This is a genomic window from Serratia sp. BNK-17 (genome assembly GCF_048684935.1).
In the GTDB taxonomy this organism is placed as follows: domain Bacteria; phylum Pseudomonadota; class Gammaproteobacteria; order Enterobacterales; family Enterobacteriaceae; genus Serratia; species Serratia nematodiphila.
Window position 1 is genome coordinate 2,671,954 of record NZ_JBLQTR010000001.1, and the last position, 57,671, is coordinate 2,729,624.

Genomic DNA, 57,671 nt, shown 5'->3' on the forward strand with positions numbered 1-57,671 from the left:
CGGGTAACCGCACCACGTTGAACGGCAAGGTCACCATTCCGGGCTCGGACAACGAATACTACAAGGTGACGCTGGACAGCGTACAATACGTGCCGATTAACGACGATCGCACCTGGGTGCTGTTGGGCCGTGGCCGTCTGGGTTATGCGGATGGGTTGGGCGGCAAGGAAATGCCGTTCTACGAGAACTTCTACGCCGGTGGTTCGAGCACCGTGCGCGGCTTCCAGTCCAACACCATTGGTCCGAAGGCGGTGTACTACAACTCCAACTCGTACCAGTGTCAGTTCAACGCCGGCAGCACGACCTCGCGTCAGAGCATCTGTAGCTCGGATGACGCGGTGGGCGGTAACGCCATGGCGGTCGCCAGCCTGGAGCTGATCACCCCGACGCCGTTCATCAGCGAGAAATACGCCAACTCGGTGCGGACCTCGCTGTTCATCGATGCCGGTACCGTGTGGGATACCAAGTGGAAGAATACCGACGAAACGCTGATGTACGGCGTGCCGGACTACAGCAAGGCCAGCAATATTCGTTCTTCCGCCGGTATCGCGCTGCAGTGGATGTCGCCATTGGGGCCATTGGTGTTCTCTTACGCCAACCCGATCAAGAAATACGAAGGCGACAAGTCCGAACAGTTCCAGTTTAACATCGGTAAGACCTGGTAACGGGTCTCGCCTCTGGGCATAACAGTTATTAAGAATCGCAATGGCCAGGCGCCCGCCGGCAGAGGGAGATGATTCTCATTGTTTGGTGGGACAAGTCTGGCAAATTGTGTACTTCAGTGTCATATGACACAAATGGGTGATGGTAAGGAGTTTATAGTGAAAAAGTGGTTGTGTGCCGCAGGCCTCGGTTTAGCAATGGCTGCTTCAGCTGGCGTTCAGGCAGCAGATAAGATCGCTGTCGTTAACGTCTCCAGCATTTTCCAACAGCTGCCGGCCCGTGAAGCGGTCGCTAAACAGCTGGAAAACGAGTTTAAAGGCCGTGCAAGCGAACTCCAGAACATGGAGCGTAGCCTGCAGACCAAAATGCAACGTCTGCAGCGTGACGGCGCTACCATGAAAGCCAGCGACCGCAGCAAGTTGGAAAAAGACGTGATGGCGCAACGCGAGCAGTTCTCTCAGAAAGCCCAGGCTTTCGAGCAGGACAACCGCCGTCGCCAGATGGAAGAACGTAACAAGATCCTGAGCCGTATTCAGGACGCGGTGAAATCTGTCGCCAGCAAAGGCGGTTATGACGTGGTGATCGACGCCAACGCCGTTGCCTATGCAGACTCTTCCAAAGATATCACTGCTGACGTGCTGAAACAGGTTAAATAACACATGCTTTCAATTCGACTGGCTGATTTAGCGCAGCAGTTGGATGCACAATTGCACGGTGATGGCGATCTCGTCATCACCGGCATTGCTTCTATGCATTCGGCACAGCCTGGCCAAATCACGTTTTTGTCAAACAGCCGCTATCAAGAGCAGCTGTCTTCCTGCCAGGCAAGCGCCGTGGTGCTTACCGAAGCGGATTTACCACACTGCCGTGCTGCGGCGCTGGTGGTTAAAAACCCTTATCTGACCTACGCGCGCATGGCGCAACTGATGGACACTACGCCGGCACCAGCACAGGATATCGCGCCAAGCGCGGTGATCTCGCCTGAAGCGCAGCTGGGGCAGAACGTCGCCATTGGGGCGAACGCGGTGATTGAGTCGGGTGCGGTGCTTGGCGATAACGTGGTTATCGGCCCGGGCTGCTTCATCGGCAAACACGCACGCATCGGCGCGGGAACGCGTCTGTGGGCGAATGTCACGATTTATCATGCGGTTGAAATCGGCCAGCGCTGCCTGATCCAGTCCGGCACCGTGATCGGCGCGGACGGTTTCGGCTATGCGAACGAGCGCGGCGAGTGGATCAAAATCCCTCAGTTGGGCACGGTGATTATCGGCGATCGCGTCGAAATCGGCGCTTGCACCACCATTGACCGCGGCGCTTTGGATAACACCCAAATCGGGAATGGTGTTATCATCGACAACCAATGCCAGATTGCACATAACGTCGTGATTGGCGACAATACCGCCGTCGCCGGCGGTGTGATCATGGCCGGCAGCCTGAAAATCGGCCGCTACTGCCAGATCGGCGGTGCCAGCGTGATCAACGGTCACATGGAGATTGCCGACAAGGTTGTTGTTACCGGAATGGGAATGGTTATGCGACCAATCACCGAACCTGGGGTATACTCTTCGGGCATTCCGTTGCAGCCTAACAAGGTTTGGCGTAAAACCGCTGCGTTGGTGATGAATATCGATGAGATCAGCAAACGCTTGAAAGCTGTCGAACGTAAAGTCGGAAAAGACTAATCATTGCCGCCCGCCCTGGCGGGTACAAAACGAAACGCGTTGGTCGTGAGACCAAAAGCGCAAAGAGATGTTAATTTGCGGCCTGCATGATGATCTCCTTTTGGGGTCAGCGCAGGCCGTGTTGTTGATGCCATCAGTTTTTAGAGACAGGAAGAGTATTTTGACTACTGACACTCATACTCTGGATATTGCAGAAATTTTGGATCTGCTTCCTCACCGTTACCCGTTCTTGCTGGTCGACCGCGTCCTCGAGTTTGAAGAGCACAAATATCTGCGTGCGGTGAAGAACGTATCGGTGAATGAACCGTTTTTCCAGGGCCATTTCCCTGGCAAACCGATTTTCCCAGGCGTATTGATCCTGGAAGCCATGGCGCAGGCCACCGGTATCCTGGCGTTTAAAAGCGTCGGCAAACTGGAGCCGGGCGAGCTGTATTACTTCGCCGGTATCGACGAAGCACGTTTCAAGCGCCCTGTGGTGCCAGGCGATCAGATGGTCATGGAAGTCACCTTCGAGAAAACTCGCCGCGGTCTGACTCGCTTCAAAGGCGTGGCGACCGTTGACGGTAAAATTGTCTGCGAAGCAACCATGATGTGTGCCCGCAGCCGGGAGGCTTAATCCGTGATTGACCAAACCGCCTTTATCCATCCTAGCGCGATAGTCGAAGAAGGCGCCGTGATCGGCGCCAACGTGCATATCGGCCCATTCTGCTACGTCGGCTCCCAGGTGGAAATCGGCGCCGGCACGGTGCTGAAATCCCACGTGGTGGTGAACGGCATTACCAAGATTGGCTGCGATAATCAGATTTATCAGTTCGCCTCTATCGGCGAAGTGAATCAGGATCTGAAATATGCGGGCGAACCGACGCGCGTTGAAGTGGGCGATCGCAACCGCATCCGCGAAAGCGTGACCATTCATCGCGGCACCGCGCAGGGTACCGGCCTGACTAAAGTGGGCAACGACAACCTGCTGATGGTCAACGTGCACGTCGCCCACGATTGCGTGGTCGGCAATGCTTGCGTGCTGGCCAACAACGCCACGCTGGCGGGGCATGTGGAAATCGACGATCACGCCATCATCGGCGGCATGACGGCGATCCACCAGTTCTGCATTATCGGCGCGCATGTGATGGTAGGCGGTTGTTCCGGTGTCGCTCAGGACGTGCCTCCTTTCGTCATCGCTCAGGGCAACCACGCTACGCCGTTCGGCGTCAACGCGGTCGGCCTGAAGCGCCGCGGTTTTGACAAGGATGAACTGCAGGCAATCCGCAACGCCTACAAAATCCTGTATCGCAGCGAGAAAACGCTGGATGAAGCGAAAGCGGAAATCGAAGCCCTGGCCAAAGAACAGCCGGTGGTGCAGCAATACCTCGATTTCTTCACCCGTTCCACCCGTGGCATCATTCGCTGAGTTATGTCGAATCGTCCATTGACTATCGGACTGGTCGCCGGAGAAACCTCCGGTGACATTCTCGGCGCCGGCTTGATCCGTGCGCTCAAGGCGCAGATCCCCGACGCGCGTTTCGTAGGCGTCGCCGGCCCGTTGATGCAGGCCGAAGGCTGCGAAGCCTGGTACGAAATGGAAGAACTGGCGGTCATGGGCGTGGTGGAAGTGCTCGAGCGTTTGCCACGCCTGTTGAAGATCCGCAAGGATCTTACCCGCCGCTTCGGTGAGCTGCGGCCGGACGTGTTTGTCGGCATCGACGCGCCGGACTTCAACATCACGCTGGAAGGCCGCCTCAAGCAGCGTGGTATCCGCACCATCCACTACGTCAGCCCTTCCGTGTGGGCCTGGCGGCAAAAGCGCGTTTTCAAAATAGGCAAAGCCACCGATTTGGTGCTGGCCTTTCTCCCTTTCGAAAAAGCGTTTTACGATCGTTTCAACGTGCCTTGCCGGTTTATTGGCCACACCATGGCGGACGCCATGCCGTTGCAGCCCGACCGGCTGGCGGCGCGCGCTCAGCTTGGCATCGCTCCGCAGGCGCGCTGTCTGGCCTTGCTGCCGGGCAGCCGCGGCGCCGAAGTCGAGATGCTGAGCGCCGACTTCCTCAAAACCGCGCAGCTGCTGCGCACTCGTTATCCCGAGCTGGAAGTGGTGGTGCCGCTGGTCAACGCCAAACGGCGCGAGCAGTTTGAGCGCATCAAGGCCGAGGTTGCGCCGGATTTGACCGTACACCTGCTGAATGGGCAGGGGCGCGAAGCGATGATCGCCAGCGACGCGGCGCTGCTGGCATCCGGTACGGCGGCGCTGGAGTGCATGCTGGCCAAGTGCCCGATGGTGGTGGGCTATCGCATGAAGCCGTTCACTTTCTGGCTGGCGCAGAAGCTGGTGAAAACGCCTTACGTTTCGCTGCCGAATCTGCTGGCGGGGCGGGAGATCGTCACCGAGCTGTTGCAGCATGACTGCGTGCCGGACAAACTGGCCGCCGCCGTGATGCCGCTGCTGGAAGAGAGCCCGGAAACCGACGCGTTGAAACACACTTTCCTTACCTTGCACCAAAGCATCCGTTGCGGTGCGGACGAACAGGCCGCTCAGGCTGTGTTGGAGCTGGCGAAAGCATGATTGAACCCTTTATCTATCCCGCTGCCACGCTGATTGCCGGTGTGGACGAAGTGGGCCGCGGCCCGTTGGTCGGCGCGGTGGTCACCGCCGCCGTGATCCTCGATCCGGCGCAGCCGATCGTCGGTCTGGCGGACTCCAAGAAACTCAGTGAAAAACGCCGCCTGGCGCTGTATGACGAAATCGTCGCCAAGGCGCTCTCCTGGAGCCTGGGGCGCGCCGAACCGGCGGAAATCGACCAACTGAACATTTTGCACGCCACCATGTTGGCGATGCAGCGCGCGGTGGCCGGGTTGCATATCGCGCCGGACATGGTTTTAATCGACGGTAACCGTTGCCCGAGCTTGCCGATGCGTTCGCAGGCGGTGGTGAAGGGCGACAGCCGCGTGGCGGAGATCAGCGCGGCGTCCATTCTGGCGAAGGTCACGCGCGATCGCGAAATGGCCGAGCTGGACAGCGAGTACCCGGACTACGGTTTCGCGCAGCATAAAGGCTACCCGACCGCCTTCCACCTGGAGCGGCTGGCCGCGCTGGGCGCCACCGAGCATCATCGCCGCAGTTTCGCGCCGGTGAAAAGAGCGCTGGCGCTGTAGTCTGCGAGCCTGACCGGCTCGACGATAGCATTAACCCGGGCTCAGCCTGCTGAGCCCCTTCAATCAGGTATCTGGAGATGGCCGAACCTCGTTTTATTCACCTGCGCGTCCACAGTGACTACTCCATGATTGATGGATTGGCCAAGACGGCGCCGCTGGTGAAAAGAGCCGCCGCGTTAGCCATGCCTGCACTGGCAATCACCGATTTCACCAACCTGTGCGGGCTGGTGAAATTCTACGGCAGCGCGCACGGCGCCGGGATCAAACCGATCATCGGCGCGGATTTCCATGTGCAAAGCGAAGAGCTGGGCGATGAACTGGCTCAGTTGACGGTGCTGGCCAGCAACAACGAAGGCTACCAGAACCTGACGCTGCTGATTTCCCGCGCCTATCAGCGCGGCTACGGCGCCGCCGGCCCGACTATCGATCGCGACTGGCTGATTGAACATCGCGAAGGGCTGATCCTGCTCTCCGGTGCGCGTCAGGGCGACGTCGGCAAGTTTCTGCTGCGCGGCAACCAGGCGCAGGTGGATCAGTGTCTTGATTTCTACCAGCAGCATTTCCCGGACTGTTACTATCTGGAACTGATCCGCACCGGCCGTCAGGACGAAGAGAACTACCTGCATGCGGCGGTGGCGCTGGCCACTGAGCGCGGCTTGCCGGTGGTGGCCACCAACGACGTGCGCTTCCTGGTGGAAGATGACTTCGACGCCCATGAGATCCGCGTCGCCATTCACGACGGCTTTACGCTGGACGACCCCAAGCGGCCGCGCAACTACAGCCCGCAACAATACATGCGCAGCGAAGACGAGATGTGCGAGCTGTTCGCCGACATCCCGGAAGCGCTGCTGAACAGCGTCGAAATCGCCAAGCGCTGCAACGTCACCATTCGCCTCGGCGAATACTTCCTGCCGCAGTTCCCGACCGGCGATATGAGCACCGAGGACTTCCTGGTGCTCAAATCGAAAGAGGGGCTGGAAGAGCGTCTGGAGTTCCTGTTCCCCGATCCTGAAGTGCGCGCGCAGCGCCGCCCGGAATATGACGAGCGTCTGGACGTAGAGCTGAAGGTGATCAACCAGATGGGCTTCCCCGGCTACTTCCTGATCGTGATGGAGTTTATCCAGTGGTCGAAGGACAACAACGTGCCGGTGGGCCCGGGGCGCGGCTCCGGCGCCGGTTCGCTGGTGGCCTATGCGTTGAAAATCACCGACCTCGATCCGCTGGAGTTCGATCTGCTGTTCGAACGCTTCCTGAACCCGGAACGTGTCTCAATGCCCGACTTTGACGTCGACTTCTGCATGGAGAAGCGTGACCAGGTGATCGAGCACGTGGCGGAGATGTACGGCCGCGAAGCGGTATCGCAGATCATCACCTTCGGCACCATGGCGGCGAAAGCGGTTATCCGCGACGTGGGCCGCGTGCTGGGGCACCCGTACGGCTTCGTCGATCGCATCTCCAAGCTGGTGCCGCCGGATCCGGGCATGACGCTGGAGAAAGCCTTCGCCGCCGAACCGCAGCTGCCGGAAATTTACGAGGCCGACGAAGAGGTCAAGGCGCTGATCGACATGGCGCGCAAGCTGGAAGGGGTGACGCGCAACGCCGGTAAACACGCCGGGGGCGTGGTGATCGCGCCGACCAAGATCACCGACTTCGCGCCGCTGTACTGCGATGCCGAAGGGAACCATCCGGTGACCCAGTTCGACAAGAACGACGTGGAATACGCCGGGCTGGTGAAGTTCGACTTCCTCGGTCTGCGCACCCTGACCATCATTGACTGGGCGCTGGAGATGATCAACGCCCGGCGCGCCAAGACCGGGCTGGAACCGATCGACATCGCCGCCATTCCGCTCGACGACAAGAAAAGTTTCGACATGCTGCAGCGCTCGGAAACCACGGCGGTGTTCCAGCTTGAATCGCGCGGTATGAAAGATTTGATCAAACGTCTGAAGCCCGACTGCTTCGAAGACATGATCGCACTGGTGGCGCTGTTCCGTCCGGGGCCGCTGCAGTCGGGCATGGTGGATAACTTCATTGACCGCAAACACGGCCGTGAAGAGATCTCCTACCCGGACATTCAGTGGCAGCACGAGTCGCTCAAGCCGGTGCTGGAGCCGACCTACGGCATCATCCTGTATCAGGAACAGGTGATGCAGATTGCCCAGGTGCTGGCCGGCTATACGCTGGGCGGCGCGGACATGCTGCGCCGTGCGATGGGTAAAAAGAACCCGGTCGAAATGGCCAAGCAGCGCGGCGGCTTTGAAGACGGCGCCAAAGCGCGCGGCATCGACGGCGAACTGTCGGTGAAAATCTTCGACCTGGTGGAGAAATTCGCCGGTTATGGCTTCAACAAATCGCACTCCGCCGCCTATGCGCTGGTGTCGTACCAGACGCTGTGGCTGAAGGCCCACTACCCGGCCGAGTTTATGGCGGCGGTGATGACCGCCGATATGGACAACACCGACAAAGTGGTGGGGTTGGTGGACGAATGCTGGCGCATGGGGCTGAAGATCCTGCCGCCGGACATCAACAGCGGCCTGTATCACTTCCACGTCAACGACGACGGCGAGATCGTGTACGGCATCGGCGCCATCAAGGGCGTAGGGGAAGGGCCAATCGAGGCGATTATCGAGGCGCGCAACAGCGGCGAACAAGGTTATTTCAAAGACCTGTTCGATCTCTGCGCGCGCTCCGACATCAAGAAACTGAACCGCCGCATTCTGGAAAAACTGATCATGTCCGGGGCGTTCGATCGCCTTGGGCCGCATCGCGCCGCGCTGATGAATTCGCTCGGCGACGCGTTGAAAGCGGCGGATCAGCATGCGAAAGCCGAAGCTATCGGCCAGGTGGATATGTTTGGCGTGCTGGCGGAAGCGCCGGAGCAGGTAGAGCAATCCTACGCCAATATCGCGCCCTGGCCGGAGCAGGTGGTGCTGGACGGTGAACGGGAGACGCTGGGGCTGTACCTGACCGGCCACCCGATCACCCAGTACCTGAAGGAGATCGAACGTTACGCCGGTGGCCAGCGTTTGAAAGACATGCACCCGACGGATCGGGGCAAAATGACTACCGCCGTCGGGTTGGTGGTCGCCGCGCGGGTGATGGTGACCAAGCGCGGCAACCGCATCGGCATCTGCACGCTGGATGACCGTTCGGGCCGTCTGGAAGTGATGTTATTCACCGAAGCGTTAGAAAAATACCAGCATTTGTTGGAAAAAGACCGTATCCTTATCGCCAGTGGACAGGTCAGCTTTGATGACTTTAGCGGCGGGCTTAAAATGATGGCCCGCGAGGTAATGGACATCAGTGAAGCCCGGGAAAAATACGCTCGCGGGCTTGCTATCTCGCTGACTGACAGGCAAATTGATGACCAGCTTTTGAACCGTCTCCGTCAGTCGTTGGAACCCCATCGATCGGGGACGATTCCAGTGCATCTCTACTATCAACGGGAAGATGCGCGAGCCAAGCTGCGTTTTGGCGCAACCTGGCGCGTGACGCCCACCGACCGCTTGTTGATCGACTTGCGGACGTTGGTAGGCAATGAGCAGGTGGACTTGGAATTTGACTAAAATAGGAATGCTATGAGTCTGAATTTTCTTGATTTTGAACAGCCGATTGCAGAGCTGGAAGCGAAAATTGACTCGCTGACTGCAGTCAGCCGTCAAGACGAAAAATTAGATATTAATCTGGACGAAGAGGTTCAGCGCCTGCGTGAAAAGAGCGTTGAGCTGACGCGCAAGATTTTTGCCGATCTTGGGGCCTGGCAGATTGCCCAATTGGCACGCCACCCGCGCCGTCCTTATACCCTGGATTATATCAAACACATCTTTACCGACTTCGAAGAGTTGGCGGGCGATCGCGCTTACGCTGACGACAAAGCGATCGTCGGGGGGATTGCGCGCCTGGATGGCCGCCCGGTGATGATCATCGGGCACCAGAAAGGCCGTGAAACCAAAGAGAAGATCCGCCGCAACTTCGGCATGCCGGCGCCGGAAGGCTACCGCAAGGCGCTGCGCCTGATGGAAATGGCCGCACGCTTCAAGATGCCGATCATCACCTTTATTGATACCCCGGGCGCTTATCCGGGCGTGGGCGCGGAAGAACGCGGCCAGTCGGAAGCTATCGCGCGCAACCTGCGTGAGATGTCGCGTCTGAACGTGCCGGTCATCTGCACCGTCATCGGCGAAGGTGGCTCCGGCGGCGCGCTGGCAATCGGCGTGGGCGACAAGGTGAACATGCTGCAGTACAGCACCTACTCGGTGATTTCGCCGGAAGGCTGTGCTTCCATCCTGTGGAAGAGCGCCGATAAGGCCCCGCTGGCGGCAGAAGCGATGGGCATCACCGCACCGCGTCTGAAAGAGCTGAAGCTGATCGACTCGGTGATCCCGGAGCCGCTGGGTTCCGCGCACCGCGACGTGCCGGCGATGGCCGCCGCGCTGAAAGCGCAGCTGCTGGCCGATCTGAAAGATCTGGATGGTCTGAACGACGAAGAGTTGCTCAACCGCCGTTACCAGCGTCTGATGAACTACGGCTACTGCTGAGTTCTGTGCTTCGCTGCAAGAAACCGCCTCCGGGCGGTTTTTTTTGGCTACACACCGCCGGATTTTCGTGGTGTTATAGAGACTTGGCCGTTAACTGACAGGAGCTGCCGATGAATATCATCGCCATCATGGGCCCGACGGGCGTCTACTACAAAGATGAGCCGATTCGCGAGCTCCACGCTGCGCTGGCCGCCATGGGATTCCAGCTGGTGTACCCCAAAAACAGCGGTGACCTGCTGAAGCTGATCGAAGCCAACGCCCGCATCTGCGGAGTGATCTTCGACTGGGACGACTACAGCCTGGAGCTGTGCAGCGAGATCAACGAGCTGAACGAATACCTGCCGCTGTACGCCTTTATCAATACCCACTCCACCTTCGACGTCAGCCTGCATGAAATGCGCATGGTGCTCTATTTCTTCGAGTACGGCCTGAATGCGGCGGACGACATCGCGCAGCGCATCCAGCAGTACACCGCGGAATACATCGACACCATTACGCCGCCGCTGACCAAGGCGCTGTTCAACTATGTGCGCGAAGGCAAGTACACCTTCTGCACGCCGGGCCACATGGCCGGCACCGCGTTTCAAAAAAGCCCGGTGGGCTGCCTGTTCTATGACTTCTTCGGCGCCAATACCCTGAAGGCCGACATCTCGATTTCGGTCACCGAGCTCGGTTCGCTGCTGGATCACACCGGGCCGCACCTGGAGGCCGAAGAGTATATCGCGCGCACCTTCAACGCCGAGCAGAGCTATCTGGTCACCAACGGCACCTCCACCGCCAACAAGATCGTCGGCATGTATTCGGCGCCAGCGGGCAGCACGGTACTGATCGACCGCAACTGCCACAAATCGCTGTGCCACCTGCTGATGATGAGCGATATCGTGCCGATCTATCTGCGCCCGCTGCGCAACGCCTACGGCATCCTCGGCGGGATCCCGCAGCGCGAATTCACGCGTGAGAGCATCGCCGCCCGGGTGCAGGCGACGCCGAACGCCACCTGGCCGGTGCATGCGGTGATCACCAACTCCACCTATGACGGCCTGCTGTACAACACCGACTACATTAAGCAGACGCTGGAGGTGCCGTCGATCCACTTCGACTCCGCCTGGGTGCCTTACACCAACTTCCATCCGATTTACGACGGCAAGAGCGGCATGAGCGGCGAGCGGGTGCCCGGCAAGGTTTTCTACGAAACCCAATCTACCCACAAGCTGCTGGCCGCCTTCTCGCAGGCCTCGATGATTCATATCAAGGGCGACTACGATGAGAGCACCTTCAACGAAGCCTACATGATGCACACCACCACTTCGCCGCACTACGGCATCGTGGCGTCGATGGAGACCGCCGCCGCCATGCTGCGCGGCAACCCGGGGCGCCGTTTGATCAACCGTTCGGTGGAACGCGCGCTGCATTTTCGCCGTGAAGTGCAGCGGCTGCGCGAGGAAAGCGACAGCTGGTTCTTCGATATCTGGCAGCCGGAAGAGATCGATGAGGCGCAGTGCTGGCCGCTGGATCCGGACGATAACTGGCACGGTTTCGGCCAGACCGATCGCGATCATATGTACCTCGATCCGATCAAGGTGACGATCCTGACACCGGGCATGAATGAGCTGGGCGCGCTGGAAGAAGAGGGGATCCCGGCGGCGCTGGTGGCGAAGTACCTCGACGAACGCGGCATCGTGGTGGAGAAGACCGGGCCGTACAACCTGCTGTTCCTGTTCAGTATCGGCATCGATAAAACCAAGGCGATGAGCCTGCTGCGCGGCCTGACCGACTTCAAGCGCGCCTACGATCTCAACCTGCGGGTGAAGAACATGCTGCCGGATCTGTACGCCGAAGATCCGGATTTCTATCGCCATATGCGCATCCAGGATCTGGCCGCCGGCATTCATCGCCTGATCCGCCAACACGATCTGCCAGGCCTGATGCAGCGGGCGTTCGACGTGCTGCCGGAAATGAAGCTGACGCCGCACCAGATGTTCCAGGAGCAGGTGCGCGGCAATGTCGAAACCTGCGAGCTGGATCAGTTGGTGGGCAAGGTGGCGGCCAATATGATCCTGCCTTATCCGCCGGGCGTGCCGTTGGTGATGCCGGGGGAAATGATCACCGAAGAGAGCCGTGCGGTGCTCGATTTCCTGCTGATGCTATGCTCGATCGGTGAGCGCTATCCCGGTTTTGAAACCGATATCCACGGCGCCAAACTGACGGAAGACGGGTGCTATCTGGTGAAGGTGCTGAAAGCCCCGCAGCCATAAGGCCATAACGCGCCCGGCGGTTTGGCAAGATAAGCCGGGCTTTTTCATTGACGGCATCGCCGCCGCCGGATACCGTGCCCCATCAGAATGAACAGGAGAGGGTTTCTATGCTGGCATTACGTCAGGTGCATCACATCGCGATCATTGGCGCGGACTACGCCGCCAGCAAGCGTTTTTACTGCGACATTCTCGGGTTTACCCTGCTGAGCGAAGTCTACCGTGAGGAGCGCGGCTCCTGGAAAGCGGATCTTGCGCTCAACGGGCAATACACCATCGAGCTGTTTTCTTTCCCCTCGCCGCCGGCTCGCGTCAGCCGCCCGGAGGCCTGCGGCCTGCGCCATCTGGCGTTCAGCGTCGACGACATCGATCAGGCTATCGCTCATCTGCAGGCGGCCGGCGTTGCCTGCGAACCGGTGCGTGTCGATCCCTACACCCAATCCCGCTTTACCTTTTTCAGCGATCCCGATGGTTTACCGTTAGAATTATACGAGAGTTAACGGCTTAATCGCCCCCCGGCGGCCACAGCCGGGGGCGGTTATGCTATGATCGCGCCCTTGCCCTACATGCCTACAGAGTTATTTCCGCCATGCAAGAGCCTGCTTTTCGCGTCGGGGAGTGGCTGGTTACTCCTGCCGACAACACCATCAGCCGCGATGGTCGCCAGAAAACGCTGGAACCGCGCCTGATCGACATGCTGTGCTATTTCGCCCGGCACCCCGACGTGGTGCTGAGCCGCGACGAGCTGATCGACAACGTCTGGAAGCGCAATATTGTCACCAACCACGTGGTGACCCAATGTATTTCAGAGCTGCGCAAGTACCTGAAAGACGGCGACAGCGACAGCCCGGAATACATTATCACCGTGCCCAAGCGCGGGTATAAGCTGGCGACGTCGGTGATCTGGTGTGAAGAGGGGGAGACACAACCCGCGATTGCACTGGCGCCGCAGATCGCGGTGATTATGCATGAGCCGGAAGACGGCAGCGATGATGAAGAGGATACGCCCTATGTGCCGCCGCGCCGGGCAAGCGTGCCGGCTGCCGCGCCCGGCGAGAAGAAGCCGCATTTTTATCGCCGCTCGACGTTCTGGGTGTGGCTGGCGTTTCTGAGTGCGCTAAGCGTCTGCGTGGCGTTTGTCGGCATCGCCACGCTGTCGCAGCGCGTGCCGGTATCGACCATGCCGGTGCTGCTCAACCCGCGCGATATCGATATCCGCATCCAGGGCGGCGAGAGCTGCAGCAACTGGATGCCCCAGCTCTCTTACGTGGTGGGCGTCAGCGAGCTGATCACCGATTCGCTGAACACCTACTCGACTTTCCTGGTGCATGACCAAACTAATTACAACTATTCCGGCCCCAGCAACTCGGGTAAGTCGCTGTATATCGAGTTCGTCAATCAGCGCCACTACCGCGCCCAGCAGTGTTTCCTCTCCGTGCGGCTGGTGGATAACGCCGACAGTTCGATCATGTTGGACAAGCGTTACTTTATCACCGCCGATAACCAGCTGAAGATCCAGACCGACTTCCTCGCCAGCCTGTCCGCGGCGCTGAAGCAGCCTTGGCCGCCACAGCTGGAGCAGCGTCTGGCGCAGTTGCTGCCCGACAACGGGCCGTTGCTGCAGCGTTTCTACCAGGCGCATCAGTTGCTGATCCACGGTGACGCCGATTCGTTGACCCGCGCCAGCGCCCAGCTGAGCGAGCTGATTAACAGCGCGCCGAACTTCCGCTATCTGCTGGCTGAAAAAGCGTTGGTGGATCTGCTGCGCAATTCTTATCAACCGTTCGACAGCCCGGCCTTGGGGCAACTGCGCGCCGATATCAGCCATCTGGCGACGATCCCCGAATTGAAGAACACGCCGATCATGCAGCAGGTTCTGGCGGTAGATGCTTTGACGCAGGGGCGTATTGACGAGGCGCACCGGGCGATCGATCTGGGGATTGAATTGCAAATGTCGTGGCTGAATTATGTGCTGCTGGGCAAGGTGTATGAAATGCAGGGGCAGAATCATTTGGCGGCCGACTCTTATATTACCGCCTTCAATCTTCGCCCCGGTGAGGATACCTTGCATTGGATCACCAATGGCGTATTCCAGACGTCATTGACCAACGTGGTGCCTTATTTAAATAACTATCAGCGCCAATAATTAACCCAATATCACGCCGCCCTTATTCTTCGGGGATCATGGCGGCGTTATTTATTGGTGAAGTCATGTTGCATGAATGTATTATTTTGCTGCGCGATATTATCTCTTTTTTGCCATTTGTTATGCGTTATTAACCTTGTCATCTTTTTGTTTTTAAATGATGTTTATCTTTTCTTTAGCCTGTCTTTTTATCTTGATGTGTTAATGAAAAACCTCAGGTTATCATTTGTATGATCATGAGCGTAATCTCACTTTATCTTTAGGACTTTATTCCCCCCGATGGTTAGCATCCTGACTATCAAGCCGGCTCATTAAAATCTTTTATTTATGGGCGTGGCTTATAAGAAACGTAAATCAGGAGAAACTGACCATGGCTTCACCCAAGAAAATAGGGCTTATTGCCTGCACCGGCGTGGTCGCCGGTAATATGATGGGGAGCGGGATTGCCTTATTGCCCGCCAACCTGGCGAGTCTCGGATCCATCGCCATTTGGGGATGGGTGATCTCGATTATCGGGGCGATGTCGCTGGCTTATGTGTATGCCCGCCTCGCCACCAAAAACCCACAGCAGGGCGGCCCTATCGCCTACGCCGGTGAAATTTCCCCGGCCTTCGGTTTCCAGACCGGCGTGCTTTATTACCATGCCAACTGGATCGGTAACCTGGCCATCGGCATTACCGCCGTTTCTTATCTCTCCACCTTCTTCCCGGCGCTGAATAACCCGGTGCCCGCCGGCATCGCCTGTATCGCCATCGTGTGGGTCTTCACCTTCGTGAACATGCTGGGCGGAACCTGGGTCAGCCGTTTGACCACCCTGGGCCTGGTGCTGGTGCTGATCCCGGTGATCGTGACCGCCACCCTTGGCTGGCACTGGTTTGACGCCGCCACCTACCAGGCTAACTGGAACACCTCCGGCACCACCGACAGCCATGCGGTCATCAAAAGTATCCTGCTGTGCCTGTGGGCGTTCATCGGCGTGGAATCCGCGGCGGTCAGCACCGGCATGGTGAAAAACCCGAAACGCACCGTACCGCTGGCGACCATGCTCGGCACCGGTCTGGCGGGCATCATCTATATCGCCGCCACCCAGGTGATCAGCGGTATGTTCCCGGCGTCTGAAATGGCCGCCAGCGGCGCGCCGTTCGCCATCAGCGCCTCGGCGATTATGGGCAACTGGGCCGCACCGATGGTTTCCGCGTTCACCGCCTTTGCCTGCCTGACCTCGCTCGGGTCATGGATGATGCTGGTCGGCCAGGCCGGGGTGCGCGCCGCCAACGACGGCAACTTCCCGAAAGTGTACGGCGAGCTGGATAAAAACGGCATTCCGAAGAAAGGCCTGCTGCTGGCCGGTTGCAAAATGACCGCGCTGATGGTGCTGATCACCCTGATGAGCTCCGCCGGCGGCAAAGCGTCCGACCTGTTCGGCGAGCTGACCGGCATCGCGGTGCTGCTGACCATGCTGCCTTACTTCTACTCCTGCGTAGACCTGATCCGCTTCGAAGGGGTCAACGTGCGCAACCTGCTGAGCCTGATCGCTTCAGTGTGCGGCTGCGGCTTCTGCTTCATCGCGCTGATGGGCGCCAACTCTTTCGAACTGTCCGGCACCTTTATCATCAGCCTGATTATCCTGATGTTCTACGCCCGGAAAATGAATACCCGCCAGGCTGCCAGCGCAGCGGCGGTCGATGAAAACACCACGGCCAAAGCGCACTGATTCGCGTCCGCTGACCGACTGAATTTACCCAGCCCCTTTCTTTCCGACCTGTCAGCCGCGACGGGAAGGGGCTTGCTTTGCCAGGAGAAATGCATATGAACGTTATCGCCATCATGAATCACATGGGTGTCTACTTTAAAGAAGAGCCTATCCGTGAACTGCATCAGGCGCTGGAAAGTCTGGATTTCCGCATCGTTTACCCTAACGATCGCGAAGACCTGCTGAAACTGATCGAGAACAACGCCCGCTTGTGCGGGGTGATCTTCGACTGGGACAAATACAACCTGGAGCTGTGCGAAGAGATCAGCCAACTGAACGAGTACATGCCGCTGTACGCATTCGCCAACACCTATTCGACGCTGGACGTCAGCCTGAACGATCTGCGCATGCAGGTGCGCTTCTTCGAGTATGCGCTCGGCGCGGCAACCGATATCGCCGCCAAGATCAAACAGAATACCGACGAATATATCGACACCATCCTGCCACCGCTGACCAAGGCGCTGTTCAAATACGTGCGCGAAGGCAAATACACCTTCTGTACGCCGGGCCACATGGGCGGCACCGCGTTCCAGAAAAGCCCGGTCGGCAGCCTGTTCTACGATTTCTTCGGCCCGAATACCATGAAGTCGGATATCTCGATTTCGGTGTCCGAGCTGGGATCGCTGCTGGATCACTCCGGCCCGCACAAAGAGGCGGAAGAGTATATTTCTCGCGTGTTCAACGCCGAACGCAGCTATATGGTCACCAACGGCACCTCCACCGCCAACAAGATCGTCGGCATGTATTCGGCGCCGGCGGGCAGCACGGTGCTGATTGACCGTAACTGCCACAAGTCGCTGACTCACCTGATGATGATGAGCGACATCACGCCGATCTATTTCCGCCCGACCCGCAACGCTTACGGCATCCTCGGCGGCATTCCGCAGAGCGAGTTCCAGCGCGCCACCATCGCCAAACGCGTGAAGGACACCCCGAACGCCACCTGGCCGGTGCACGCGGTGATCACCAACTCCACCTATGACGGCCTGCTGTACAACACCGACTTTATCAAGAACACCCTGGACGTGAAGTCTATCCACTTCGACTCCGCCTGGGTGCCTTACACCAACTTCCATCCGATCTATAAAGGCAAGTGCGGCATGAGCGGCGGCCGCGTGGAGGGCAAGGTGATCTATGAAACCCAGTCCACCCACAAACTGCTGGCGGCCTTCTCGCAGGCGTCGATGATCCACGTGAAGGGCGACATCAACGAAGAGACCTTCAACGAAGCCTACATGATGCATACCACCACTTCGCCGCACTACGGCATTGTGGCCTCGACCGAAACCGCTGCGGCGATGATGAAAGGCAACGCCGGCAAGCGCCTGATCCACGGTTCTATCGAACGCGCGATCAAGTTCCGTAAAGAGATCAAACGCCTGAAAGTCGAGTCCGACGGCTGGTTCTTCGACGTCTGGCAGCCGGAGCATATCGATGAGCCGGAATGCTGGCCGCTGCGCTCCGACAGCGCCTGGCACGGTTTCAAGAACATCGACAATGAACACATGTATCTGGACCCAATCAAGGTCACCATTCTGACGCCGGGGATGAGCAAGGAAGGCGAGATGCAGCCGTTCGGCATCCCGGCCAGCATCGTGGCGAAATACCTCGACGAGCGCGGCATCATCGTCGAGAAAACCGGGCCGTACAACCTGCTGTTCCTGTTCAGCATCGGCATCGATAAAACCAAGGCGCTCAGCCTGCTGCGCGCGATGACCGACTTCAAACGTTCGTTCGACCTGAACCTGCGGGTGAAAAACATGCTGCCTTCGCTGTATCAGGAAGCGCCTGATTTCTATGAAAACATGCGCATTCAGGATCTGGCGCAGAACATTCACCGCCTGGTGGAGCAACACAACCTGCCGGACCTGATGTACCGCGCGTTCGAAGTGCTGCCAACCATGGTGATGAATCCGTACCAGGCGTTCCAGAAAGAGCTGCACGGCGAAGTGGAAGAGGTCTATCTGGAAGAGATGGTCGGTAAGGTCAACGCCAACATGATCCTCCCATACCCGCCGGGCGTGCCGCTGGTGATGCCGGGCGAGATGCTGACCGAAGAGAGCCGGCCGGTGCTGGAGTTCCTGCAGATGCTGTGCGAAATCGGCGCGCATTATCCGGGCTTTGAAACCGACATTCACGGCGCCTACCGTCAGGCGGACGGACGTTATCGGGTGAAAGTGCTGAAGGCGAAATAACCGCAGCCAAAAACAGGGGAGGCGCTCGCGCTTCCCCTTTGTCGTTCACCGACTGATGGGAGACCACCATGAAAACACCCTCACAGCCGCGCGCAATCTACTATGTCGTAGCGATACAAATTTGGGAATATTTCAGCTTTTACGGCATGCGTGCGTTATTGATCCTCTATCTGACCCACCAACTCGGCTATACCGACAGCCACGCCATCGATCTCTACAGCGCTTACGCTTCGTTAGTTTACGTCACTCCTATTCTTGGCGGCTGGCTCGCCGACCGCCTGCTGGGCAACCGCGTCGCGGTGATCGCCGGTGCGGCGCTGATGACCCTGGGGCATATCGTGCTCGGCCTGAGCGCGGTCTCCGCCCAGTCGCTCTATCTGGCGCTGGCGATCATCATCTGCGGTTACGGCCTGTTCAAATCCAATATCAGCTGCCTGCTGGGCGAGCTGTACCCGGCGCAGGACTCGCGCCGCGAAGGAGGCTTCTCGCTGCTGTACGCCGCCGGCAACGTCGGTTCCATTTTGGCGCCGATCGCCTGCGGGTTGGCGGCCGAGCGCTATGGCTGGCACGTCGGTTTTGCGTTGGCCGGGATCGGCATGTTCGCCGGTCTGGTGATTTTTCTGCTTGGCGGACGCCATTTCCGCCACACCCGCGGCGTGAATGCCCCGCTGATGCGCGCCAGGAGCCTGGGCCTGCCGCACTGGGGATGGCTGCTGGCGGCGCTGCTGGCGTCGCCGCTGTTCTTCACGTTGCTGTTTGAACGCGACTGGGCCGGCTATTTGCTCGGGTTGGTGTGCGTGGCGGCGGTGGCGCTGGTGGCGCGCATTATGCTGCGCGCGGACGCCGGCCAGCGGCGGGGGCTGTGGCAGATCATCGTACTGATGCTGCTGGGCACGCTGTTCTGGGCTTTTGCCCAGCAGGGCGGCAGCTCCATCAGCCTGTTTATCGATCACTTCGTCGACCGGCGCTGGTTCGGCTGGACGGTGCCGACCGCGCTGTTCCAGTCGGTTAACGCCTGCGCGGTGATGCTGGGCGGCGTGGCGCTGGCCTGGCTGGCGAGCGGCGGTGGCGCGGGCGACCGGACGCTGCGCATTTGGTGCAAGTTCGCCTTCGGTCTGCTGTTGATCGGCGTCGGCTTTATGCTGATGGCGCTCAATACGCGGCTGCACGGGCCGGGTTCGATGGGGCTGATGATCGCCGGCCTGGCGGTGATGGGCTTCGCCGAACTGTTTATCGATCCGGTGGCGATGGCGCAGATCACCCGGCTGAATATCCCCGGCGCCACCGGCGTGTTGACCGGTATCTATATGCTGGCGACCGGTTCGATCGCCAACTATCTGGCGGGCATCATCGCCAATCAGACCGCCGAAGACCACATCGAGGGGGCGGCGATGCAGGCGTATGGCCGCATTTTCGCTCAGATCGGCTGGGGGGCGGCCGGGTGCGCGCTGGCGGTGATCGCGGTGCTGGGCGGCTGGTGGCTGCTGACGCGGCGCCAGGCCCGGACGGTTAATGCTTGATTGATGGCGGTAGGCGGAGTTAACGTGCAGCTATGTAGAAGTGACAAAGCCTACCGATGGATACTGATCAATTAACGACGCAGGTGGCGGACCAGCTGGGCGCGCAGCAGCGGCTGCTGGTGGCGTTCAGCGGCGGCCTGGATTCCAGCGTGCTGCTGCATCTGCTGGCGGCGTTGCGCCGCCACCGTCCGGCGCTGCAGCTGCGTGCGCTGCACGTGCATCATGGCCTGAGCGTTTTCGCCGACCGCTGGGTTGAGCATTGCCGCAGCCGATGTGCCGACTGGCAGGTGCCGCTGACGGTGACGCACGTGCAGGTGGACGCCCGCCAGGGCGGCATCGAAGCGGCGGCGCGTGCGGCGCGCTATGCCGCCTTCAGCGCCGCCCTGGCGGAGGGCGAAGCGCTGCTCACCGCTCAACACCTTGACGATCAAAGCGAAACTTTCCTGTTGGCGCTCAAGCGCGGCAGCGGGCCGGCGGGGCTATCGGCGATGGCGGCGCGCGCCACGCTGGGCGAGCATTTGCTGTTGCGGCCGTTGCTGGGCTGCTCGCGTCAAACGCTGGAAAGCTACGCGCAGCGCCACGCCTTAAGCTGGATAGATGACGACAGCAATCAGGACACGCGCTTCGATCGCAATTTCCTGCGTTTGCAGGTTTTGCCGCAGCTCAACCAGCGCTGGCCGCACTTCGCTTCGGCGGTGGCGCGCAGCGCCAGCCTGTGCGCCGAGCAGGAGCAGCTGCTGGACGAACTGCTGGCGGAACCGCTGCAAAGCCTGTTGGCGGCGGACCGCTCATTGGCGATCGACGGCCTGACCGACTGTTCGCCGGTGCGGCGTTTCGCCTTGTTGCGGCGCTGGATCGCGTTGTTTAACGTCACTATGCCGGCGCGTGAGCAGCTACAGCGCCTGTGGGAGGAGGTGGCGCTCAGCCGGGAAGACGCCGAACCGCAGCTGCAGCTCGGCGCCTATCAGATCCGCCGATTCCGTGGCCGACTGCACCTGCTGCCGCCGCTGGCGGCGCTGCGCGGTGTGCATCTGCACTGGCGGCCTGACCAGCCGCTGACGTTGCCGGACGGGTTGGGGCAGTTGGTTGCCGGTGAGGGCGATCTGGCGCTACGCGCGCCGCAGCCAGCGCAGCGGATCAGCATTCGTTTCGGCGGCGTGCAGGGCGCCGTGCGTATCGTGGGGCGCGCCCATTCGCGGCCGATAAAAAAACTGTGGCAGGAGCTGGGGATCCCTCCCTGGCAGCGTGATCGCATCCCGTTGATTTATTATGATGAGCAGCTGATCGCTGCTTTGGGCGCATTCGTCTGTGAGGCGGGGCAGGTGCCGGAAGGCGAACGCCCGTGGCGGCTGCGCTGGGAAAAAAATCATAATCGCGAGGAGCACTGATGAAGTTAGTGGGGATCACGCTGTTGGCCGCCGGCCTGTTCAGCCTGCCGGCGTTGGCGGCGGGGGATGCGGCCGCCGGTCAGGCCAAAGCCGCCGCCTGTGCGGCGTGCCACGGCGCGCAGGGCAAGGTGACGGTGCCGATGTACCCGAATCTGGCCGGGCAGAACGCCATGTACCTGCAGCACGCGTTGCAGGCGTATAAGAAAGGGGAGCGCAACGGCGGCCAGGCCGAGGTGATGAAGGCCTATGTGTCGGGATTGTCGGATGACGATATCGCCGATCTGGCGGCTTATTACGCCAGCCTGAAACCCTAAATGACGAGGGCAGCCATTGGGCTGCCCTGTTGGGATGGGGTTACCGCTGCTCAGTCCGACAGACTGACGACCACGGTACCGATTTCCGGATGACTGAAACTGCTGATATGGTCCAGCCGCAGGTCGCGCTGCTGGCCGTTCTGTTCGATGGTCAGATACTCAACGCGTTTCTTTTGCAGCAGGTCGATCGCCTTGGCCTCGATCACTTCTCCGTCGCGTAACTCCAGCTTCAGAATAAGTTTATGCTGACAGGCGAGTTCCAGGTTGTCGTAGTCATCGCAATTGATGGGTTGGTACTCATCATTCATCAACATAGTCGCTCACCAATAAGTTAGCGGCGGCAAAGGCCGCCTGTTCCCTAACGGAGGACGGTAGCGCGTCGTTCGCTGCGACATCGTCCAATGCCTTTAACGCACAAGCCAGCGCATCAGGCACGTAGCCAAGATCTCCACTGCCAATCTCGGCGTAAGTACGGCGTACTAACTCACAGTATTGTTGCACAGTTTCCTCCCTTAAGAACCTCTGCATCATCAAGACCGCTCTCGCGATGAGGCGCAGGCTCTCGGAGTTTTATCCTATCCTAGACGACTATAGCACAGCTGTTATGGAGTTATCAGCACCCCGACACGCCTTTCGTTCTGCGCCGAGCCGGGCTGCGCTGGCGGCGTTCACCCCTGATCAAGTACACTGTCGCCGAATAACAACGAGGTCACCCATGGCGCTGAAAGCAACCATTTATAAAGCCGCGGTCAATATCGCTGATATGGATCGTCACTTCTATCACGACGCCACGCTGACGCTGGCGCAACACCCGTCCGAAAATGAACAGCGCATGATGCTGCGCCTGTTGGCCTGGATCTGCCATGCCGACGAGCGGCTGGTGTTCACCAAAGGGCTGAGCGCCGACGATGAGCCGGAGATCTGGCAGCGCAACGACCATAACGGGCTGGAAATGTGGATCGAGATGGGGTTGCCTGACGAGAAGCGCATTCGCAAGGCCTGCAACCAGTCGCCGCGCGTGGTGTTGTACGCTTACGGCGAGCGCGCCGCGCACGTGTGGTGGCAGGCGATGCAGGGCAAAGTGGCCGGTTACAAGAACCTGAGCGTACGCTTCCTCGACGACGAGCAGCTGGCGCGGCTGACGGCGCTGGCCAGCCGCACCATGACGCTACAGGCGACGCTGCAGGAGGGAACTATTTGGCTGTCCGATGCTCAGAATAGTCTGGAAATCCAGTTTGCCGAGTGGCAGCGGGCGCAGGTGTGACCGGTGCTGGAACTGTCAAGAAACGTCGCCATACCGGATAATGAGCTGGAATTAACGGCGATCCGCGCGCAGGGCGCGGGCGGCCAGCACGTGAACAAAACCTCAACGGCGATCCATTTGCGCTTTGACATCCGGGCATCCAGCCTGCCAGAGTATTATAAGGAAAGGCTGCTGGCGCTGAATCACCATTTAATTACCGCCGATGGCGTGGTGATTATCAAGGCGCAAGAGTATCGCAGTCAGGAATTGAATCGCGAAGCGGCGTTGGCCAGGCTGGTCGCGTTGATTCAGCAGGCGATGGTGGTGGAAAAAACGCGCAAGGCGACCAAGCCGACGAAAGGAGCGAAACTGCGTCGCCTGGAAGGCAAGACGCGTAAAGGCGCCACCAAGGCGCTGCGCGGCAAGGTTCGCACTTAGGAATACATGAACACAGTAGGAGAATAACTGTGAAGAAAATTACGATAGCCCTGTTCTTGGCGGCAGGCGCACTCTCGTTGTTGGGATGCAACAATCATTATCAACCGAAGGAACAACCGCTGCAGGCGATGCCGCAGAGTTATCAAGGGGTGTTGCCTTGCGCCGATTGCGGCGGTCTGGATACAGCGCTGTTCCTGGATGAAGATGGCACCTTCGTGCTGCAGGAAACCTATCGCGGCAGCAAAGACGGCGATCAGACCTTTGCCGACTACGGCAAATGGGCGCGCACCGCGGATAAGCTGGTGCTGACCGACAGCACCGGCGAGAAACGCTACTTCCGTCCGGTGGGCAAGAGCCTGGAGATGCTGGATCGCAGCGGCGCGCCGATCGAGTCCAAGCTGAATTACCGTCTGGAGCCGGTCGAAAAGCCGTTGCCTAAAACGCCAATGGTGATGAAAGGCAGTTATACCTATATGGCGGATGCGGCAGTCTTCAAAGACTGCGCCACCGGCATCACTTTCCCGGTGGATAACAACATCGCGCTGGAGCAAGGTTACGCCAAGGCCAATAAGACTGCCGGCGAGCCGGTGTTCCTGACCTTCAACGCGCACTTCAGCGTGCAGCCGTCGATGGAAGAGGGGCAGATTGAAAAAGCGGTGGTGCCGGACGGCAAGATCGCGTTCGACCGCAGCAAAAGCTGCAGCAGCAAGTAACGCGTTTCGGATATAAAAAAACCCGCCTAGGCGGGTTTTTTATTCTCTGGCGATCGGCGCTTAGCGTTTGATCTGGCCCAGCAGGAAATCAACGATTTCGCCGGTTTTGATCATTTGCTTCTCGCCGACGCGGCGGTTCTTGTACTCGATCTCTTCGTTATCGAGGTTACGATCGCCGATAACGATAGAGTGCGGCACGCCGATCAGCTCCATATCCGCGAACATCACGCCCGGACGCTCTTTGCGGTCATCGAGGATCACGTCGATGCTGTGGGAACGCAGGGTGTTGTACAGCTCTTCTGCCAGCGCCTGTACGCGGAACGACTTGTGCATGTTCATCGGCAGGATCGCCACCTGGAACGGCGCGATGGCGTCCGGCCAGATGATGCCGCGTTCGTCGTGGTTCTGCTCGATGGCGGCGGCCACGACGCGCGTGACCCCGATGCCGTAGCAACCCATGGTCAGCACCTGGTTGCGGCCGTCTTCACCCTGCACGGTCGCTTTCATCGCTTCCGAGTACTTGGTGCCGAGCTGGAAGATATGGCCCACTTCGATGCCGCGTTTGATCAGCAGCGTACCCTGACCGTCCGGGCTGGCGTCGCCTTCCACCACGTTACGGATATCGGCCACCTGCGGCAGCGGCAGATCGCGCTCCCAGTTGATGCCGAAGTAGTGTTTGCCGTCAACGTTGGCGCCGGCGCCGAAATCGCTCATCGCCGCCACGCTGCGGTCGGCTACCACTGGCATCGGCAGCTTGACTGGGCCAAGCGAGCCTGGGCCGGCGCCGACGATGGCGCGGATCTCTTCTTCGGTGGCGAAGGTCAGCGGCGCGGCAACCTGCGCCAGCTTCTCGGCCTTGACTTCGTTCAGTTCGTGATCGCCGCGCACCAGCAGGGCGACCAGCTTGTGGCCGCTCTCTTCGGTGGCGCGCACCATCAGCGTCTTCACGGTTTTTTCCACCGGCAGCTGGAATTGCTCGACCAGCTCGGCGATGGTTTTGGCGTTCGGCGTATCCACCAGGCGCAGCTCTTCGCTGGCTGCGGCGCGCGGCTCTGCCGGCGCGACCGCTTCCGCCAGCTCGATGTTGGCGGCGAAATCGGAACCGGTGGAGAACACGATATCGTCTTCACCGCTCTGCGCCAGCACCTGGAATTCGTGCGAGGCGCTGCCGCCGATCGAGCCGGTATCCGCCTGCACCGGGCGGAAATCCAGGCCCATGCGGCTGAAGATTTTGCTGTACGCTTCGTACATCGCGTCGTAAGTCTCCTGCAGAGACTCCTGTGAGGTGTGGAAGGAGTAGGCATCCTTCATCAGGAACTCACGGGAACGCATCACGCCGAAACGCGGGCGCACTTCATCACGGAACTTGGTCTGGATCTGGAAGAAGTTCAGCGGCAGCTGCTTGTACGAGCTGATCTCGTTGCGGATCAGATCGGTGATCACTTCTTCATGCGTTGGGCCCAGCACGAACGGACGATCGCCGCGGTCGACGAAGCGCAGCAGCTCGGGGCCGTATTGCTCCCAACGGCCGCTTTCCTGCCACAGATCGGCAGGCTGAACCACCGGCATGGAAACTTCGATCGCGTTAGCATTGTTCATTTCTTCGCGAACGATGTTTTCAACCTTCTTCAGAACGCGCAGGCCGGTCGGCAGCCAGGTGTAAAGACCGGAGGCCAGCTTGCGGATCATCCCGGCGCGCAGCATCAGCTGGTGGCTGATCACTTCGGCGTCGGCAGGTGTCTCCTTCAGTGTGGAGAGCAGATATTGGCTAGTACGCATGGTGTTTTGGTTCCGTTAGAACTGCAAATTGCATCGGGCTGCCAGAGTGGCGGCCAAAAGTGACAAAAGTGGTTTAGTTTACCAGCGCGAGCGGGTCGCCAAAAGAGAGGCGGCGGAATTTTAACGCGGGTCGAGCGCCAACACTTCGGTGTGGCCGTCCACGACACGCCAGCGCACGTTGAAATCCAACAGCCAGACGGCGTAATCCCGTTCGATGTCCTCTCCTTTACGATAGGCGGGACGGGGGTCTTGCGCCAGCACCTGGCTGATAAAACGCCTTAATTGCGGGTAGCGCGCCTGATGTTGCTGCAGCTGTTGCTCGGCCTGCGGTGCGAAACGCACCGGCATATCGCCGGCGGGCGCGGCCTGGGCAAAGCCGGCGCGGGCCTGCGGCTGGCTCTCGGCGAACGGCAGATAAGGCTTGATGTCCACCACCGGGGTGCCGTCGACCAGGTCGAGGCTGCCCAGTTCCAGCGCCACTTCACCGTTTTTCACCCGCACGCCCTTCAGCTCAATGAGCGACATGCCGAGCGGGTTGGGGCGGAAGGTGGAGCGGGTGGCGAACACGCCCATGCGGGCATTGCCGCCTAAACGCGGCGGACGCACCGTCGGGCGCCAGCCGCCTTCCATGGTTTGATGGAAAATGAACATCACCCACAGATGGCTGAAATCGCTGAGGCCGCGCACCGCTTCCGCCTGGTTGTAAGGCGGCAGCAGCAGCAGTTCGCCGCCGCCGTCTTCGACCAGCCCCGGTTGGCGGGGCACGGCGAATTTTTCTTTATAGGGCGAGCGGATCACGCCGATCTGCTCGAAAACGAATTCGGTCATTTGGACGAGACGTTAAGCGCCGAGCCCTGACAAACGGCCTGTTGATAGCAACCGGCGACGCCGCTGACAATCTGGCAGTCGTGCAGCAGCACGGCGTTGGCCTTCATGTAAGACGCACGGATTTGCATGCGTTTACGGGCGGTGGCCAGATTTGGTGGAGAGTCTTGCACGGTGGTTTGGCACGATTCGCCGGACACTTCACCCAGATCGCGGAACGGCTTGCCCACGAGCTCTTCTGCACTTTTATACAGTTTTACCGGAGCGGGGCGGGCGGCCGGCGTGGTCTTGGCCGGAGCGGTGCTGGTCGGCTTGCTGGTGCTGCTTGTTGAGGACGGCGCGATACGCTGCGATGAACATCCGGCCAGCGCGAGCGCTAACAAACAGAGAGGTAAAACACGCATTGAGATTCCTCTGCCTTAATGAAAGTGGCGCTATTGAAGCAAGCTATGGCGGAAATAACAAGACGGGCCTTGGCCCGTCTTGCAATTATAGGAATAAAATGAGTGAATAAGCGCTTACCAGCCTTTCACCGCGCCGCCGTTGAAGATTTTGTTGGCGGCCGCGTCAACGTCGTCAGACTGATAGGCCTGAACGAATTTCTTCACGTTTTCCGCATCTTTGTTATCTTCGCGCGCAACCAGCAGGTTGACGTAAGGCGAGTCTTTATCTTCCACGAACAGACCGTCTTTCGCCGGCGTCAGGCCGATCTGGCTGGCGTAGGTGGTGTTGATCACTGCCAGCGCGATCTGCTGATCGTCCAGAGAACGCGGCAGCTGAGGCGCTTCCAGCTCAACCAACTTCAGGTTTTTCGGGTTCTCGGTCACGTCCAGCACGGTCGGCAGCAGGCCAACGCCGTCTTTCAGCTTGATCAGACCGACTTTCTGCAGCAGCAGCAGCGAACGGCCCAGGTTGGTCGGATCGTTAGGCAGCGCGATCTGCGAACCTTCTTTCAGCTCGTCCAGCGATTTGATTTTCTTGGAGTAACCAGCGATCGGGTAAACAAAGGTGTTGCCGACCGGCACCAGCTTGTAGCCGCGGTCTTTGATCTGCTGATCCAGATAAGGCTTGTGCTGGAAGGCGTTCAAATCGATATCGCCTTTACTCAGCGCTTCGTTAGGCAGCACGTAGTCGTTGAAGGTGACCAGTTCAACGTCCAGACCGTATTTCTCTTTCGCCACTTTCTGCGCCACTTCGGCGACTTGCTGCTCTGCGCCGACGATCACGCCGACCTTGATGTGGTTCGGATTCTTTTCATCCTGGCCACAGCCCGACAGAGCCAGCGTGCCGATCAGTGCGCCAATTGCCGCGATGGATTTAAATTTTAACGACATATCCCTTCCTCATTAGACTCGCATTAATATGCGGTGAAATTATTTATGGGTAACGGCTTTGACGATGCGATCGCCGCAGAATTGGATCAGATAAACCAAAACTACCAGTAATACTAATACGGTATTCATCACTGTGGCGTTATAACCGATATAACCGTATTGGTAACCGATTTGGCCCAGACCGCCGGCGCCGACTGCGCCGCCCATGGCGGAGTAGCCCACCAGGGTGATCAGGGTGATGGTCGCGGCGTTAACCAAGCCCGGCAGGGCTTCCGGCAGCAACACTTTCTTGATGATCTGCATCGGCGTGGCGCCCATGGCGCGCGCCGCTTCCACCAGACCGGACGGGATTTCCAGCAGGGCGTTTTCCACCATGCGCGCGATGAACGGCGCGGCGCCCACGGTCAACGGCACGATGGCCGCCTGCAGGCCGATCGAGGTGCCGACGATCATGCGGGTAAACGGAATCATCCAAACCAGCAGGATGATGAACGGAATGGAACGGAAGATGTTCACCAGCCCGGACAAAATTTTATACAGCGAATTGTTGGCGATGATCTGCCCCGGGCGGGTGACATACAGCAGCACGCCTACCGGCAGGCCGAGCACGAAACCGAAGAAGCCGGAGACAAAGGTCATCATGACGGTTTCCCACACGCCGCGCGCCATCAACCACATCATTGCCTCAGACATAACCCAGAACCTCTACTTTTACCTGATTTTCTTGCAGGAACTTAATCGTCGCCAGCGCGTCTTCGTCGCTGCCGTGCAGCTCCGCCAGCATCACGCCGAATTTCACGCCGCCGGCATAATCCATCTGGGCGCTGATAATGTTGTTGTTCACGTTGAAGCGGCGAGCGGCTTCAGACAGCAGCGGCGCATCGACCGACTGACCGGTGAACTCCAGGCGCAGCAGCGGCTGGCGGTCGCCCTGACGCTCCGGCGACAGGCGCGCGGCGTAGTCGTCCGGGATATCCAGATGCAGCGTGGACTGAATGAACTGCTGGGCCAGCGGGGTTTTCGGGTGTGAGAACACTTCGCTGACGCTGTCTTTTTCGATCAGCTGCCCCTGGCTGATGACCGCGACCTGGTCGCAGATGCGTTTCACCACGTCCATTTCGTGGGTGATCAGCAGAATGGTCAGGCCCAGACGGCGGTTGATGTCTTTCAGCAGCTCCAGGATGGAACGGGTGGTGGCCGGATCCAACGCGCTGGTGGCTTCGTCGCACAGCAGCACTTTAGGGTTGCTGGCCAGCGCGCGCGCGATCGCCACGCGCTGTTTCTGGCCGCCGGACAGATTGGCCGGATAGGCGTCGTGTTTGTCCGCCAGGCCGACCAGCTCCAGCAGTTCGGTCACGCGCTTTTTGATCTCGGCGCGCGGCGTATTGTCCAGCTCCAGCGGCAGCGCCACGTTGCCGAACACCGTGCGGGAAGAGAGCAGGTTGAAGTGCTGGAAGATCATGCCGATTTGGCGACGGGCGCGCGTCAGTTCGCTTTCCGACAGAGACGTCAGATCCTGGCCATCGACCAGCACCTGGCCGGAGGTAGGGCGCTCAAGCATGTTGGCGCAGCGGATCAGCGTGCTTTTGCCGGCGCCGGAAGAGCCGATAACGCCATAGATTTGCCCGGCAGGAACGTGAAGGGTCACGTCAGAGAGCGCGGTAATGGTGCGCGAACCCTGCTGGAACACTTTAGTGATGTTAGAAAGTTTAATCATATTCTTCTTATTTTAGCGTGGTTGCCCGTGGCTAGATAAAAGTAAACCTCGGCGTGGAACCAAGGTATGGATCAGATGTTAAGGCGTCTAGACGTCTAAGTCAACGACCAGCGACGTTCTCCGGCGTTCTCAGTGCGGGGTAAAACATGCGATACTTGTCAGCGTATTCAGCCCCTCAGGAGCAAAGCGGTGACACAAAGCGTTCCAGCAATTTTTCTCGATCGTGACGGTACGATTAACGTTGACCATGGTTATGTCCATGAAATCGACAATTTCCACTTTATTGACGGCGTGATTGACGCCTGTCGCGAACTCAAAAAGATGGGGTTCGCGCTGGTGATGGTGACCAACCAGTCGGGCATTGCGCGCGGCAAGTTCAGCGAAGACCAATTTATGTACCTGACCGAGTGGATGGACTGGTCGCTGGCCGATCGCGACGTCGACTTCGACGGCATCTATTTCTGCCCGCATCATCCGGAGGCGGTAGTGGAAGAGTATCGTCAGGTCTGTGACTGCCGTAAACCGCAGCCGGGCATGCTGCTGCAAGCGCAGCAGGAATTGAACATCGATATGGCCGCTTCTTATATGGTGGGTGATAAACCGGAAGATATGCAGGCGGCGATCGCGGCTGGCGTCGGCACCAAGGTGCTGGTGCGTACCGGCAAGCCGGTGACGGAGCAGGGTGAAAAGTTGGCCGATTGGGTGCTAAATAGCCTGGCGGACCTGCCGGCAGCCATCAAAAAGCGGGTTTAATAGGCGTTACGCATGAATAGTGAGCGGTCAGATAAAAAATGCATATTATCGCTTGTCATTCTGAACCGGCTCCCTATAATGCGCCTCCATCGACACGGCGCAAGTGATTCACTTCACACAGCGGCCGGGAAGAAAGAGAAAAAATCCTGAAAATTAGGGTTGACTCTGAAAGAGGAAAGCGTAATATACGCCACCTCGAGTTAGCAAGCGAAAGCGCCTAACTCACTGCTCTTTAACAATTTATCAGACAATCTGTGTGGGCACTCCACAAGACGATATCCAGCATCTTCGGATGCAAAAAAATATCAAGTCTTGAAGAGTGACTAACTGAAGTAAAATTCATGCAGTAAATCTTTGAGCATCGCTTCTCGAGTGGAAGCACATCAAGCTTTTAATTGAAGAGTTTGATCATGGCTCAGATTGAACGCTGGCGGCAGGCTTAACACATGCAAGTCGAGCGGTAGCACAGGGGAGCTTGCTCCCTGGGTGACGAGCGGCGGACGGGTGAGTAATGTCTGGGAAACTGCCTGATGGAGGGGGATAACTACTGGAAACGGTAGCTAATACCGCATAACGTCGCAAGACCAAAGAGGGGGACCTTCGGGCCTCTTGCCATCAGATGTGCCCAGATGGGATTAGCTAGTAGGTGGGGTAATGGCTCACCTAGGCGACGATCCCTAGCTGGTCTGAGAGGATGACCAGCCACACTGGAACTGAGACACGGTCCAGACTCCTACGGGAGGCAGCAGTGGGGAATATTGCACAATGGGCGCAAGCCTGATGCAGCCATGCCGCGTGTGTGAAGAAGGCCTTCGGGTTGTAAAGCACTTTCAGCGAGGAGGAAGGTGGTGAGCTTAATACGTTCATCAATTGACGTTACTCGCAGAAGAAGCACCGGCTAACTCCGTGCCAGCAGCCGCGGTAATACGGAGGGTGCAAGCGTTAATCGGAATTACTGGGCGTAAAGCGCACGCAGGCGGTTTGTTAAGTCAGATGTGAAATCCCCGGGCTCAACCTGGGAACTGCATTTGAAACTGGCAAGCTAGAGTCTCGTAGAGGGGGGTAGAATTCCAGGTGTAGCGGTGAAATGCGTAGAGATCTGGAGGAATACCGGTGGCGAAGGCGGCCCCCTGGACGAAGACTGACGCTCAGGTGCGAAAGCGTGGGGAGCAAACAGGATTAGATACCCTGGTAGTCCACGCTGTAAACGATGTCGATTTGGAGGTTGTGCCCTTGAGGCGTGGCTTCCGGAGCTAACGCGTTAAATCGACCGCCTGGGGAGTACGGCCGCAAGGTTAAAACTCAAATGAATTGACGGGGGCCCGCACAAGCGGTGGAGCATGTGGTTTAATTCGATGCAACGCGAAGAACCTTACCTACTCTTGACATCCAGAGAACTTTCCAGAGATGGATTGGTGCCTTCGGGAACTCTGAGACAGGTGCTGCATGGCTGTCGTCAGCTCGTGTTGTGAAATGTTGGGTTAAGTCCCGCAACGAGCGCAACCCTTATCCTTTGTTGCCAGCGGTTCGGCCGGGAACTCAAAGGAGACTGCCAGTGATAAACTGGAGGAAGGTGGGGATGACGTCAAGTCATCATGGCCCTTACGAGTAGGGCTACACACGTGCTACAATGGCGTATACAAAGAGAAGCGACCTCGCGAGAGCAAGCGGACCTCATAAAGTACGTCGTAGTCCGGATTGGAGTCTGCAACTCGACTCCATGAAGTCGGAATCGCTAGTAATCGTAGATCAGAATGCTACGGTGAATACGTTCCCGGGCCTTGTACACACCGCCCGTCACACCATGGGAGTGGGTTGCAAAAGAAGTAGGTAGCTTAACCTTCGGGAGGGCGCTTACCACTTTGTGATTCATGACTGGGGTGAAGTCGTAACAAGGTAACCGTAGGGGAACCTGCGGTTGGATCACCTCCTTACCTAAAGATATTAGTTCGAGTGGCGTGCTCACACAGATTGTCTGATAGAAAGTAACGAGCAGAAATACCTTTATAGGCTTGTAGCTCAGGTGGTTAGAGCGCACCCCTGATAAGGGTGAGGTCGGTGGTTCAAGTCCACTCAGGCCTACCACTTCTCATGAAGTGGAAAAGGTACTGCGCGTGACTGTATGGGGCTATAGCTCAGCTGGGAGAGCGCCTGCCTTGCACGCAGGAGGTCAGCGGTTCGATCCCGCTTAGCTCCACCATATAGTCCGGTATTTCAATACTTCAGAGTATATTGGCGACAGTATGCTGCGAAGTATTTTGCTCTTTAACAATCTGGAACAAGCTGAAAATTGAAACATGACGGCTGAAATTTATCCCTCCGTAGAAGTACTGGGATAAAGAGTAACCTGTCATAGAGTCTCTCAAATGTTTGCAGCGCGAACGATGGAAACATCTTCGGGTTGTGAGGTTAAGTGACTAAGCGTACACGGTGGATGCCTAGGCAGTCAGAGGCGATGAAGGGCGTGCTAATCTGCGAAAAGCGTCGGTAAGGTGATATGAACCGTTATAACCGGCGATACCCGAATGGGGAAACCCAGTGTGTTTCGACACACTATCATGTCATGAATACATAGTGGCATGAGGCGAACCGGGGGAACTGAAACATCTAAGTACCCCGAGGAAAAGAAATCAACCGAGATTCCCCCAGTAGCGGCGAGCGAACGGGGAGGAGCCCAGAACCTGAATCGGCTTGTGTGTTAGTGGAAGCGTCTGGAAAGTCGCGCAGTAAAGGGTGATAGCCCCGTACACTAAAATGCACAGGTCGTGAGTTCGATGAGTAGGGCGGGACACGTGACATCCTGTCTGAATATGGGGGGACCATCCTCCAAGGCTAAATACTCCTGACTGACCGATAGTGAACCAGTACCGTGAGGGAAAGGCGAAAAGAACCCCGGCGAGGGGAGTGAAATAGAACCTGAAACCGTGTACGTACAAGCAGTGGGAGCACCTTCGTGGTGTGACTGCGTACCTTTTGTATAATGGGTCAGCGACTTATATTTTGTAGCAAGGTTAACCGTATAGGGGAGCCGTAGGGAAACCGAGTCTTAACTGGGCGACTAGTTGCAAGGTATAGACCCGAAACCCGGTGATCTAGCCATGGGCAGGTTGAAGGTTGGGTAACACTAACTGGAGGACCGAACCGACTAATGTTGAAAAATTAGCGGATGACTTGTGGCTGGGGGTGAAAGGCCAATCAAACCGGGAGATAGCTGGTTCTCCCCGAAAGCTATTTAGGTAGCGCCTCGTGAACTCATCTTCGGGGGTAGAGCACTGTTTCGGCTAGGGGGCCATCCCGGCTTACCAAACCGATGCAAACTCCGAATACCGAAGAATGTTATCACGGGAGACACACGGCGGGTGCTAACGTCCGTCGTGAAGAGGGAAACAACCCAGACCGCCAGCTAAGGTCCCAAAGTCATGGTTAAGTGGGAAACGATGTGGGAAGGCATAGACAGCCAGGATGTTGGCTTAGAAGCAGCCATCATTTAAAGAAAGCGTAATAGCTCACTGGTCGAGTCGGCCTGCGCGGAAGATGTAACGGGGCTAAACCATGCACCGAAGCTGCGGCAGCGACGCTTAGCGTTGTTGGGTAGGGGAGCGTTCTGTAAGCCGTTGAAGGTGGCCTGTGAGGGTTGCTGGAGGTATCAGAAGTGCGAATGCTGACATAAGTAACGATAAAGCGGGTGAAAAGCCCGCTCGCCGGAAGACCAAGGGTTCCTGTCCAACGTTAATCGGGGCAGGGTGAGTCGACCCCTAAGACGAGGCTGAAAAGCGTAGTCGATGGGAAACAGGTTAATATTCCTGTACTTGGTGTTACTGCGAAGGGGGGACGGAGAAGGCTAGGCTAGCCGGGCGACGGTTGTCCCGGTTTAAGCGTGTAGGGGGTGTGACCTGGTAAATCCGGTTGCATACTAACCCTGAGGCGTGATGACGATGCACTACGGTGCAGAAGTAGTTGATGCCCTGCTTCCAGGAAAATCCTCTAAGCTCCAGGTAACATTAAATCGTACCCCAAACCGACACAGGTGGTCAGGTAGAGAATACCAAGGCGCTTGAGAGAACTCGGGTGAAGGAACTAGGCAAAATGGTGCCGTAACTTCGGGAGAAGGCACGCTGGCATGTAGGTGAAGTCCCTTGCGGATGGAGCTGAAGCCAGTCGAAGATACCAGCTGGCTGCAACTGTTTAATAAAAACACAGCACTGTGCAAACACGAAAGTGGACGTATACGGTGTGACGCCTGCCCGGTGCTGGAAGGTTAATTGATGGGGTCAGCCGCAAGGCGAAGCTCTTGATCGAAGCCCCAGTAAACGGCGGCCGTAACTATAACGGTCCTAAGGTAGCGAAATTCCTTGTCGGGTAAGTTCCGACCTGCACGAATGGCGTAATGATGGCCAGGCTGTCTCCACCCGAGACTCAGTGAAATTGAACTCGCTGTGAAGATGCAGTGTACCCGCGGCAAGACGGAAAGACCCCGTGAACCTTTACTATAGCTTGACACTGAACATTGAGCCTTGATGTGTAGGATAGGTGGGAGGCTTTGAAGCGTGGACGCCAGTCTGCGTGGAGCCATCCTTGAAATACCACCCTTTAATGTTTGATGTTCTAACTCGGCCCCGTGATCCGGGGTGAGGACAGTGTCTGGTGGGTAGTTTGACTGGGGCGGTCTCCTCCCAAAGAGTAACGGAGGAGCACGAAGGTTAGCTAATCACGGTCGGACATCGTGAGGTTAGTGCAAAGGCATAAGCTAGCTTGACTGCGAGAGTGACGGCTCGAGCAGGTACGAAAGTAGGTCTTAGTGATCCGGTGGTTCTGAATGGAAGGGCCATCGCTCAACGGATAAAAGGTACTCCGGGGATAACAGGCTGATACCGCCCAAGAGTTCATATCGACGGCGGTGTTTGGCACCTCGATGTCGGCTCATCACATCCTGGGGCTGAAGTAGGTCCCAAGGGTATGGCTGTTCGCCATTTAAAGTGGTACGCGAGCTGGGTTTAGAACGTCGTGAGACAGTTCGGTCCCTATCTGCCGTGGGCGTTGGAAGATTGAGAGGGGTTGCTCCTAGTACGAGAGGACCGGAGTGAACGCACCACTGGTGTTCGGGTTGTCATGCCAATGGCATTGCCCGGTAGCTAAGTGCGGAAAAGATAAGCGCTGAAAGCATCTAAGCGCGAAACTTGCCTCAAGATGAGTCTTCCCTGGGCCTTCAAGGCCCCTGAAGGGACGTTTAAGACTAAGACGTTGATAGGCTGGGTGTGTAAGTGCAGCGATGCATTGAGCTAACCAGTACTAATGATCCGTGAGGCTTAACCTTACAACACCGAAGGTGTTTTTAGAGAGATTTTCAGCGAAGTTCCGAGATTGGTTCTGATGGCGACACGAGAGTGAAGCGGTTGGAATGAAACGAATTTGCCTGGCGGCAATAGCGCGGTGGTCCCACCTGACCCCATGCCGAACTCAGAAGTGAAACGCCGTAGCGCCGATGGTAGTGTGGGGTCTCCCCATGCGAGAGTAGGACACTGCCAGGCATCAAATAAAACAACAAGCCTCATGCGAAAGCATGGGGCTTTTTGTTTTGTCTGTTATCTGGCGTTCTGCCCGAGCATGGGCATCCTGAGACGAATTGTGTAGGACAAATCCGCCGGGAGCGGATTTGAACGTTGCGAAGCAACGGCCCGAAGGGGGGCGGGCAGGACGCCCGCCATAAACTGCCAGGCATCAAATAAAGCCGAAAGCCCTGAACTGACGTTCAGGGCTTTTTGCTATGGGAAAAATGGAAAATCCCCGTTGTAACCCGCTTCAGCTTTCATCGTACTGTTTAATATTCATCACAAAACCAACGCATTGTTTCTCTGAATGTCAGATATTCTTCGTCCGCTATTAAGTTTGGCTGTTAACTTATAAGTAACAATAAAGTAACAACCAGGGCGGCAGGAAGCCGAATTTCATCATTGCTATGGCTCGGAGAAAATATCATGACAGAAACAACCTCGGCTCTTGGGGATGAGCACGGCGTCGAACAGGGGGCGCTGGATAACAAGAAACGCATTTTCGCTATCGTCGGAGCTTCATCAGGCAATCTGGTGGAGTGGTTTGATTTTTACGTTTATTCCTTCTGTTCCATTTACTTTGCCGCCTCGTTCTTTCCGGCGGGCAACAGCACCACGCAGCTGTTGCAAACCGCCGGGGTATTCGCCGCCGGCTTCTTTATGCGGCCGATCGGCGGCTGGCTGTTCGGCTATATTGCCGACAAGCATGGCAGAAAAAACTCCATGCTGCTTTCAGTCTGCATGATGTGCGCCGGATCGCTGGTGATCGCCTGCCTGCCGACGTATGAATCGATCGGCAGCTGGGCCCCGGCGCTGCTGCTGATCGCTCGATTGTTCCAGGGATTGTCGGTGGGCGGCGAGTATGGCACCAGCGCCACCTATATGAGCGAGGTGGCGATCAAGGGCCGACGAGGCTTTTACGCCTCGTTTCAGTACGTGACGCTGATCGGCGGGCAACTGCTGGCGCTGCTGGTCTTGGTGATCCTGCAGCAGATATTGCCCGCTGAAGAGCTGAAGGCCTGGGGATGGCGTATTCCGTTTGCCCTGGGGGCCGTGTTGGCGGTGGTGGCGCTGTACCTGCGCCGCTCGCTGAATGAAACCTCCGATGCGAAGACGCGTAACCACAAAGATGCCGGTTCGCTGACGGGGTTGTGGAAAAATCGCAAGGCGTTCCTGATGGTGCTGGGCTTTACCGCCGCCGGTTCACTGACCTTTTACACCTTCACCACCTACATGCAGAAATACCTGGTGAACACCGCCGGTATGGACGCCAAGCTGGCCAGCGCCATCATGACCGTTGCGCTATTCGTCTTTATGCTGCTGCAGCCTGCAGTCGGCGCGTTTTCGGACAAAATCGGCCGTCGCAGCTCGATGCTGATCTTCTCAGCCTTCGCCACGGTGTTGACGGTGCCGATCCTGTTTGCCTTGAAAGAAGTGACCAACCCCTTTATGGCGTTCGGTCTGATCGTGTTGGCGTTGTTCGTTGTCAGCTTTTACACCGCGATCAGCGGGCTGCTTAAAGCCGAGATGTTCCCGCCGGAGGTACGCGCGTTAGGGGTAGGCTTGTCTTATGCGGTGGCGAACGCCCTGTTCGGCGGTTCGGCAGAATATGTCGCGTTGTCGCTTAAATCATTCGGCGTGGAGAATGCCTTCTTCTGGTACGTTTCCGGCATGTGCCTGCTGGCGTTGCTGGTTTCGCTTCGGTTGCATCGCAAAGGCAAGGAGATACAGCTGTAATAAAAACCCCGGCCTTGGCCGGGGTCAGAGTACCGCTTACAGGATGCGGCTAATCAGCCGATCGATGCGAATACGGCGCAGACGCCGAATCAGCTTACGCACCTTGATCGGATACTGCTGAATGCTTTGCAGTTCCTGATAATGGGCGACTACAGTGGTATGAGTACGGATGCATTCCAGCTCTTTCTGCCGTTGCTCGCGCATCTCTTGCTTGGGATCGTGGATCAAAATGGCGTTTTCCAGATCCAGCCGCCAGGCGCGCGGGTTGAGGTTATTGCCGGTAATCAGCTGCCACTCTTCGTCCACCCACATGCCTTTCAGGTGATAGCTGTTATCGCCATCCTTCCACAGCCGCACGATCAGCTGGCCGGTATCGACGTAACGCTGCAAGCGGCTCAGGAAGCGGCGCAGGTTGATCTCGTACAGGTAGGGCAGTGCGCCGATGATTTTGAACGGCTGATCTTCCGGAATATAGAAGTCGTTGGCGGTCTTATCGCCGACGATGATCTCCACCTGTTTACCCTGGCGCAGCAGATAGATGATGTTGCGCACCAGCAGCGCCGGCAGGTTGAAGTAGGGGGTACAGAGCGTCAGTTTCTGGTCGGCGCACGACATCAGGTGATGAATGGTTTTATTCAGCACGCTTTGCTTGCCAAGCCCAACCAGCGGCGTCACCGCCAGCTCATCGTTGCCGGCCTTGCCGCGGAAGTGGTAACCGGCGCGGCGCAGGGCGAAACGGAACAGGCGGGTCTCGTTTTTGATCTCCGGGCTTTTTGGCCGATCGCTGCGATCGAGGCGCTGTACGGCGCCGGCGGTGAGCAGATGCTGCTTGATGTAATCGATCAAAGTATCGGCCAGCACGCCGTTGGTGATCAGCTGATAGCGATCGTAACGATATTTCTCATGCTGATGCAGATAAACGTCGTTGATGCTGGCACCGCTGTAGATCGCGGTATCGTCGACCACAAAGCCTTTCAGGTGCAGTACGCCCAGCGCTTCGCGGGTATTGACCGGCACGCCGTAGATCGGCACCGACTGTTCCGGATGTTGGCTGGCCATGGCGCAGTACCAGTCGGCGTTGGTATTGGCGGCGGCGGCGCCGATGCGTCCACGCTGTGCGCGGTGCCAGTCGACCAGTACGCAGATTTCCAGCTCGGGCCGCCGCTGTTTGGCTTGATACAACGCATTGAGGATCTCGCGCCCGGCGTCGTCATGCTCCAGATACAGGGCCACCAGATAGATGCGTTGGGTGGCGTTGGCGATGGCGTCCAGCAGCGTGGTGCGAAAATCGGACGGCGCGTACAACGTACGAACATCAGCAACCGTCTGGGGGAGTTTGGGCAGTTGTGCAAGGTGTTGTTGATGTTTGCTACGTTTAAATTTTGACAACATCACAGTGCGTTTCTTCTCTCATGATTGATGGCCAGAACGCCACAGGCATAAAAACAATAAACCGAATAATCGGGCGATAATACCATTAGTTGCCCCGATTGTGCGTATGTTTTGGCGTTAAGTGGTGGATTCGTAGCGCATTGCGACGCAGGTCACTGCGCGTCGGCGGCCCGCAGCGGCAGCGTCAGATTGACGATGCCGTCCTCAAGCTGCACCTCGATGCCAAAGCCCAGCCGCTGAGCCAGCGCGATCATGCCGCGGTTATTCGGCATGGTGATGCCGCTCAGACGGGTCAGGCCATGCGCGCGCGCATAGGCGATCATTTTCTCCAGCAACTGACGCCCCAGGCCCAGGCCTTTCAGGTCGGAACGGACCAGCACGGCGAATTCGGCGTCGGTGTTGTCCGGATCGGACAGCGCGCGGGTCACGCCGATGATCTCGTCTGAGCGCACCGCCACAAAGGCCATTTCTCGATCGTAGTCGATCTGCGTCATGTTGGCCAAATCGTCATGGGTAAACTCATTGATTTCGCTGAAGTAGCGATAATAGAGATCTTCCTTGGTCACCCGGTCGATGAAATGCTTCAGCGCCGGTTCGTCTTCCGGCAGGATCGGGCGGAACAGGCACTGGCTGCCGTCTTTCAACGCGATGGTCTCTTCCAGCTCATGCGGATAAGGGCGGATCGCCAGCCGCGCCTGCGGATCGCCGCTGAACGGCGCGAGCTGCATCGACACGTCCAGCAAGGTGAATTCGCTGCCGGAGGCCAGCACCGGATGGATATCCAGCCGGGCGATCTCCGGGCAGTCGAGGATCAGGTTGGAGACCTGCACCAGCAAACGGCTTAGTCCAGGGATATCTAAAGGCCGCAGCGCGCTGCGGCCGCGGATCTTGCCACCTTTCACCGCCTGCAGCACCAGATAACGCGCCAGCGCCATATTCAGCGGCGGTAGCGCGACCGCCACCTGATTTTCCTGGCGCCATTCCACACCGCCCTCACCCAGCATGATCAGCGGACCGAAAATCGCATCCTGCTCTACCGCGATGCGCAGCTCCTGGGCGCCGGCGCGGTTGGCCATGCTCTGCACCAGTAAGCCGTGGATGCGCGCCTGAGGGTAGGTGCGCTTCACGCGGTCGAGGATCGCCTCCGCCGCGCGCTGCACTTCGGTCGCGGTGCGCAGGTAGAGCATGACGCCCTGAACTTCCGACTTGTGCGGGATATCCGGCGAGCGCAGCTTCAGCGCCACCGGGTAGCCGATCTGCTCGGCGATATGTACCGCTTCGGCGCTGTCTTCGGCGATCCAGGTCGGCAGGGTGCTCAGGTCATAAGCCTGCAGAATGGATTGCACCTCGTGGGTATCCAACTGGGTGGCGCCTTCGGCCAGCGCCTGATGGATCAGGCGGTGAGCGTCGGCGGTATTGGCGGTCAGGCCGACCGGCAGCGCCGGCGTCTCTTTCAGCTGCTTTTGGTTGCGGCGGTATTCCACCATATGCATAAAAGCGGTCACAGCGCCTTCCGGCGTGCGGTAGGTGGGAATGGCGGCCTCGGTAAACAGCCGGCGCGCCTCTTGAGAAGAGTATTCGCCGCACCAGTTGGTCAGCAAGGTGATGCGTTTGCCGCGCGCATGGCGGTGCAGCGCGTCGATCAGCCGCTGCGCCGTGGCGGTGCCCGGCGCCGCCGCGCTCGGCGCATGGATCAGCAGCAGCGCGTCATAGTCGTGGCTGTCGAGCAGCGCTTCAAGAGCCGCCAGGTAGCGCTGCGGCGTGGCGTCGTCGCGCAGATCGAGCGGGTTGCCGGCGCGAATGAAATCCGGCAGCGCATCGCTCAGCTTCGCCAGGCTCTCCTCGCTCAGCGTCGCCAGCTTGCCGTTGCGCCCGAGCAGCTCGTCCAGCGCCATTGCCGCCGGCGCCGCCCCGTTGCTGACGATCATCAGCCGTTCGCCGCGCAGCGGATGCATATGGCTGAGGGTTTCCACCGCTGAGAACAGCTCATGGGTATCCTGCACGCGCAGCAGGCCGGCGCGCTGGATGGCGGCGTCGTAAGCGGCGTCCAGCCCTTGCTGGCTGTTGAGCAGTAATTGCGCCTGTTGGCTGCGGCCGCTTTTGATCACCAGAATGGGCTTATTGCGTGAGGCGCTGCGCGAGGCAGAGAGAAAGCGCCGTGCGTCGCTGATGTTTTCCAGATACAGCAGGATGGCGCTGGTCTTGCTGTCGCGCGCCAAAAAGTCGAGCAGGTCGTCGACGTCGATATCCAGGCTGTCGCCCAGCGCGATGAAGTAAGAGAAGCCGACTTCGCGCTGCTGCGCCCAGTCGAGAATGGTGTTGGCGACGGCGGCGGACTGCGAGATAAACGCCAGCTTCCCTTTTTGGATCGGCACCGGCGAGAAGCTGGCGTTGATGCCCTGCCACGGCGCCAGTAATCCCAGGCTGTTGGGGCCCAGCAGCCGCATGGCGTAGCGCTGCGCGCAGGCTTTCAGCTCGGCGAACTGTTCTGGCGGTGAAGAGAGCACGATGGCGGTTTTGCAGCCGCGCTGCCCCAGCGCGTCGAGCAGCGCCAGATTACGCTTGGCATGGGTGCAGATGAGCGCCAGATCCGGCGTCAGCGGCAGGCTGGCGACGTCGGGATAGGCCATGACGCCGCATACCGCCTTGTAGCGCGGCGTAACTGGCAGGATGGGGCCGCCGAAACCGCCGGCCAGCAGGTTGCTCATCATCAGGTTGCCGGCGCGGCCCGGCTGCTGCGAAGCGCCCAGCACGGCGATCGATTTGGGACGTAGTAGCGCTTCTAACCCTCGCTGGCTCATGCACGGCTCCTTTTGGCAACGTTACGCCTGATTTTAGGCGCTTTATGGCTGCATTGCTGTGACCGGTGCCTCCGGCCGGGTCGGTTTTCCCGCCAGATACTGTTGACGGAAATAGCGAAAATGCTGATTCAACCCTTCGGCGGCCGGCAGATCGCCCGCCTGTTGCAGCAGGGCGGCGGCCACTTCCGCCGTGCAGTGTTGCTCGGCGCGGCTGGCTTCGCGCAGCTGGTAGTCCGATGCAGCGTCGACGTTGAGGGAAAACACCGGGAATTGATTGAGATACGGGCTTTTACGGAACATTTTGCGCGCCTCCGCCCAGGTACCGTCCAGCATGATGAACAGCGGCGGTTTGCCGCCGACGGGCAGCGCGCTGAACACCGGCCGTTCGGCGTCGGCGTAGGACGCGGGGAACACCACATAAGGCTGCCGTGTCGGATCGTTGATGGCCGCCAGCAGGGCGGGATCGACCTCGGTGCGCGACCAGAGGAACGCCTGGGTGTCCGGCAGGATATCGGCGATCAGGCGGCCGGTGTTGCTGGGCTTGAGCGGCTCGGCGCCGAACATGATCAGGCAGAAACGGCTGCAGGCCTGCTGTGGGCGAATGGTGTCGCACAGGCAGTTTTTATGCGGCAGCAGGCAACCCTGACAACGCGCCACCCGGCAACCGCGCGCCAAAAAAGGGCGGGTGGCGCGGTCTAAACGGAATTGGCGCAGGCGAAGTACGGCGTTGTCGGTCATAACGATCCTGGGGAAAAACCGCTATTGTAACGCAGAAAAAAGCCCGCCGGGAGGGGCGGGCTCGATCGGGGCGCGTTCGCGCGCAATGGCGGGATACGGCCTATACTTGCCGAATCACACTAACTCGTTGAGCCAGTTGTCAAACGGCGCTTTCGGCATCGCGCCGTTGAGCATGTCGACCATCTTGCCCTGACGGAACACCATGATGGTCGGGATGCTGCGGATGCGGAAACGGGCGCTCAGCTCCGGCTCGGCTTCGGTGTTCACTTTCACGAAGCGCACTTTGCCGGCGCGCTCTTCGGCCACGTCTTCAAAGATCGGCGCAAAGCTGCGGCACGGGCCGCACCACGGCGCCCAGAAATCGACCACGACCGGCAGATCGTCCTGCAGCAACTGGTCCAGCGTGGCGGCGGTGGCGTTGATCACTTCACCGTCGAAGAGCTCATGGCCGCAGCGGCCGCATTTCGCATTGTCCGCCAGACGTTCTTCCGGCACGCGGTTGGTGGCATTGCAAGCTGCACAAACTGTATTCATGTTGACCTCGGGTACAGAGAAAGCATGGTCCCCGCAACGCGGTTGCGGAGATGTTTCTTTAATGCTGACAATTATCGGCAAAACCCGGCGCGTGAACAATGAGGTTTGTTCAATGGATGTGATAGTTGGGAGCTTTTAGCGCAAGTTGGTGGCTTCGTGCACCAACATCAGGTAATCTTCGCGCCCTGCGCGTTGGTGGAGAAGACAATGAACGATTCATTTAGTGGCAAGAACGGTAAAGTCAAAGTGATGTACGTCCGCAGTGACGACGACAACGGCGACGACCGTAACAAGAATAAACGTCCGGCCGGCAAAGGCCGTCCGGCTGACGGTGCGCGATCGGGCCGCACCGGTCAAGACAAGGCGCGCGGCGGCAACGATCGCCGCGGCGCCGACTCCCGCCGCAGTGAAAGCGATCGTCCTCGCCGTCCGGCGCGCTCTGAAGATCGCGGTGGCAATGAGTCGCCGTGGAGAACCGTCTCGCGCGCGCCGAATGAAGAGCCGGCGTTCGATCATGGCGGCATCAGCGGCAAAAGCTTTATCGATCCTGAGCAGCTGCGCCGCCAGCGCGCGGAAGAAACCCGCGTTTACGGTGAAAACGCCTGTCAGGCGCTGTTCGCCAGCCGTCCGGAAGCGATCGTGCGCGCCTGGTTCGTGCAGTCGGTCACCCCGCGCTTCCGCGAAGCGCTGCGCTGGATGGCGGCTAACCGCAAAGCTTACCACGTGGTGGATGAAGAAGAACTGGCCAAGGCTTCCGGCACCGAGCACCACGGCGGCGTCTGCTTCCTGATCAAAAAGCGTCAAGGCCTGGATGCGCAGACCTACCTGAAAACCGCACCGGCGACCGACTGCGTGCTGGCGCTGGAAGAAGTGGGCAACCCGCATAACCTGGGCGCCATCGTCCGTTCTTGCGCTCACTTCGGCGTCAACGGCGTGCTGCTGCAGGATCCGGCGCTGCTGGAATCCGGCGCGGCGGTGCGCACCGCAGAAGGCGGCGCGGAGCACATCAAGGCGATCAACGCCGATGATTTCCTGTCGGTGCTGGATACTTTCCGCAAGGCGGGTTACACCATCGTCACCACCTCCAGCCACAAAGGCACCGCGCTGGCGCAGGCCAAGCTGCCGGCCAAGATGGTGCTGGTGCTGGGGCAGGAACGCGACGGTCTGAGCGACAGCGCCTGGCAGCAGGGCGATATGAACGTCTCGATCGGCGGCACCGGCAAGGTGGAAAGCCTGAACGTTTCCGTGGCGACCGGCATTCTGCTGGCGGACTGGTGGCGTCAGAATCAGGCGTAATTTTCTACGTCGGATAAAAAAACGGGCGCCCCAGGGCGCCCGTTTCGTTTATTGAAGCTTAGTGAGCGCCGCCGCCCCCGCCGCCGCCGGAGCTGAATGGCGGTTTCGCCACCCACACCAGCACCAGCAACACCAGGAACACCCCGGCCGACAGCCAGAAGATCTCGTTGGCGGAGATGATCAGGCCCTGCGCGGTGATCTCGTTGGCGATATACGCCGACGCCTGCTGCTTGCTCATGCCGAGCTGCTCCAGTTGCCGGTACATCTCCTGCGACTGCGGGTTGTACGGGTTGACGAACTCCGTCAGTTGCGAATGGTGCTGCGATTCGCGCTGCGTCCACAGGGTGGTGGTGATCGAGGTACCGATCGAACCCGCCAGCGTTCGCGTGAAGTTCGACAGGCTCGATGCCGCCGCCATGCGTTCCGGCGGCAGGCCGGACAGCGTGATGGTGGTCAACGGCATGAAGAAGCAGGCGATGGCGAAGCCCTGAACGAACTGCGGCCAGGCGGATGCGCCGAAGTCCATGCCCGGTTCAAACGTATAGGCGCGCCAGTAGAAGCACACGGCATACATGATGAAGCTGAAGGTCACCAGCCGGCGCATGTCGAGCCGGTTGCCGAACTTGCCGATGATCGGCGACAGCAACACTGGGATCAGCCCGACCGGCGCCGACGCCAGCCCCGCCCAGGTGGCGGTATAGCCGTACACCTCTTGCAACAGCTGCGGCAACAGCACGATGGCGCCGAAGTACAGCATGTACGCCAGACTGATGCACAGGCAGCCGATGGTGAAGTTGCGCGACTTGAACAGCGACAGATCCACCACCGGATGGTCGTCCGTCAGCTCCCACACCACCAGGAACAGCAGCGCCACCACCGCCACGACGGTGAGCGTGATGATCTCGGTCGAGTTGAACCAGTCCAGCTCCTTGCCCTGATCGAGCATGATCTGCAGAGAACCGATGCCGACGATCAGCAATACCAGGCCGACGGTGTCGATCGGTTTGATCTCGGTTTTGGTTTCCCGCCCCTTCAACGTCGCCATCGCCGCCACGATCACGAAGACGCCGATCGGGATGTTGATGAAGAAGATCCAGCCCCAATGGTAGTTGTCGCTGATGTAGCCGCCGAGGATCGGCCCGAAGATTGGCGCGACGATAACGGTCATCGACCAAAGCGCCAGGGCCATCGCTCGCTTGGCGGGCGGGTAGTTGTTCAACAACAAACTCTGCGACAGCGGGATCAGCGGCCCGGCCACCACGCCCTGGATCACGCGGAAGAAGATCAGCATGCCAAGGCTGTTGGAGATGCCGCACAGCCAGGAGGCGATGGCGAACAGCGCGGTGGACCAAAGGAACAGCCGCACTTCGCCGAAACGCTTCGCCAGCCAGCCGGTGATCGGGATCGAGATGGCGTTCGCCACGCCGAACGAGGTGATCACCCAGGTGCCCTGCGAGTTGGAAGACCCGAGGTTACCGGAAATGGTGGGGATCGCCACGTTGGCGATGGTGGAGTCCAGCACCTGCATGAAGGTCGCCATGGCGAGCGCGACCGTCATCCAGGCAAGCTGGGCACCTTCAAGCGGTTTCTGTGGCAAGATGGCCTCCCGCGCGCTTAGCCGGCGTTCGCATGGATCACGTCGGCGATCAGCTGGTTAACCGGCGCCAGATTCAACGCCAGCGCGTCGCTCTGATACAGCGGTTTGTCGCGCACCACGTCGGCCAGCACGCGGCCGTCCAGATTGGCGGTGTCGACGGTCACCAGCGTCGAAAGACCGATGCGCAGCGGATGATCGGCCACCTGCTTGGCGTCGAGCTCAATACGCACCGGCAGGCGTTGCACCACCTTGATCCAGTTGCCGGTGGCGTTTTGCGCCGGCAGCAGCGAGAAGGCGCTGCCGGTGCCCATGTCGATACCGGCCACTTTGCCCTGATACACCACGTCGTCGCCGTAGACGTCGCTGACCACCGTCGCCGGCTGGCCGATGCGCATATTGGCGATCTGCGTTTCCTTGAAGTTGGCGTCAACCCAGATGTGATCGGCCGGCACTACCGCCATCAGCGGCGAACCGGCGGCGATCTGCGCGCCGACCTGCACGCTGCGGCGCGAGACATAGCCGGTAATCGGGCTGATCACCTTGGTACGCTGCAGCGCCAGCCAGGCGTCGCGCATCTGCGCGGCGGCTTGCTGGATCGCCGGCTGCTGTTCCAGCGGGGTGTTCAGCACCATCGCCTGGTTGGCGTTGTATTGCTGCACCGCCACTTCCAGCGCGGCTTTGGCGCTGTCGACCGCATCGCGAGCGTGTTGCAGCTCTTCGCGGCCGATGGCGTCAACGCTGCCCAGCACCACGCGGCGTTTCAGATCGTTCTCGGCCTTGCTCAGATCGGTCTTGCGCAGGGCGATGTTGGCCTGATACTGCTTGCTGTTGATGATCAGCTGGTGGGTCTGACGCACGCTGTTGGCCAGGCCGGTTTTGGCGCGTTCAAACGCCTGCTCGGCATCGGTCGGATCGAGCGTCAGCAGCACGTCGCCCTGCTTGACGTAGTCGGTGTTGTCGAAGTTGACGCTGTTCACGCTGCCGGACACCTGGGCCATGATCTGCACCTGGTTGCCGGAGACGTAGGCGTCGTCGGTTTCCTGGTGATGACGCAGCACCAGGAACCAATACACTAAATAAGCCACCCCTATAACAATGAAAATAACCGTCAGCAACAGCAGCCAAAATTTGCGCTGCTTCTTTTTGCCGCTCGGCTGCTGCGGGTTTTGGGTTTCCGCGCTTGCGCTCATGGTGTTCTCCAAGCCTTATATTATTATGCTTTCGAATCCGCTGCGGCCGGGGCCTGATAGCCACCGCCCAACGCGCGGATCAGTCCTATCTTCGCCTGCAGTAAATTGCTGCTGGCATTCAACTCCGCCTGTTGCTGCTGCAATAGCTGCGTCTGGCTGGTCAACAGATCGTCGCGCCCGATAATCCCTGCCTGGTAACGGGCGTTGGCGACCTGATACACCTGTTGCATCGACTGGGCCGCGGACGCCGCCTGCAGTTGCTGCTGCGCAGAACTCTGCTGGATGGTGATGGCGTCGGCGGTTTCCTGTACCGCATTCAGGATGGTTTGGTTGTAGGATTCCACCGCTTCGTCATACAGCGCGGATTCCTCGCCCAGCTTGCTGCGCAGCGCCCCGGCGTGGAAGATCGGCAGCGAGATCGCCGGCATCACGTTCCAGGCCTGGCTGGCCGCTTCAAACAGATTCGGGCTGGTGCCACTGGTATTGGTGGTCATCAGGCCGGCGAAGGCTGAAATGGTCAGGCTGGGGTAAAACTCTTTACGCGCGGCGCTGACGCGCTGGCTGTAAGACTCCACCAGCTGGCGTTGCGCGGCGATGTCCGGGCGTTTGCCCAGCAGATCCGCCGTCAGCTCGCCCTGCGGCGCCATCAGGTTGTCTGCGGGCAAAGGCACCTGACGCAGGTGCTGCATGGCGTTCGGGCCCTGGCCCGCCAGCGCGGCGAGCTGGTGTCTGAGCTGTTCGATTTGCGACTGCAGCTGCAGAATTTGCTGCTTGGCGACGTCGGACTGCGCCTGGGTTTGTTGCGGCACATCGACGCCGGTCAGGCCGGCCTGATAGCGCTGTTGGCGCAGCGCGGTCAGGCGCTCGTTGTTGTTCACTTCCTGCTGCAGCAGCTTCTCGAGCGCGAGATTGCTCTGCAGCTGGTAGTAGGCGGACGCCACCGAGCTGGTCAGCGTCAGCGCCGCCTGTTCCTGCTCGGCGCGCGCTGCGTTCACTTGCGCCTTGGCGGCGTTCACCTGGTTGCGGTATTTGCCCCACCAGTCGAACTCGTACGCCAGGTTCAACCCCAGCGAGTTGGAGCTTGAATAGATCGGCTTATGCGGATACCCCAGCCCCATATTGACGTTCTGCGGCACGCGCTGACGCTGGGTGCTGGCGTTCAGATCCAGGTTCGGCCCGTTGGCGGCGCTGGCTTCGCCTACCACGCTCTGCGCTTCGCGCACGCGGGCGGCGGCCTGACGCAGGGTCGGCGAACTTTGCAGCGTCTGCGTCATCAAGGCGTCCAGCTGCGGATCCTTGAGGGCGCGCCACCACTGCGGGCTGACGGCCAGCGAACTGACTTTCGGCTGAGCCAACTGCAGGCTCTGCGGATCCATCAGCGTGGATTGCGGGGCAATATTATCGGTAGAAGCACACCCGGCCAGCAGCAACACGGCGAACAGCGGGGTGAATCTCCAGTGAAATGGGGATCGCATAAGTAGGTACCTGAACAGAAATTGTGAATTAGGGTAACTGTTCTGTGATTTCCATTTGATCCAGACGTGCCAGCAATTTGCGCGTCAGCTGTTCCAGCTGTTTTTGCTCATCGTCGGTCAGCGTGGACCACAGGAAATGCAGACATTGGTGCTGCGGCGGCAGCAGTTGACTGAGAAATTCTTCCCCCTGCGGCGTCAGATGCAGATGCAGGCAGCGGCGATCGTTGTCGCTTTCCCGGCGTTCGATCCAGCCGCGCTTCTCCAGCTCGTCGGCGATGCGGGTTGCATTGGTGCGCGAGGAGCCCAGGGCAGAGCTTAGCTCAGAAGGTTGGATGCTGTGGCTTTCCTGCGCATCCAGGGTAATCAGCGCCATAAACAGTGTTTCGTTAATCCCCTGCGCTTTCAGCATCTTATTGCGGTTTTCCAGCAGCTTGCCTTGCATGTGCATGCACAGGCGGGTCAGCAGGATTTCCTGATAAGGGAAATCTTTCTGCCGCGTGGCGCGGAAATTCAGCATTTGTTCTATGGGGGCAAACGAGCTTTCCATAATTTAGGGCCTCATTAATTTCGTTCGAGATAGTAACGACGGTGACAAATAATGTAAATGTTCAGCCGTGCGGATAATTTAGCAATTCGTGTCATTTGTCAGTGTTTGTAAAGATGTGGCGCCTGAAAACGCCAGTGTGAAGCCAAACGATCGGGAGCGGCGTCAGCCTGCACCGAAAATCATTAACAGTTTTAATGTGACGCCAAAGGCCGTTGCGCCGAGCAGCGTCGACAGAATGATGCTTTTGCTGCGGTAGAAGCACAGTGCCAGCGCGGCGAACCCCACCAACGTCGACAGCAGCTTGTCCGGTTCGCGCATCACCACCGGCGTGCTGGAGACCACCAACAGGGCGCAGATCGAGGCGATGCCGATGCTGTCGAGCAACAGGGCGGCTTTACCGCGTTTGAGGCCGGGCTGGGCGCGCGCCGGCGCCAGCCGCAGCGGCAGATAACGGAACAGGTAATTGGCGCAGCCCACCACCAGGCCGATCACCAGCACATCAATGTTCATGGCTGGCCTCCGCAGGGGCTGGCTGGAACAGGGCGGCAATGCAGCCGGCGCCGATGCCGGCCAAAATGGCGACCGGAATGGAGAACAGCACCACGCCGAGCAGCGCGCCGGCCAGCGCGGCGGCGATAGTCAGGCTCTGCGGGCGGCGGAAGGCGGCCAGCAGGAAACTGAGAAACAGCGCCGGCAGCATGAAGGCCAGTGAGGCCTCGATCACCGGGAACTGCTCCAGCGGGCCGTTGCCGAACAGCGCGCCGAGCGCGGTGCCGGCCACCCAGGAGAGCCAGGAACAGAGCGCGATGCCCAGCATCCAGTTTTCGCTCCAGCTGCGGTTATTGCGCATCAGCCTGGCGGTGGCGGCGGCGAAGACCTCATCGGTCAGGCCAAAGGCCCATATCGCCGTTTTGCCGGGCGACATGCGCGAGACGATGCGGTGACGCAGCGCCGGGCCGTACAGCAGGTGGCGCACGTCCATCGCCATCACCGTCAATGCGGAGACCCACAGCGACATCCCGGCGCTCAGCAGGGCGGTGATCACGAACTGGCTGGCGCCGGCGTAGATGATGCAGGAGAAGAAAATGCTTTCCAGCGGGGAAAAACCCAGTTTGACGGCGCTGAGGCCGAAGGCGAACGCCACCGGGACATACCCGATGACGATCGGCAAACTGTCGACGACGCCGTTGGCGAAGGTGGCGCTGACGGCGGGCGGATTGAGGCTGTCTGCAGCTTGGCTTTGCATGGTTGTGGATCGCAGGGTAGATAGGACTTCAATAGTTTATGCCCAGAACATTACCAGAGAGTAAGTAATGTTTATACCCTGCACCGCTAATAAATTTCTTTAGTGACTATTTGCACGATAATCAGATTGCCGCCGGCCCCTGCGGATCGTGGTGCTTGCCGAGCCACCAGGTCAGCAGGTTGAGCAGGCATAACACCCCGCCGGCGGCGGCCACGCCGTACCAACCGGCATGTTGATAGGCCGAGGCGGAGAGCAGCGAACCGAGCGCGCCGCCGATAAAGTAGCTGGTCATGTAGCCGGCGGTCAGGCGGTTGCGCGCGTCCGGCATGATGCGGTACATCACGCTCTGGTTGGTGACGTGTACCGCCTGCACCGCCAGATCGAGGATCAGGATGCCGGCGATCAGCGCCCACAGCGATTGTTTGGCGAACGCGATAGGGATCCAGGACAGCAGCAGCAACACCAGGCCGACGGTGGTGGTCAGCCCGGCCTTGCCTTTGTCCGCCAGATGCCCGGCGCGCGAAGCGGCCAGCGCGCCGGCGGCGCCCACCAGGCCGAACAGCCCAATCACTCCCTCGGAATAGTTGAACGGCGGCGCGGCGAGCAGAAAGGCCATTGAGGTCCAGAGCACGCTGAAGTTGGCGAACGACAGGGCGCCGAGGATGGCGCGGGTGCGCAGCAGCGGCGTGCGGCAGAACAGGCTGAAGATCGAGGCCAGCAGCTGCGGGTAGTTCAGCCCGGAGTGTTGCTTATAGCGCGGCAGCGCGCGCCACAGGATCAGCGCCATCAGGATCATCAGCACGCTGGCGGCCCAGTAGATGGTGCGCCAGCCGCCGAACGACGCCAGTGCGCCCGCGACGGTGCGTGCCAGCAGGATGCCGAGCAGCAGGCCGCTCATGATGATGCCGACTGTCTTGCCGCGCTTTTCCGGGTGGGCCAGCGTGGCGGCCAGCGGCACCAGGATCTGCGCCACTACCGAGAACAGCCCGGTGAGCGCGGTGCCGAGGATCATCATCGGCAACGTAGCGGAGGTGGCGGTGATCAGCATGCCGCCGGCGGCCAGCAGCGTCATGAAAACGATCAGCCCGCGGCGCTCGAACATATCGCCGAGCGGCACCAGCAGCAGCAGGCCGGTGGCGTAACCGAGCTGCGCGGCGGTGACGATAAAGCCGGCCTGGTTGACCGACAGGTTGAAACTGGTGGCTATGGTTTCCAGCAGCGGTTGCGCGTAATAGTTGCTGGCGACCGCCAGGCCGGTGGCGATGGCGATCAGCACGGTCAGCGCCGGGCTGAGGCCCGGATGGGCGTTTTTTGGGGTCATGATTTTTTCATCACGGGAAGAAGATAGCGCGCAGTATCCGGCAACGCGTCTGCGGAAACCAATGTATAATTTTCATTTGATTTATCTCATTTCAAGATAGATGCCATGAACCTGAAACAGATCCGCTATGCGCTGGCGGTGGCGGAAGAACAGAGTTTCACTCGGGCGGCGCAGCGCTGCCATACGGTGCAGTCGGCGCTCAGCCACCAGATCGCCAAACTGGAAGAAGAGCTGGGCTGTACGCTGTTTGAACGCACCTCGCGCCGGGTGCGGTTGACCCCCGCCGGCCAGGCTTTCATTCCGTCGGCGCAGCGGCTGTTGGCGGCGCAGCAGGCGCTGGTGGAAGAGGTGACCGCCGCCGGCGATGCGGTGTCCGGCACCCTGACCATCGGCACGATTTCAACCATAAACGCGATTGATCTGACCGAAAAGCTCGACAAGTTTCATCGCCACTATCCGGCGGTGAACATCCGCCTGTACGTTGGCATGAGCGAAGCCCTGCTGGAGGACGTGCGTCAGCAGAAGTGCGATATGGCGTTTGTCGGCATCTGGCCCGGCGATGTCGATTTACTGCCGATGTCGCACCGGCAGTTGACCGATGAGCCGCTGGTGGCGTTGGTGGCGCCGCAGCACCCGCTGGCCAACCGCGAGCGGGTCAACCTGCAAGCGCTGGCGGAAGTGCCGCTGGTAGATTTCTACAGCGGCACCGGCGCGCGGCGCCAAACCGATCGCGCTTTCCTGGCGGCGGGCATCCGCCGGCACGTCAGTTTTGAGATCGATCATATCGAATGGCTGGAGAATCTGGTGCGGCGCGGGTTGGCGGCGGGTATCGTACCTGTCTCGACCGCGCAACGCTTAAGCGCGTTGGTGTCGATTCCGATTGAAGACGGGCCGCGGCGCCAGGTGTATTGCATTTGGCCGCAGCCCTTGTCGAACGCCGCCGCACGTTTTTTACAGTTCAGCGGCATCGATATGGCGGGGTAGGGGCGCGGCAAAGGCGGCGCCCCTGAACGGTTACGGCTTCGCCGCTGCGGCGGCGGTTTTCACCCAGCCGTCGAAGGTGGCCTGATGCGCCTTGATCCAGCCGTTAACGTGGTTCTGGATATCGGCTTCCGAAGCCTGGCCTTCATGCATGCGCAGGTTTTGCGCGTTGATGTCGGCGATCGGCAGCTTCATGATGGCGAACAGCTTGGCGGCCGCCGGATTGGCTGCGGCCCACTGCTTGTTGGCGGCGATGCGCATGGTGTTGACCGGGAAGCCGTAGTTGGCACCGTTAGGCAGTTTGGTGTCGACGTTTTTCTGCTCGCCCGGCAGGGAGGAAAACGGCACCTGCAGCCAGACCACGTCGCGGCCCGGCACCATCACATCGCTGACCCAGTACGGTGTCCAGGTGTAATACAGCACCGGTTTGCCCTCTTTGTAGCGGGTGATGGTGTCGGCGATCATCGCCGCGTAGTTACCCTGATTGTGCTCGACGGTGTTGCTCAGGCCATAGGCCTTGATGTGGTGGTTGATCACCGCTTCGCAGCCCCAGCCCGGGGTGCAGCCGGTCAGATCGGCCTTGCCGTCGCCGTTGGTGTCGAACAGCTTGGCGATCTTGGGATCCTTGAGCTGCTCGACGTTGGTGATGTGGTATTGCTCGGCGGTTTTCTTGTCGATCAGGTAGCCCTGCGCGGCGCCGTTGACGTAGACGCCTTCGCGGTAGAACTTGGCGTCGCCGCCGGCGGCCTTGTACTGATCGGCGTGCAGCGGATCCCAGTTGACCGCGATAAAGGTCGCGTCACCGGAGGCGATCGAAGTGTAGGCGACGTTGTAATCCACTTCACGCGGTTCTTTCACGTCGTAACCCAATTTTTCCAGCGCCTTGCTGACCAGCAGCGTCTGGAAAGTCTCTTCGGAAATGGTGCTTTGCACCGGCTGTACCGCGATCCCCTTGCCGGGTAAATCTGCCGCGCTCACGCTCTGTGAGCCAATCAGCGTCGTCAGGGCGAGAGCCCAGATGCCCGTGGTGCGCATAGTGTTTCCCCTCTTTCGATGTGGTGGTGTCATAGCCCGCCGGGGCCGCAGCCGCCGGCGGGAAAAGCGTCAGGCTTGCTTGATGAACGGGCGAGTCAGTAACCCGATGGGGCCGCGGCGATACCAGCGACCGATGCCTTTACTGCGGCGATCGCGCCCTAGCGATTGGGTGAGGCGATCGAGAATGATCGCCAGGATCACGATGCCGACCCCGCCGACGGCGGCCAGGCCCATGTCCAGCCGACCGATGCCGCGCAGCACCATCTGTCCCAGGCCGCCGACGGCGATCATCGAGGCGATGACCACCATCGACAGCGCCAACATCAGCGTCTGGTTAACGCCGGCCATGATGGTCGGCATCGCCAGCGGCAGCTGCACCTTGAACAGCAGCTGGCGCGGGCTGGCGCCAAAGGATTCGGCGGCCTCGATCAGATCCTCCGGCACCTGCTTGATGCCGAGAATGGTCAGACGCACGATCGGCGGCAGCGCGAAGATGATGGTTACCACCACGCCCGGCACGTTGCCGATGCCGAACAGCATGACGATCGGCACCAGATAGACGAAGGCCGGAGTGGTTTGCATGGCGTCGAGCAGCGGCCTAATCACCTTGGCGGCATGCTTGCTGCGCGCCAGCCAGATGCCGAGCGGCAGGCCGATAAGGATGCAGAAGAACAGCGCGGTCAGCACCAGCGCCAGCGTGACCATCGCCTGCGACCAGGCGCCGATGGCACCGATGGCGATCAGGGAGAGCAGCGTCGCGGCGCCCATGCCGAGGCCCGAGACCTGCCAGGCGAGCAGCGAGAACACCAGAATAGCGATCGGCGCCGGCATGCCCAGCAGCAGTTGTTGGAAGCCGCTCAGGATCATGTCCACCGGCACGCGGATGCCCTGGAACAGCGGGCGGAAGTGCAGCACCAGCCAGTCGATGCCTTGCGTGACCCAGGTGTCGAACGGCACCCAGGCTTTGTGGAACGGATCGAGCAGGCTGAAGTGCTCCGGCTGCGCCGGGGCGCCGCTGAGCCAATCGGCGCTTTGCCCGGCGGCGTCATGTGCGGCCGGCGGCGGCGCGCTGGACCAGGCGTCACCGGCGTTGGCGGCGGCATCGCTGGCAGGTGCGGCTCCGGTATCGGCCGGTGCGGTAGCCCAGGGATCTTGGGTTTGCGTGGTATCACTCATTGGTTGAGCCCTCCTTGTCCAACGCCTGCAGCAGCATGGCCTTGGAGATGATGCCGAGATAGTTATGTTCTTCGCCCACCACCGGCACCGCGCACGGCGCCTGGGCGACCAGGGAAATCAGATCGCTGAGCGGCGTGTCGGCCGGCACGGCGGCGGGGGCCTCGAGCAGGGCATCGTCCAGCGTTTGATTGGCGGACAGCGCTTTTTTCAACGACTCTATCGACACCACGCCGATAAATTTCTTCCCGCGTTCAACAACATAACCATAATCACGGTCCTCATCGCGCAGCAGCTGCAGCGCCGAGCGGGGGCCAAAACCGGGGGTTTTGCGGATCAGCGTCACCGGGCGCCGTTGGGCGATATCCTTGGCGCTGAATACATGACTGATGTCCACGCCGCGGAAGAAGGTGCGCACATAGTCGTTGGCCGGGTTGTTCAGGATCTCGTCCGGCGTGCCGACCTGGATCACCTCACCGCCCTGCATGATGGCGATGCGATCGCCAATGCGCATCGCTTCGTCCAGATCGTGGGAAATAAACACGATGGTGCGCTGATGCTGAGCCTGTAATTTCACCAGCTCATCCTGCATTTCGGTACGAATTAACGGATCGAGCGCCGAGAAGGCTTCGTCCATCAATAATATATCCGGGTTATTGGCCAGGGCGCGGGCTAATCCCACGCGCTGGCGCATACCGCCGGATAATTCATCCGGATAAGACAGCGCATAATTCTCCAGCCCGACCTGACGCAGTGCATCCAGCGCTTTTTCCTGGCGCTCCTGCAGCGGTATGCCGGCTAATTCCATACCGAAAGCGGTGTTATTCAGCACATTCATGTGCGGCATTAGCGCGAATGACTGGAATACCATGCTGATCTTATTTCGCCGCACGGTGCGCAGTGCGGTGTCAGATATTTTGGCGATGTCCTCACCGTCGATCAGCACCTGACCGCGAGTGGGTTCTATCAGACGATTGAGAAGGCGTACCAGGGTGGACTTGCCGGAACCGGAGAGCCCCATGATGACAAATATCTCGCCTTCTTCAATGGCCAGAGTGGCGTCTTTTACGCCGAGCGATAAGCCGGTTTTTTCAAACAGCCGATCTTTTGTCAGACCTTTATCCAGCAGTTTGAATGCGCGTTCCGGGTGTTCGCCAAATATCTTATACAGGTTCTTTACTTCGAGTTTAATTGCCATGCAATTTGCTGTTTCCTCTGGTTTAATTAACGCGTTATGGGCTGTCCTTAGCAAAATAAAAGAGCTTTTTACCCTAACACAGTGAATATCTGAGACAACCCTCAATGTCATTTAAATGGGATATTAGTGGTTTACATCAAGGTTTTAATTAGTTATGGTAATTTGGCCCGTGACTCAAAATTGACGGCCATTATTCGGCATAATGGTTTGGTTTTTTGGAAAATAATACGGTGTGGCGCAGAGAGATATTTTGGCGCCGCGCCTGCCGTTCGGATAATAAAAAACCCGACCAGAGGCCGGGCAAAAGTCATCAGTATTTCATCAGTTTTAACGACAGGTGCCGATATCGAGGGGGATATCGTCGGGCGTCATGTTATCGCCTGAGTATGACAGCCAGATGGCAGCCTCAGGCCTTGCGATACAGCCGCCGCGGATGGCCTATATTGCCGTACAGCATCTCCACCCGCACGAACTGGGTGGCGACGCAATATTCCAGATACCGGCGGGCGGTGGTCTTGCTGATGCCGACTTGCTCAACCACGTCTTCCACCGCATGCGCCACCGCCGGCTGGGCGATAAACAGCGCCTGCACCAGCTCCAGCGTGTTGGTTTCGATGCCTTTGGCGCTCGGCTCGCTGGAGAACTGTTTCGACTGCAGGTTATACAGCGCATCGACGTTGTCCTGATCGATGATCTTGAAGGTGCGCTGGGTCTGCACGAACTGCATGAAGCGTTCGAGCGAATTGCGCAGCCGCTTGTAGGACACCGGTTTGATGATGTAATCGAAGGCGCCGTTGCGGATCGCCTGGCTGCAGGTATGCATGTCGCTGGCGGCGGTGATGAAGATCACCGAACAGGCGGGATTCTTCACCGCCGGTTCTTCCATCAGCTCGATGCCCTGGCCGTCCGGCAGGAAGTTATCCAGCAGGATTAGCCGAGGCTGATGCTCGTTGGCTTTGGCCCGCGCTTCGGCCAGCGTGGCGGCGTAAGCCACCACCCGCAGGTTGAAATTTTTCTCGATGAACTCCGCGTGCAGCGTCGCCAGTTGCGGCTCGTCTTCCACGATCAGAACGTCCAGTGCTAGGTGTGACATAATCGGGTGCTCAAAAAATCGGGTTATGGGTTTTATTTAGGGATAAATATAGAGAATATCGCGCCGTGCGGCTCGTTGTCCGACACTTCTATGCTGCCGTGCGCCTGCGCCACATGGCTGGCGACCAGATGCAGGCCAATGCCGTGGTCGCTTTTATCCGCTTTGGTGGTGACGCCCTGTTCAAACAGCGTATCACGAATCTCCTCGGCGATGCCGGTGCCGCGATCCGCCACCTCGATCACCAGCTCGTCGCTGCCATCGCTGATATAGAGTTCGATCGCGTCGTGCGGAGTCGGGCAGTGCAGCGTCGCTTCCACCGCATTATCCAGCAGGTTGCCGACGATCGACATCAGTTCGGTCTCATT

General features: G+C 59.2%; 48 protein-coding genes, 2 tRNA genes and 3 rRNA genes (2 of these 53 only partly in view). 29 read left to right on the forward strand and 24 right to left on the reverse strand.

From position 1 onward, the window contains the following. The 17 genes from bamA to ACMGF7_RS12700 all read left to right on the forward strand — a co-directional run. Positions 1-665 carry the 3' end of an outer membrane protein assembly factor BamA gene (gene bamA, locus ACMGF7_RS12620; RefSeq protein ID WP_004931955.1) on the forward strand. The gene continues 1,762 nt to the left of window position 1, outside the view, so only the last 665 of its 2,427 coding nucleotides appear in the window; its start codon lies off the left edge, out of view; its stop codon occupies positions 663-665. Between the two features lie 156 nt (positions 666-821). Next, positions 822-1,319: a molecular chaperone Skp gene (gene skp / locus ACMGF7_RS12625; RefSeq protein WP_004931958.1), complete on the forward strand. Its 498-nt coding sequence runs from the start codon at positions 822-824 to the stop codon at positions 1,317-1,319. Positions 1,320-1,322: 3 nt separating this feature from the next. Beyond that, the gene (gene lpxD, locus ACMGF7_RS12630) at positions 1,323-2,345 is read left to right on the forward strand and encodes a UDP-3-O-(3-hydroxymyristoyl)glucosamine N-acyltransferase (protein ID WP_004931959.1); all 1,023 of its coding nucleotides are present in this window, start codon (positions 1,323-1,325) and stop codon (positions 2,343-2,345) included. A 160-nt stretch (positions 2,346-2,505) separates the two neighbouring features. Continuing rightward, positions 2,506-2,961, forward strand: a complete 456-nt coding sequence (gene fabZ, locus ACMGF7_RS12635; protein WP_004931962.1) for a 3-hydroxyacyl-ACP dehydratase FabZ — start codon at positions 2,506-2,508, stop codon at positions 2,959-2,961. A gap of 3 nt (positions 2,962-2,964) precedes the next feature. Further along, entirely contained in the window at positions 2,965-3,753 is a 789-nt protein-coding gene (gene lpxA / locus ACMGF7_RS12640; RefSeq protein ID WP_406889109.1) for an acyl-ACP--UDP-N-acetylglucosamine O-acyltransferase, read from the forward strand. Positions 3,754-3,756: 3 nt separating this feature from the next. Next, complete coding sequence (lpxB, locus tag ACMGF7_RS12645; RefSeq protein WP_028128317.1) at positions 3,757-4,905, forward strand: lipid-A-disaccharide synthase; 1,149 nt, start codon at positions 3,757-3,759, stop codon at positions 4,903-4,905. Next, positions 4,902-5,495, forward strand: a complete 594-nt coding sequence (gene rnhB / locus ACMGF7_RS12650) for a ribonuclease HII (RefSeq protein ID WP_015378890.1) — start codon at positions 4,902-4,904, stop codon at positions 5,493-5,495. The genes lpxB and rnhB overlap by 4 nt, the downstream gene beginning before the upstream one ends. A gap of 77 nt (positions 5,496-5,572) precedes the next feature. Further along, on the forward strand, positions 5,573-9,061 hold the full coding sequence (dnaE, locus tag ACMGF7_RS12655; protein WP_004931970.1) for a DNA polymerase III subunit alpha: 3,489 nt from the start codon (positions 5,573-5,575) through the stop codon (positions 9,059-9,061). 12 nt (positions 9,062-9,073) lie between these two features. Next, on the forward strand, positions 9,074-10,033 hold the full coding sequence (gene accA / locus ACMGF7_RS12660; RefSeq protein WP_004931972.1) for an acetyl-CoA carboxylase carboxyl transferase subunit alpha: 960 nt from the start codon (positions 9,074-9,076) through the stop codon (positions 10,031-10,033). A gap of 110 nt (positions 10,034-10,143) precedes the next feature. Further along, complete coding sequence (locus ACMGF7_RS12665) at positions 10,144-12,288, forward strand: lysine decarboxylase LdcC (protein WP_004931974.1); 2,145 nt, start codon at positions 10,144-10,146, stop codon at positions 12,286-12,288. A 107-nt stretch (positions 12,289-12,395) separates the two neighbouring features. Next, positions 12,396-12,785 carry a VOC family protein gene (locus tag ACMGF7_RS12670; protein WP_015378887.1) on the forward strand — a complete coding sequence of 130 codons (390 nt, stop codon included), beginning with the start codon at positions 12,396-12,398 and terminating at the stop codon, positions 12,783-12,785. 89 nt (positions 12,786-12,874) lie between these two features. Continuing rightward, positions 12,875-14,431, forward strand: coding sequence for a lysine decarboxylation/transport transcriptional activator CadC (gene cadC, locus ACMGF7_RS12675; protein WP_197799233.1), 1,557 nt, complete (start codon positions 12,875-12,877; stop codon positions 14,429-14,431). A gap of 370 nt (positions 14,432-14,801) precedes the next feature. Beyond that, entirely contained in the window at positions 14,802-16,145 is a 1,344-nt protein-coding gene (cadB, locus tag ACMGF7_RS12680) for a cadaverine/lysine antiporter (protein WP_004931980.1), read from the forward strand. Positions 16,146-16,240: 95 nt separating this feature from the next. Next, positions 16,241-18,379 carry a lysine decarboxylase CadA gene (cadA, locus tag ACMGF7_RS12685; RefSeq protein ID WP_004931982.1) on the forward strand — a complete coding sequence of 713 codons (2,139 nt, stop codon included), beginning with the start codon at positions 16,241-16,243 and terminating at the stop codon, positions 18,377-18,379. Between the two features lie 68 nt (positions 18,380-18,447). Beyond that, positions 18,448-19,899: a dipeptide permease DtpD gene (gene dtpD / locus ACMGF7_RS12690; protein WP_021505644.1), complete on the forward strand. Its 1,452-nt coding sequence runs from the start codon at positions 18,448-18,450 to the stop codon at positions 19,897-19,899. Between the two features lie 56 nt (positions 19,900-19,955). After that, positions 19,956-21,287: a tRNA lysidine(34) synthetase TilS gene (gene tilS, locus ACMGF7_RS12695; protein WP_164095966.1), complete on the forward strand. Its 1,332-nt coding sequence runs from the start codon at positions 19,956-19,958 to the stop codon at positions 21,285-21,287. Next, entirely contained in the window at positions 21,287-21,601 is a 315-nt protein-coding gene (locus ACMGF7_RS12700) for a c-type cytochrome (protein WP_004931989.1), read from the forward strand. Before tilS ends, ACMGF7_RS12700 begins: the two co-directional genes overlap by 1 nt. 50 nt (positions 21,602-21,651) lie before the next feature. Here ACMGF7_RS12700 and rof read toward each other — a convergent pair whose 3' ends face one another. Together rof and ACMGF7_RS12710 are read right to left on the reverse strand one after the other, a co-directional pair. Then, the gene (rof, locus tag ACMGF7_RS12705; protein ID WP_004931991.1) at positions 21,652-21,915 is read right to left on the reverse strand and encodes a Rho-binding antiterminator; all 264 of its coding nucleotides are present in this window, start codon (positions 21,913-21,915) and stop codon (positions 21,652-21,654) included. After that, positions 21,902-22,102: a YaeP family protein gene (locus tag ACMGF7_RS12710; protein WP_004931993.1), complete on the reverse strand. Its 201-nt coding sequence runs from the start codon at positions 22,100-22,102 to the stop codon at positions 21,902-21,904. Before ACMGF7_RS12710 ends, rof begins: the two co-directional genes overlap by 14 nt. A 214-nt stretch (positions 22,103-22,316) precedes the next feature. On the opposite strand from ACMGF7_RS12710, the gene ACMGF7_RS12715 reads away from it, so the two are divergent. From ACMGF7_RS12715 to nlpE, 3 genes are read left to right on the forward strand one after another with little or no spacing between them, the layout of a single operon-like run. Beyond that, positions 22,317-22,865, forward strand: coding sequence for a YaeQ family protein (locus ACMGF7_RS12715; protein WP_015378883.1), 549 nt, complete (start codon positions 22,317-22,319; stop codon positions 22,863-22,865). 3 nt (positions 22,866-22,868) lie between these two features. Continuing rightward, entirely contained in the window at positions 22,869-23,282 is a 414-nt protein-coding gene (gene arfB / locus ACMGF7_RS12720) for an alternative ribosome rescue aminoacyl-tRNA hydrolase ArfB (RefSeq protein ID WP_004931997.1), read from the forward strand. 29 nt (positions 23,283-23,311) lie between these two features. Then, on the forward strand, positions 23,312-23,995 hold the full coding sequence (gene nlpE, locus ACMGF7_RS12725) for an envelope stress response activation lipoprotein NlpE (RefSeq protein ID WP_164095965.1): 684 nt from the start codon (positions 23,312-23,314) through the stop codon (positions 23,993-23,995). A gap of 60 nt (positions 23,996-24,055) precedes the next feature. Here nlpE and proS read toward each other — a convergent pair whose 3' ends face one another. The 6 genes from proS to metN form a co-directional block, all read right to left on the reverse strand. Then, positions 24,056-25,774, reverse strand: coding sequence for a proline--tRNA ligase (gene proS / locus ACMGF7_RS12730; RefSeq protein WP_049241709.1), 1,719 nt, complete (start codon positions 25,772-25,774; stop codon positions 24,056-24,058). Positions 25,775-25,894: 120 nt separating this feature from the next. Continuing rightward, positions 25,895-26,602 (reverse strand): tRNA (N6-threonylcarbamoyladenosine(37)-N6)-methyltransferase TrmO, encoded by a 708-nt coding sequence (tsaA, locus tag ACMGF7_RS12735; RefSeq protein WP_004932003.1) that lies wholly within the window; start codon positions 26,600-26,602, stop codon positions 25,895-25,897. After that, a complete protein-coding gene (gene rcsF, locus ACMGF7_RS12740) occupies positions 26,599-27,003 on the reverse strand; it encodes an Rcs stress response system protein RcsF (protein ID WP_049241712.1) in 405 nt (134 codons plus the stop codon). Before rcsF ends, tsaA begins: the two co-directional genes overlap by 4 nt. Positions 27,004-27,117: 114 nt before the next feature. Continuing rightward, positions 27,118-27,933, reverse strand: a complete 816-nt coding sequence (locus ACMGF7_RS12745) for a MetQ/NlpA family lipoprotein (RefSeq protein ID WP_164095964.1) — start codon at positions 27,931-27,933, stop codon at positions 27,118-27,120. Between the two features lie 39 nt (positions 27,934-27,972). Further along, entirely contained in the window at positions 27,973-28,626 is a 654-nt protein-coding gene (locus tag ACMGF7_RS12750; protein WP_004932010.1) for a methionine ABC transporter permease MetI, read from the reverse strand. Continuing rightward, the gene (gene metN / locus ACMGF7_RS12755) at positions 28,619-29,650 is read right to left on the reverse strand and encodes a methionine ABC transporter ATP-binding protein MetN (protein ID WP_004932012.1); all 1,032 of its coding nucleotides are present in this window, start codon (positions 29,648-29,650) and stop codon (positions 28,619-28,621) included. The genes ACMGF7_RS12750 and metN overlap by 8 nt, the downstream gene beginning before the upstream one ends. 189 nt (positions 29,651-29,839) lie before the next feature. Between metN and gmhB the strand changes: the two genes are divergently transcribed. From gmhB to ACMGF7_RS12790, 7 genes are all read left to right on the forward strand, one after another. Next, complete coding sequence (gene gmhB, locus ACMGF7_RS12760) at positions 29,840-30,403, forward strand: D-glycero-beta-D-manno-heptose 1,7-bisphosphate 7-phosphatase (RefSeq protein WP_015378880.1); 564 nt, start codon at positions 29,840-29,842, stop codon at positions 30,401-30,403. Between the two features lie 392 nt (positions 30,404-30,795). Next, a 16S ribosomal RNA gene (locus tag ACMGF7_RS12765) occupies positions 30,796-32,337 on the forward strand. A 74-nt stretch (positions 32,338-32,411) separates the two neighbouring features. Continuing rightward, positions 32,412-32,488 (forward strand) — tRNA-Ile (locus ACMGF7_RS12770). A gap of 39 nt (positions 32,489-32,527) precedes the next feature. Then, positions 32,528-32,603, forward strand: a tRNA-Ala gene (locus tag ACMGF7_RS12775). Between the two features lie 207 nt (positions 32,604-32,810). After that, positions 32,811-35,717: ribosomal RNA gene (locus tag ACMGF7_RS12780) — 23S ribosomal RNA — on the forward strand. A gap of 98 nt (positions 35,718-35,815) precedes the next feature. Continuing rightward, positions 35,816-35,931, forward strand: a 5S ribosomal RNA gene (rrf, locus tag ACMGF7_RS12785). Together the 16S, 23S and 5S rRNA genes with 2 tRNA genes alongside form the textbook arrangement of a ribosomal RNA operon. 447 nt (positions 35,932-36,378) lie before the next feature. Beyond that, the gene (locus tag ACMGF7_RS12790; RefSeq protein WP_033632262.1) at positions 36,379-37,689 is read left to right on the forward strand and encodes an MFS family transporter; all 1,311 of its coding nucleotides are present in this window, start codon (positions 36,379-36,381) and stop codon (positions 37,687-37,689) included. A gap of 36 nt (positions 37,690-37,725) precedes the next feature. Here ACMGF7_RS12790 and pssA read toward each other — a convergent pair whose 3' ends face one another. The 4 genes from pssA to trxC form a co-directional block, all read right to left on the reverse strand. Further along, on the reverse strand, positions 37,726-39,081 hold the full coding sequence (gene pssA / locus ACMGF7_RS12795; RefSeq protein WP_049242330.1) for a CDP-diacylglycerol--serine O-phosphatidyltransferase: 1,356 nt from the start codon (positions 39,079-39,081) through the stop codon (positions 37,726-37,728). 152 nt (positions 39,082-39,233) lie between these two features. Beyond that, positions 39,234-41,882 carry a bifunctional acetate--CoA ligase family protein/GNAT family N-acetyltransferase gene (locus ACMGF7_RS12800; RefSeq protein ID WP_197799349.1) on the reverse strand — a complete coding sequence of 883 codons (2,649 nt, stop codon included), beginning with the start codon at positions 41,880-41,882 and terminating at the stop codon, positions 39,234-39,236. A 42-nt stretch (positions 41,883-41,924) separates the two neighbouring features. Next, positions 41,925-42,620: a tRNA-uridine aminocarboxypropyltransferase gene (locus ACMGF7_RS12805; RefSeq protein WP_049242324.1), complete on the reverse strand. Its 696-nt coding sequence runs from the start codon at positions 42,618-42,620 to the stop codon at positions 41,925-41,927. A 114-nt stretch (positions 42,621-42,734) separates the two neighbouring features. Beyond that, positions 42,735-43,154, reverse strand: a complete 420-nt coding sequence (trxC, locus tag ACMGF7_RS12810; protein WP_004928868.1) for a thioredoxin TrxC — start codon at positions 43,152-43,154, stop codon at positions 42,735-42,737. 207 nt (positions 43,155-43,361) lie between these two features. Between trxC and ACMGF7_RS12815 the strand changes: the two genes are divergently transcribed. After that, positions 43,362-44,450 (forward strand): tRNA/rRNA methyltransferase, encoded by a 1,089-nt coding sequence (locus ACMGF7_RS12815; protein ID WP_004928870.1) that lies wholly within the window; start codon positions 43,362-43,364, stop codon positions 44,448-44,450. 58 nt (positions 44,451-44,508) lie between these two features. Here ACMGF7_RS12815 and emrB read toward each other — a convergent pair whose 3' ends face one another. The 7 genes from emrB to ACMGF7_RS12850 all read right to left on the reverse strand — a co-directional run bounded on the left by emrB (position 44,509) and on the right by ACMGF7_RS12850 (position 51,826). After that, the gene (gene emrB, locus ACMGF7_RS12820; RefSeq protein WP_161800767.1) at positions 44,509-46,050 is read right to left on the reverse strand and encodes a multidrug efflux MFS transporter permease subunit EmrB; all 1,542 of its coding nucleotides are present in this window, start codon (positions 46,048-46,050) and stop codon (positions 44,509-44,511) included. 14 nt (positions 46,051-46,064) lie between these two features. Continuing rightward, positions 46,065-47,237 (reverse strand): multidrug efflux MFS transporter periplasmic adaptor subunit EmrA, encoded by a 1,173-nt coding sequence (gene emrA, locus ACMGF7_RS12825; RefSeq protein WP_015378875.1) that lies wholly within the window; start codon positions 47,235-47,237, stop codon positions 46,065-46,067. A gap of 23 nt (positions 47,238-47,260) precedes the next feature. Next, positions 47,261-48,712 carry an efflux transporter outer membrane subunit gene (locus ACMGF7_RS12830; RefSeq protein ID WP_004928878.1) on the reverse strand — a complete coding sequence of 484 codons (1,452 nt, stop codon included), beginning with the start codon at positions 48,710-48,712 and terminating at the stop codon, positions 47,261-47,263. Positions 48,713-48,740: 28 nt separating this feature from the next. Further along, positions 48,741-49,259 (reverse strand): transcriptional repressor MprA, encoded by a 519-nt coding sequence (gene mprA / locus ACMGF7_RS12835; RefSeq protein WP_004928879.1) that lies wholly within the window; start codon positions 49,257-49,259, stop codon positions 48,741-48,743. Between the two features lie 162 nt (positions 49,260-49,421). Beyond that, a complete protein-coding gene (ygaH, locus tag ACMGF7_RS12840; RefSeq protein ID WP_420286451.1) occupies positions 49,422-49,769 on the reverse strand; it encodes an L-valine transporter subunit YgaH in 348 nt (115 codons plus the stop codon). Then, positions 49,759-50,505: an AzlC family ABC transporter permease gene (locus tag ACMGF7_RS12845; protein ID WP_004928884.1), complete on the reverse strand. Its 747-nt coding sequence runs from the start codon at positions 50,503-50,505 to the stop codon at positions 49,759-49,761. Before ACMGF7_RS12845 ends, ygaH begins: the two co-directional genes overlap by 11 nt. A 121-nt stretch (positions 50,506-50,626) precedes the next feature. After that, positions 50,627-51,826: an MFS transporter gene (locus ACMGF7_RS12850; protein WP_021504985.1), complete on the reverse strand. Its 1,200-nt coding sequence runs from the start codon at positions 51,824-51,826 to the stop codon at positions 50,627-50,629. 105 nt (positions 51,827-51,931) lie between these two features. On the opposite strand from ACMGF7_RS12850, the gene ACMGF7_RS12855 reads away from it, so the two are divergent. Beyond that, positions 51,932-52,810: a LysR family transcriptional regulator gene (locus ACMGF7_RS12855; RefSeq protein ID WP_004928891.1), complete on the forward strand. Its 879-nt coding sequence runs from the start codon at positions 51,932-51,934 to the stop codon at positions 52,808-52,810. A 30-nt stretch (positions 52,811-52,840) separates the two neighbouring features. On the opposite strand, the gene proX is transcribed toward ACMGF7_RS12855, so the two are convergent. The 5 genes from proX to ACMGF7_RS12880 form a co-directional block, all read right to left on the reverse strand. Then, positions 52,841-53,842 (reverse strand): glycine betaine/L-proline ABC transporter substrate-binding protein ProX, encoded by a 1,002-nt coding sequence (gene proX / locus ACMGF7_RS12860; protein ID WP_004928894.1) that lies wholly within the window; start codon positions 53,840-53,842, stop codon positions 52,841-52,843. Between the two features lie 69 nt (positions 53,843-53,911). Continuing rightward, positions 53,912-55,018: a glycine betaine/L-proline ABC transporter permease ProW gene (proW, locus tag ACMGF7_RS12865; RefSeq protein ID WP_004928897.1), complete on the reverse strand. Its 1,107-nt coding sequence runs from the start codon at positions 55,016-55,018 to the stop codon at positions 53,912-53,914. Continuing rightward, positions 55,011-56,213, reverse strand: a complete 1,203-nt coding sequence (proV, locus tag ACMGF7_RS12870; protein ID WP_004928900.1) for a glycine betaine/L-proline ABC transporter ATP-binding protein ProV — start codon at positions 56,211-56,213, stop codon at positions 55,011-55,013. The genes proW and proV overlap by 8 nt, the downstream gene beginning before the upstream one ends. A gap of 406 nt (positions 56,214-56,619) precedes the next feature. Next, on the reverse strand, positions 56,620-57,306 hold the full coding sequence (locus tag ACMGF7_RS12875; protein ID WP_004928904.1) for a response regulator: 687 nt from the start codon (positions 57,304-57,306) through the stop codon (positions 56,620-56,622). Between the two features lie 32 nt (positions 57,307-57,338). Then, positions 57,339-57,671, reverse strand: partial view of an ATP-binding protein gene (locus tag ACMGF7_RS12880; protein WP_049242317.1) — the final stretch only. It continues 1,260 nt past the right edge of the window; only the last 333 of its 1,593 coding nucleotides appear in the window; its start codon lies off the right edge, out of view; its stop codon occupies positions 57,339-57,341.

What these genes read in the sequence shown, in the direction of transcription:
- proV (WP_004928900.1), bottom strand. Translation starts at nt 56,213, where the DNA reads ATGGCAATTAAACTCGAAGTAAAGAACCTGTATAAGATATTTGGCGAA.
- ACMGF7_RS12875 (WP_004928904.1), bottom strand. Translation starts at nt 57,306, where the DNA reads ATGTCACACCTAGCACTGGACGTTCTGATCGTGGAAGACGAGCCGCAA.
- metN (WP_004932012.1), bottom strand. Translation starts at nt 29,650, where the DNA reads ATGATTAAACTTTCTAACATCACTAAAGTGTTCCAGCAGGGTTCGCGC.
- ACMGF7_RS12665 (WP_004931974.1), top strand. Translation starts at nt 10,144, where the DNA reads ATGAATATCATCGCCATCATGGGCCCGACGGGCGTCTACTACAAAGAT.
- ACMGF7_RS12700 (WP_004931989.1), top strand. Translation starts at nt 21,287, where the DNA reads ATGAAGTTAGTGGGGATCACGCTGTTGGCCGCCGGCCTGTTCAGCCTG.
- ACMGF7_RS12845 (WP_004928884.1), bottom strand. Translation starts at nt 50,505, where the DNA reads ATGCAAAGCCAAGCTGCAGACAGCCTCAATCCGCCCGCCGTCAGCGCC.
- accA (WP_004931972.1), top strand. Translation starts at nt 9,074, where the DNA reads ATGAGTCTGAATTTTCTTGATTTTGAACAGCCGATTGCAGAGCTGGAA.
- rcsF (WP_049241712.1), bottom strand. Translation starts at nt 27,003, where the DNA reads ATGCGTGTTTTACCTCTCTGTTTGTTAGCGCTCGCGCTGGCCGGATGT.
- ACMGF7_RS12805 (WP_049242324.1), bottom strand. Translation starts at nt 42,620, where the DNA reads ATGACCGACAACGCCGTACTTCGCCTGCGCCAATTCCGTTTAGACCGC.
- trxC (WP_004928868.1), bottom strand. Translation starts at nt 43,154, where the DNA reads ATGAATACAGTTTGTGCAGCTTGCAATGCCACCAACCGCGTGCCGGAA.
- ACMGF7_RS12850 (WP_021504985.1), bottom strand. Translation starts at nt 51,826, where the DNA reads ATGACCCCAAAAAACGCCCATCCGGGCCTCAGCCCGGCGCTGACCGTG.
- dnaE (WP_004931970.1), top strand. Translation starts at nt 5,573, where the DNA reads ATGGCCGAACCTCGTTTTATTCACCTGCGCGTCCACAGTGACTACTCC.
- proW (WP_004928897.1), bottom strand. Translation starts at nt 55,018, where the DNA reads ATGAGTGATACCACGCAAACCCAAGATCCCTGGGCTACCGCACCGGCC.
- emrA (WP_015378875.1), bottom strand. Translation starts at nt 47,237, where the DNA reads ATGAGCGCAAGCGCGGAAACCCAAAACCCGCAGCAGCCGAGCGGCAAA.
- ACMGF7_RS12790 (WP_033632262.1), top strand. Translation starts at nt 36,379, where the DNA reads ATGACAGAAACAACCTCGGCTCTTGGGGATGAGCACGGCGTCGAACAG.
- pssA (WP_049242330.1), bottom strand. Translation starts at nt 39,081, where the DNA reads ATGTTGTCAAAATTTAAACGTAGCAAACATCAACAACACCTTGCACAA.
- lpxB (WP_028128317.1), top strand. Translation starts at nt 3,757, where the DNA reads ATGTCGAATCGTCCATTGACTATCGGACTGGTCGCCGGAGAAACCTCC.
- ACMGF7_RS12670 (WP_015378887.1), top strand. Translation starts at nt 12,396, where the DNA reads ATGCTGGCATTACGTCAGGTGCATCACATCGCGATCATTGGCGCGGAC.
- proS (WP_049241709.1), bottom strand. Translation starts at nt 25,774, where the DNA reads ATGCGTACTAGCCAATATCTGCTCTCCACACTGAAGGAGACACCTGCC.
- ACMGF7_RS12855 (WP_004928891.1), top strand. Translation starts at nt 51,932, where the DNA reads ATGAACCTGAAACAGATCCGCTATGCGCTGGCGGTGGCGGAAGAACAG.
- rof (WP_004931991.1), bottom strand. Translation starts at nt 21,915, where the DNA reads ATGTTGATGAATGATGAGTACCAACCCATCAATTGCGATGACTACGAC.
- ACMGF7_RS12745 (WP_164095964.1), bottom strand. Translation starts at nt 27,933, where the DNA reads ATGTCGTTAAAATTTAAATCCATCGCGGCAATTGGCGCACTGATCGGC.
- lpxD (WP_004931959.1), top strand. Translation starts at nt 1,323, where the DNA reads ATGCTTTCAATTCGACTGGCTGATTTAGCGCAGCAGTTGGATGCACAA.
- ACMGF7_RS12830 (WP_004928878.1), bottom strand. Translation starts at nt 48,712, where the DNA reads ATGCGATCCCCATTTCACTGGAGATTCACCCCGCTGTTCGCCGTGTTG.
- tilS (WP_164095966.1), top strand. Translation starts at nt 19,956, where the DNA reads ATGGATACTGATCAATTAACGACGCAGGTGGCGGACCAGCTGGGCGCG.
- ACMGF7_RS12750 (WP_004932010.1), bottom strand. Translation starts at nt 28,626, where the DNA reads ATGTCTGAGGCAATGATGTGGTTGATGGCGCGCGGCGTGTGGGAAACC.
- cadB (WP_004931980.1), top strand. Translation starts at nt 14,802, where the DNA reads ATGGCTTCACCCAAGAAAATAGGGCTTATTGCCTGCACCGGCGTGGTC.
- tsaA (WP_004932003.1), bottom strand. Translation starts at nt 26,602, where the DNA reads ATGACCGAATTCGTTTTCGAGCAGATCGGCGTGATCCGCTCGCCCTAT.
- cadA (WP_004931982.1), top strand. Translation starts at nt 16,241, where the DNA reads ATGAACGTTATCGCCATCATGAATCACATGGGTGTCTACTTTAAAGAA.
- cadC (WP_197799233.1), top strand. Translation starts at nt 12,875, where the DNA reads ATGCAAGAGCCTGCTTTTCGCGTCGGGGAGTGGCTGGTTACTCCTGCC.
- mprA (WP_004928879.1), bottom strand. Translation starts at nt 49,259, where the DNA reads ATGGAAAGCTCGTTTGCCCCCATAGAACAAATGCTGAATTTCCGCGCC.
- ACMGF7_RS12800 (WP_197799349.1), bottom strand. Translation starts at nt 41,882, where the DNA reads ATGAGCCAGCGAGGGTTAGAAGCGCTACTACGTCCCAAATCGATCGCC.
- rnhB (WP_015378890.1), top strand. Translation starts at nt 4,902, where the DNA reads ATGATTGAACCCTTTATCTATCCCGCTGCCACGCTGATTGCCGGTGTG.
- dtpD (WP_021505644.1), top strand. Translation starts at nt 18,448, where the DNA reads ATGAAAACACCCTCACAGCCGCGCGCAATCTACTATGTCGTAGCGATA.
- ygaH (WP_420286451.1), bottom strand. Translation starts at nt 49,769, where the DNA reads ATGAACATTGATGTGCTGGTGATCGGCCTGGTGGTGGGCTGCGCCAAT.
- ACMGF7_RS12715 (WP_015378883.1), top strand. Translation starts at nt 22,317, where the DNA reads ATGGCGCTGAAAGCAACCATTTATAAAGCCGCGGTCAATATCGCTGAT.
- proX (WP_004928894.1), bottom strand. Translation starts at nt 53,842, where the DNA reads ATGCGCACCACGGGCATCTGGGCTCTCGCCCTGACGACGCTGATTGGC.
- ACMGF7_RS12815 (WP_004928870.1), top strand. Translation starts at nt 43,362, where the DNA reads ATGAACGATTCATTTAGTGGCAAGAACGGTAAAGTCAAAGTGATGTAC.